This window comes from Flavobacterium filum DSM 17961, from assembly GCF_000425465.1.
Lineage (GTDB): Bacteria > Bacteroidota > Bacteroidia > Flavobacteriales > Flavobacteriaceae > Flavobacterium > Flavobacterium filum.
The window spans coordinates 1-41,099 of the sequence record NZ_AUDM01000019.1 but is presented as its reverse complement, the minus strand read 5'-3'; the positions used below and the strand labels follow the sequence as shown (position 1 = coordinate 41,099).

The window sequence follows — 41,099 nt, the reverse complement described above, 5'->3', positions numbered from 1 at the left end:
TTCTTTACCGTGTTTCTGGAAAGTGAAAGGTACTTGCTGATAAATAAATTACTCTTGCCCTTGCAATGAAATTTAATGACTTTTCTTATCTTACTCATGTCTGTTATTTTATTTGCCATAATTCGTTTTTCAACGAATTTAGGTGGCTAACAGCATGAAAAAAAGTAGTATTTTTCGGTGGTCAATTTCAACCGGAAAGTGGTGGTCATTTTGACCCGAAATTAGGTGGTCATTTTGAATCGGAATCGATGGTCAATTTGCTCCGGAATTAGGTGGTCAATTTGACCGTTTTTTCCAACATATTTGTGAATCAATTTATAGAACTCAATTTTTTCAATTTCTTTTGAATTATATTTTTTTTCTAAATCTAGCTTTATATGATCAATGTTAATAGAAAGATTTTGGTACGCATCAAGCTTTAATAATTCATTGACAAAAAACTCATAGTTAATTTTTTCAAAGTCTTCACCATATTCATGATTTGAATATTTATTTAAATTAAAACTGTTAAACCTTTCATATACTTCATTTTCTAAAACGGTTTTTATAATATCTGGACAATCTTTTCTATAACCTTTTACTGCTTTAACAAAAAAGTTATGTACACCCCCAAAGTGAATAGTATATTTATTTATTAAATTTTTTTCACCAAATTCGCTCCAAAGATCACCTATTAATTTTTCATATGCTTCATCAAAATCTTTGAATTTAATGTCTTGTTCAACAAGTACTTCTTTGGCAAATCTTTCAATTCTTTTTTTTTCATTATTCGTTATTTCAATATGTTTTTCAAGAAAGTCCATCTAAATCTAATTTTATTCGGTTAGCAGCTTCAATTTTGTTTTTGTCCAATACTTTGGTGTAAATCTGTGTGGTAGAAACATTTTTATGTCCTAACAACTTAGATACGGTATAAATATCACTTCCATTGGCCAGTTGCAAGGTGGCATAAGTGTGTCTAAAGTTATGAAAAGAAATCTTTTTATTGATTTTAGCGGTTTCTAGCCATTCTTTAAGAGGTCGAGTTATTTGAGTATATTCTATGTTTCCAAAAATCAGTCCTTTTGATGTGTTTTGCAACTTCAAAATATTGAAAGCCGATTCAGAGATAGGATGGTTGTATATAGAATTAGTTTTCTTTTCTCTTAATTGCACATAAAAGCTCTGATGTTTATCATGGTATATTTTGCTCCAATCAAGATTTTTAATGTCTACAAATCGTAATCCGGTTAATGCAGAAAAAAATGCCATGTGTTTAACGGTATCTTTTTTTATAGGTATATTCCAAAGCAGTTTTAGTTCTTCTTCGGTTAAATACTCCCGGTGAATTTCTTGCTCTTTAATATAATCTGCATTTTCTGCTAAGTTTTTTTCGATGAAATTCTCTTTATAGGCTTGTTTTAAAACATAAAGAAAATGTTTGAAATAAGTGGCAGCAGTATTTTGTGTGAGCTTTTTTGGATTTTCTGAATTTCGGGTGGTATTGATGTTTAATAAATAGCTTCGATAACGATTAACAAAATGATTATCCAAATCACTTGTCATGATACTGTTATTGCAAAAATTTGAAAAATGCTTCAACGATGATTGCCAAGCATGATAATTAGACTTACTTCCTTTATTGTAATAGTCATCAACTATGCGTTGGTAAAATCCGATTAAATCAATATTGATATTTACATTATCCTTAAAACCATATTCTTTATTACGCAACTGCACTTCTCTTTTTGAACGTATTCCGTTTGCAAAAGCTAAAGTCTCTGTATTATGCTTTTTCTCGTCTTGTGTTTTTGGATTTTTAAAAATATGAAGTTCTAAAAATTCCCGTCTGGTAGATTTCCCAGTATTGGGATCTATGATAGGAGGGTAGTAGTCAAGGTATAAACTGATTTTTTCAGTTTTCAGTTTTTTTTCTCTGAGCGTTACTTTAGTCATGATTTGCAAATATGGAGTCAATATCGATTTTTTTTACTAGTACAAATTTTCCAAATTGTTTTTTTGGAATCTCTAACCGGTTAATTAGGCTGTAAAGGGCGGAGGTTGAAATATTATATTTTTCTGAGGCTTCATTAATAGAATAGGAGTTTTCCTTTGTAATCATGTTTTTTAAGTGGTCTTTGTTAAGATCAATATTATTCATATTTAAATCAAAATAAAAATCAATATCCTTCCTACGTATTAGTGTTTTTCTAACACCAAAATTATAAGCGTTAATTTCTTTATTTTCAACTAATCTATATAACGTTCTTAAAGACATACTTAAAATAAATGCAGCTTCTTTTACGGTTAAAAAATCCTTTTTATTGATTTCTGTAATATCATTTACTTTAAACTTAATTGCCTTTTCTACAACTGCGATTTTTTTTTGCTTGGCTAATATCTTATAATGTTTTCGATTGCAATCTAACGAACAATAACGAGTCTTTATGGTTTTTGCAATAAATTCATTTTTGCAATATTCACACCGTTTTTTTATACTCAGATTTGAACTCATAATTTACTGTTTTTTTCAGATGTTTTCTCCACTTTTTAAATTAGTACATAAAAGTATTGATTTATTTAAGTAGAAATAAGTGCCAAAATTTCATTTGTTTTTCAAAATTAATAAAAAAATAATTTCAGAGATACAAGTAAGGTACAAATTATTGCAAAAAGGTACAAAATATTAAAAATTTTGAGTGTCTTATTAAAATTAAAAAACCCTTGTTTTGTAAGGGTTGTTTTTTATTTTTTGATTATTTTTTTGTGATATTTTTCTTAAATCACTTCCCGATACAGAAATTCGCAAAAATATTCCCCAACAACTCATCATTGGTTACTTCTCCGGTAATCTCACCAAAGTGATATAAAGCTTCGCGAATATCAATTGCCATCAAATCAGAAGAAAGATTGCTTTCCAATCCCCATTTCACTTTCTGAATTTCTTCTAAGGCTTTTAGTAATGAATCGTAATGACGAGAATTGGTAACAATTGTTTCGTTGTTACGTAAAGCACCCGTGTTCACAAAAGAGAGTAGAGTTTGTTTGAGTTCATCGATGCCAATGTTTTGTTTAGCGGAGATGAAAAGTGTTTGCTGTTGTCCGTTGTCGATTGTCAGTTCCTTTTCTAGCTTAGTTATCATTTCAAAAGAAAGTAAATCCTTTTTGTTGATTACCGTTAACAATGTTTTGCTCGGGTATTTATTTCTAATTTGCTCAATCTCTTTTTTCAACTGATCTACCAACAACTGAGAACCGACAACTGACAACTGAGAACTGTCAACCAAATATAATACTACCTGAGCTTGCTCAATCTTCTCAAATGTTTTTTTAATCCCTATACTTTCCACATGGTCTGTCGTTTCTCGAATTCCTGCCGTGTCGATGAATCGGAAACCAATACCGTCAATCACTAATTCATCTTCAATCGTGTCGCGTGTGGTTCCTGCGATGTCTGAAACAATGGCTCGTTCTTCATTTAATAGTGCATTGAGTAGGGTGGATTTGCCCACATTTGGTTCGCCTACAATGGCAATTGGAATACCGTTTTTGATCACGTTACCAACAGCAAATGAATCAATTAATCGTTTCAATACAAATTCAATACGATTTAAAAGGTCGCTAAATTGGGTTCTATCAGCAAATTCAACATCTTCTTCGGCAAAGTCTAATTCTAATTCAATTAACGAGGCAAAATTTAATAACTCTTGACGTAGGTTGGCAATTTCGTTGCTAAAGCCGCCTCGCATTTGTTGCATAGCAATTTGATGCGATGCTTCGTTATCTGAAGCAATTAAATCCGCCACCGCTTCGGCTTGTGATAAATCTAACTTTCCATTTAAAAATGCCCGCAAGGTGAATTCTCCCGGTTGAGCCATTTTTGCTCCGTTTCGCAAAAGCAATTGAATAATTTGTTGTTGAATAAAGGTAGAACCATGACAAGAAATCTCCACTACATCTTCACCAGTATAAGAATGTGGATTTTTGAAAACGGAAACCAAAACTTGGTCATACGTTTTTCCATTCGAAACTATATGTCCGAGATGAATAGTATGTGTTTTTTGCTTGGTCAAATCCTTTCCTGAAACCGAAATAAAAACGTTGGCTGCAATGGAAACGGCTTCTTTACCGGAAAGTCGGATTACAGCAATTGCACCCGCACCGGAAGGTGTTGCCAATGCCACTATTGTTTCAGTTGGAATCATCAAAAGTTATTTTCTGCAAAATTAGTTATTTTTTTTAAGCCAATTGATGCATAATGTTGTTATGGATTAAGCAAATCTCAATTCCTGACAATTATCATAGGGTTATGGATAAAAACGATGTAACTTTACACTATTACAATAAAAAACAGCAAACAACCCATAAAAATTACGATGATGAAAAAAATATTGTTTCCAACCGATTTTTCAGAAGCCTCTATGAATGCTTTTGTATATGCTTTAAAATTAGCAGAAAAGATGAATGCAGAAGTGATTACACTTCATGCTTATGAACTTCCAAATTTACATATTGGTGGTTTACCAACTACTCTCAAAGAAGTGTATGACACTATTGAATTGGAAAATTTTGAAAATTTCAAAGACCAGATTCCTCTTTTAAGAGAAATTGCAGAAAAAAACGGATTAGATCATTTAAAAATCAATCATATCCTAAAACACGGTGATTTAATTTGGGTGATTAAACAAGTGGTAAAAGAAGAAAGCATTGATTATGTAGTAATGGGTACAAAAGGAGCTTCCGGTTTAAAAGAAACCTTCTTGGGTTCAAATGCGGGCAGTGTAATTACGGAGTTGGATAATTTTGTGATTGCAGTTCCAGAAGAGGCAAATTATGAAGGAATTAAAAACATTGTTTTTTCTACCCGATTTAGAGAAAAAGATTTTAAAGCTCTAAAAAAAGTGATTGAATTGTCAAAATTATTTGATGCCCATGTACATTGTGTGTATGTAAAAACCAAAAAATCAGACGTGAATCCGGTTGTCATTGAAGACTGGAAGTTTTTATTAAAAGACGAAAAAGTCAGTATTCATGTTATTGAAGCAGAAGATGTAGAACAAACTATATTAAATTTTGTTCAAGCATATGAAGTGGATATGTTGGCAATGCTAAATTATAAACGTGGATTCTTCGAAGAATTATTCCGTCAAAGTTTGACTCAAAAATTATCGTATCACGTTGAAGTTCCGCTTTTGGTGATTCATGAAAATGTAATATAAATAAAAAAATCCGAAGTTAACCTTCGGATTTTTTTGATAGATTATTGAACGCTTAATTCTTCAGGTTTAGAAGCTATTTTTACTCCCGGAAGTTTAATTGGTGCTCCAACTTGTGCCAAGAAGCTACCGTTTACTTCTCCCTTTTTATAAGTTGTAAAACCAATTCTGTATAATCCCATAACAAGCGATTTAGTTGGATTTCCGGTATCACTAGTGATTCTCATTAATGAATTGTATTTGCTTCCTGATGGTTGAGCAGGCATTTCACTAGAATCATCATTTGACTCAATTGAAATCCATTTTGTTGTTTTGATTTTTGACTTAATATCGTCTAATTTCAAAATACTTTCTGCTCTTTCAAAAGTTATCCATGTGTCAAAATAGCTTTTAGTATCGGCAACATTGGCAGTAAAATCTGCTGAAACCATATCCGTTGCACCTGGTTTCATTCCTTCAGGTACAGGAGAAATCATTCGAATTCCAATCTCAGGAGCTGCAATAGGAACCCAAACATAAACATAATACATTTTTTTTCCATTGACTACTTCGTCTGGAGCAGCACCAGGTTTAATAAAACCAAAATAATTGGACATTTCGGTGTAAGGTACACGTACTTCTTTACCCATTAAACTTTTTTTACCCAAATCAGCTCCAAACTTATCAAGCTTTTGAGCAGAAACAGACATGGCAATACCAAGGCATGTTAATGCCATGAATACATTTTTTTTCATAAAATACTATTTATTTATAGGTTAAATTTAATCTTCATGATTAAATCGAAATAAATATATAAAAAAACACTGTAAAATGAATTACAGTGTTAATTATTTTTTAAATAAATAATTTAGTTATTCAACATTACCGGCATTACCAACATAGTAATGATTTCTCCATCATCTAAACCATCAACAGGAGTTAAGATTCCGGCACGGTTAGGTAAAGACATTTCCAATTGAATTTCATCTGATTGTAAATTTGTCAACATCTCTGTTAAAAAACGAGAATTGAATCCGATTTGCATATCATCTCCTTGATAATCACAAGTCAAACGCTCTTCTGCTTTGTTAGAATAATCAATATCTTCAGCAGAAATATTTAATTCTGTACCGGCAATTTTTAATCGAATTTGATGCGTAGTTTTATTTGAAAAAATCGCTACACGACGAACAGAATTTAAAAATTGAGTTCTGTCAATTAATAACTTATTTGGATTTTCTTTAGGAATTACCGCCTCGTAGTTAGGATATTTTCCATCAATTAAACGACAAACAAGCATGTAATTATCAAATGAAAATACTGCATTACTGTCATTGTATTCAATTTTTACTTCACTATCTGATGTTCCTAAAATACCTTTTAAAATATTCAATGGTTTTTTAGGCATAATAAAATCAGCCACTTGAGAAGCTTTTACATCCGTTCTGGAATATTTAACCAATTTGTGAGCATCGGTGGCCACAAAAATCAATCCTTCAGGTGAAAATTGAAAAAATACTCCTGACATTACCGGACGTAAATCATCGTTGCCGGCTGCAAAAATAGTTTTACTGATGGCTGTTGCCAAAACTTCTGCGGGAACAAGTGTAGAAGAAGGATCATCTAATACTACTGCTTTTGGAAATTCTTCTCCGGCAGCGTAAGCCAGAGCATATTTACCAGAATTAGAACTGATTTCAATTGTATTATTTTCTTCTACTGTAAAGGTCAACGGTTGTTCCGGAAACGTTTTTAAAATTTCTAATAATAATTTTGCCGGTACTGCTACGCTTCCTTCACTTTTACTGTCAATATCTAAGGTAGCAGACATGGTTGTTTCTAAATCTGATGCTGAAACAACTAAACTGTTTTGGTTTAATTCAAATAAAAAATTGTCCAAGATTGGTAAAGTGTTACTACTGTTAATAACACTTCCAAGCACTTGTAATTGTTTTAATAAATACGAACTCGATACTATAAACTTCATTTCGGTTTTTTATTTTATATCCTACAAATATAATGGGAACTATTGAATTTAAAAAATGGAATTTATTAACATTATCTGGCGTAGGTTTTTTTACGCCAAAAGATAAAGGCTAATGCAAACAATAACAAGAGTATCAAAGGCAGTCCAACTGTTAACAATTGAATGGAATGATAGTCTTGGTTCACTTTTTCTTTATCTAAAAATGCCAATTTTACTTCTTTGTTTCGAATGTTGATAAGTCCATTGTCATCCAATAAATAATTCATGGCGTTTAATAAAAATTCTTTGTTGCCATACACTTGTTGGGTCCATTGATCAATTCCACCCAACAATGGTTTTTTATTAACGTAAGAATAATTAATGATGTCACCATCGGCAATCACAATCATTTTGTTATCCTTTCCGCTTTCAAGATGAGTTGGGTCTGAAAAAGGTCTCACACGGTTTTTAAATGCTGAGGTAAAGGAACCTTCTAATAAAACGCCAAGTGGTAAATTTCCTTTCGTAAAATCTTGTTCATCAACACCTTCCATGAATTCATATAAATTGATTTCTAAAGGTGTTCCAATCGCTTTTGATTGTGGCGAACTTTTTAAAAGAATGGTTTTTTTAATGCCGTTTTTTAACGTGTCAATGGTATTGGTAAATTCTAATTTAACCAAATTGATATTGTTATTAATGGCATGATTATTTTCTGATTTAATAATGGGCGAATACAACCAATCAATCGGCACATCACCTTGTTCAGATTGAGCCGTAATAGGGGTTGAAAGTAAATCTTGAACCAAATTATAATTGATGCGAACCCCATATTTGAAAAATAAATCATCCACATTCAATTCCCTAGGAAAAGCTAATGAAGCATTATTTTTGTTTTGTAAGGAATCAATATCCGCAATCACTTTATCCATTAGCCACATGCTTTTTCCGCCATTCATAATATACTGGTCCAAAATATATTTTTCATTATCTGAAAATGCTTCTGTAGGTTTGATAATCAAAGTGGCGTCAAAACGTTTCAAATTTTCCAGTACTTTATTCGGATTATCTTGCAAAGAATCAAAATTAAATTCGCCTAATTGATAATATTCTTTTAGATTCAATAAACAATCCGCTTGGTATTTGTCTGCCATTTGTCCGTTTCCTTTTAAAATGGCAATTTTTTTCTTTTCTTTTTTAGTAATTTTGGTTAAAGCATCTGCAAAAGCAAATTCTAGTAATTGCACCGAACTATTGATGTTTTCAGCAGGTGTATTTCCAAAATTGTTGACTAATAAAGGAACACGAACAGATTTTTCACCTTGATTAGCAATTGCCCAAGGAAAAATTTGTATAATTTCCTTTTTTCCTTTTTGAGTACTATTGATATTGGTTGGTAAGAAACCAAGATTTGTCAATTCAGCAATGTACTGTTGAGCATTGTTTTCATCTTCCAACGGATTGGTAAATTGAAACATTAAATTGGAATTATGACTGCTAAACTCTTCTAAAAGTTGTTTAGTTTCATTTTGTAACCGTTTAAACTCCGGCGGAAATTTTCCATCTAAAAAAACATCAATAAACAAAGGTTCATCAATACTTTTTAGAAGTTCAATAGTGCTATCTGAAAGCGTATAGCGTTTGTCATCCGTCAAGTCAAATCGTTTAAAATAAAAATGCCCAAGGATATTGATTGCCACAATTATTCCGAAAAGCGACAAAAAAGAAAGAAGATTTTTTTTAGTATTTATTTTCATTAGTTTTTTGACGTTTTAAGTTGATAAACAGTTGCAGCCAAAAAGAGTATCGATAAACTGATAAAATAAAGTAAATCTCGTGTGTCAATCACACCACGACTGATGCTTTTATAGTGATAATCCATTCCTAAACCGGCAACAATAGTAGAAAAGGAAGTGAAAAAACCGGCAATGCCTTCAAATCCAAAATAGAACATAAAGCAAATAAAAACCGCCACAATAAAAGCTACTATTTGATTTTCAGTTAGTGTTGAAGCAAATATTCCGATAGCGGTGTAGGCACTCACTAAAAATAATAATCCAAAATAGGAGCCAATTGTACTTCCCATGTCAAAACTTCCGGCAGGTGAACCATAATCAGAAATGACAAAAACGTATAAAAGAGTAGGCAAGAGTGCTATTAAAATCAATAAAAACGCTCCTAAAAATTTGCCACCAACAATTTGACGAATGGTCAAGGGTTTGGTTAACAAAAGCTCTAAAGTTCCTTGTTTTTTTTCATCTGCAAAACTCCGCATGGTAACTGCCGGAATCAAAAAAATCAACACCCATGGTGCGAGTGTGAAAAAAGGATTCAAATCGGCAAACCCGCTGTTTAAGATGTTAAAATCACCTTCAAACACCCATAAAAAGAGACCGTTGAGCAATAAAAAAACGGCAATCACTAAATATCCGATGGGTGAACCGAAAAAAGATTTTATTTCTCTGAGAAGTATTGCTTTCATTTTTTTGTTTAAAAGTTTAAAGTTTAAGGGTTTAAAAGTTTAAGGGTTTAAAAGTTTAAGGGTTTAAAAGTTTAAGGGTTTAAAAGTTTAAGAGTATAAAAGTTTAAAAGTTTAAGAGTTTAAAAGTTTAAAAGGGATGACTAATAAATACATTTTTTTTGATATTAAGTTAAAGATACCATTTTATCAACACTCCAAGCTTCGGGTTTGGCATTAAACAATTGTTTAGTAAATGTCCAAACTTCATCAAATAATGCCGATTGGCGATAGTTTTCTAAATCCTCTTCGGTTTCCCAATAGCTGTATGTAAAAAATATATCTGGATTATTTTTATCCCGATACAATTCTAATAAACGGTTGCCGGGAGCATTTCGTATTTTTTCTTTCATCAATTCAAAATTGGCCAGAAAAGCTGAAACATGTTGCGGATGAAAACTCATTTTTACGATGCGTACAAACATAAATATTATTTAAAGTTAATGGTAATAGTATCGCGATAGCCAATTCCTAGCAAAGTCTGAGCACTTCCTACGGTGGAAGGATTGCTTCTAAACAAAGCAATTTCTAAAAAGCCAACTTCATTGAACAACGCCAATTGTTCGCCTTCAAAATACTTAATCGGAAATTTATCTGAAACAGCTATTGCCGAATAATTCGATTGTATCGATTTGATTGGTTTGGGTTTAATATCAATTTCAAATGTTCTGCCTTTTCCAACCTCGGAAAATTGCTTTTGAGAAATATTTACCACCACATTTCCAAAATGATCAATATAAATGACATTTCCTTTGATAGAATTTCCATCTTTAGATACAATTGGTTGTAGTTCCGTGGTAGGTTTTAATTGTTGAATTTCTTTACCAATCACGTTCAATGTTCCGCCTTTTGCTAAATGACAGGCTACTGTTTTAAAAACATCTAAATCCGTTGCATTGGAAGGTAAACGGTCGTGAATGTTAATAACGACAATCTTTTGCGGTAAAATACGTTGCGTCAGCATACTCAAAATTCCATTGTCGGCACAAATGAAAAATTGGTCATTCCATTGCATGGCTACATGTTCGTTTTCAGTATTTCGTTCAGCATCAACGCCAATCAGATGTACCGTTCCTTTTGGAAAACTAATATAAGCGGCTTGAATGATATAGCTTGCTTCGGCAGTATTAAATGGATCAATATCATGCGAAATGTCAACGATTTTAGCTTCCGGAAATTCGGTTAAGATTTTACCTTTTAAAGCCCCAACAAAATGGTCTTTTAGTCCGTAATCTGTCGTGAGTGTAATTATTGACATTTTTTTGTTTATAACTATTCGTTAAACGTACGAAGTTTTTTGTTTAAATTTGAGTGATGCAAATCTACTAATTAAAAACTATTTTTTAATTTTAAAACTGTTGCTTTTGAACGAAAGAATTATCGAACTGCACGACATTGCCCCAAAAGAGTTTTGGGGAGCTCAAGATAGCCATCTTGAAACTATCAAAAAGTACTATCCAAAGTTAAAAATTGTTGCCCGAGGCACCACCCTAAAGGCATACGGCGAGAAGGAAGTATTAGATGAATTTGAAAACCGCTTTAACCGCTTGATGTTACATTTTACACGTTATAACAACATTGATACAAATGTAATTGACCGCGTAATTCAAAGCAACTCTCACGAAGAGCACCGAATGCCCGACCACGACAAGATTTTAGTACACGGTTTAGGCGGCAAACTCATCAAAGCCATGACACCAAATCAACAAAAGTTAGTGGATTTGGTTCACAAAAACGACATGGTTTTTGCCGTTGGTCCAGCCGGAACGGGTAAAACTTATACAGGTGTGGCATTGGCTGTAAAAGCTCTCAAAGAAAAACAAGTGAAACGAATTATTCTGACGCGTCCTGCCGTTGAAGCCGGAGAAAATCTTGGTTTTTTACCCGGTGACATGAAAGAAAAACTAGATCCGTATATGCAACCGTTATATGATGCTTTACGCGATATGTTGCCACCACAAACATTGGAAGATTATATTTTGAAAGGAATCATTCAAATTGCTCCTTTGGCTTTTATGCGTGGTAGAACGTTAGACAATGCTTTTGTAATTTTGGACGAAGCTCAAAATTCAACTCATTCACAAATGAAAATGTTTTTGACTCGTATGGGAAAAAATGCCAAATTCATTATCACTGGCGACCCGGGACAAGTTGATTTACCGAGAAGAACAATTTCCGGATTAAAAGAAGCGTTACTCATTCTAAAAGACGTAGAAGGTATTGGTATTCTATACTTGGACGACAAAGATATTGTGCGTCATCGATTGGTGAAAAAAGTAATTGATGCCTATAAAAGTATTGAGAATTTGGATTAAAAATTTTATAGTCTAAATATTCTAAGAATTAATATAAACCTCATGAATAGATTCTTGTTTATGAGGTTTTTACTTTAGAAACTATGAAAAAAATTATTTTTATTTTAATTGTCATATTCTTAATTTTTGCATTTTTTTATAGTTTTACGATTGATTTTGCTACTTCAATTATCCCAGGGTGGCATACCACAATTTATCCGATTTGGTTAATAATATTGACTTTTTTTCTTTTATTTCTTTCGTTTTTTGGTTTGATATACATTTCGTATTTAAATTTTAAAAAGTTTTTGTCAAAAAAAAGAAATAACAAGACTGTTTAAATTACTGATTTTTAGAGAATAAGAATAGTATTACATTTCGGCATAAAATTTGCTTAATAACTTATCGTTTAACATTAAAATCAATATAAAATGAAAAAGTTATTTTTAGTTTTAGGGGTATTTACAGCAAGTTTTACTTTTGCTCAACAAAAGGAAATTAACGTAACCAAAGATAATTCTTGGTTCAAAGCCGGTTTAACCGCCGGATTACCAATGGGGGACACAGCTGATTTTTCTTCTTTTATGCTTGGTGCTGATGTGCGAGGACAGTATTTGGTTACACCACATTTTGCCATTGGAGTAGCATCGGGATACAATCATTTTTTTGGTAAAGATGGAGCAGATGATTTTGGATTAATTCCTTTAGCTGGTTTTGCTCGTTACTATTTTCAAACTGAAGGCGTTTTTGTGGGTGCAGATTTAGGGTATGGATTTTTAACCAATGTTGAAAATAACAGCGGTGGAATGTATATTAACCCACAGATTGGATACCACAATAAAAAATGGAACATTTATGGTTTTTATCAACATTCGTTTACCGAAAACAAAGTCGATATTCAAATGGTGGGAGTAGGTGCAACTTATAATATTATGTTCTAAAAATATTTTAATCATACTGAAAAAGGATGGCATAGCTATCCTTTTTTTTATGCAAAATTTTAAATCTTAATAGCAATTAAGAAAGTAAGAATCTTTACTTTTGCACCTCACAACAACACAACAATATGAATACAATAACAACGACCAACTTTACTTTTCCGGGTCAAAAATCGGTCTATCGAGGCAAAGTCAGAGAAGTGTATAACATCAATGATGAACTTTTAGTGATGATTGCTACCGATCGTCTTTCAGCTTTTGACGTAGTAATGCCAAAAGGAATACCATACAAAGGCCAAATTCTCAATCAAATTGCTACTAAATTCATGCAATTGACGCAAGATATTGTGCCCAATTGGTTGATTGCCACACCAGATCCTAATGTAGCGGTCGGACATTTATGTGAGCCTTTTAAAGTGGAAATGGTTATTCGTGGCTATCTTTCCGGTCATGCCGCAAGAGAATATGCCGCCGGAAGACGATTACTTTGCGGAGTGGAAATGTCGGAAGATTTAAAAGAAAATGACAAGTTTCCTATACCAATTATTACCCCAACAACCAAGGCAGATAATGGTTCACACGATGAAGATATTTCACGTGAAGCCATATTAGCAAACGGGATAGTTTCAGAAGAAGATTACCTCGTTTTAGAAAATTATACAAGAGCTTTATATCAACGTGGAACAGAAATTGCAGCTTCACGCGGATTGATTTTGGTTGATACCAAATATGAATTCGGTAAAACGAAAGACGGAAAAATTGTGTTGATTGACGAAATTCACACTCCTGATTCATCTCGCTATTTTTATGCAGATGGTTATCAGGAAAGACAAGATAGAGGAGAGGAACAAAAGCAATTATCCAAAGAGTTTGTGCGTCGTTGGTTGATTGAAAATGGTTTTCAAGGAAAAGATGGTCAACAAATTCCAGATATGACGGATGATTATATCGAAACGGTTTCCGAACGCTACATCGAGTTATATGAAAATATCATTGGTGAAAAATTTGTAAAAGCAGACATAACAAATATTCATCAGCGAATTGAACAAAATGTGTTGGAATTTCTACAGAAATAATTCACATTCAAAAATATACTTTTAAATGTCAGGTTAAATACCTGGCTTTTTTTGTTAAAGATTTGTTACAAAATAAAAAAGTTGTAACAATATGAAAAGACTCTCGTCTATTACTATATCAATCATCAAAAAATCATCAATCATTAATCAAAAAACGAACAGTATGAAAAAAACAATCATTTTTTTAGGAGTAGCCTTGTTAGGCTTTGGTCAGTTTACGTATGCTAATTCAACTTCAAAAACAGCAAACAGCGGAGAAACCGGCATTTATGCAAAATATTATGCTACACCACTTTGTGTTGCAATAAGTAAAGGAGAAGTTGAAGTGGTTAAAAAGTTTGTTGAATACGGTGCAGACATCAATGAAAAAACAAACGGAATGACACCGCTGATGTATGCCGCTCGTTATAATCAAGTTGAAATCATTTCTTTTTTATTAGAAAAAGGAGCTGATCCTAAAATCAAAGACGAAAGAGGAAATACAGCACTTGATCATGCTATGAATTCCAAAGCAAATGAAGCGGTTACTTTGCTTAAAAGTAAATAAATTGGTTTGAGTTAGTTATAAAAAAAGCTGTAAGTTCATTACAGCTTTTTTTTGTGTTTATCGTAGAATGGTTTGTTTTCTATCCGGTCCAACAGAAACTACTTTGATAGGAACTTCCAATTCCTTTTCAATAAATTCGATATACGTTTTCAATTCTTGTGGGAGTTCGTTGTATGAAGTCATTCCCGTTAAATCAGCTTGCCAACCTTTCATTTCTTGATAAATAGGCTCAACATTTTCCGGTTCAATATTGTAGGGAAAATGACTGATTTTTTCTCCTTTATAGCGATAAGCGGTACAAATTTTTAAGGTTTTAAATCCGGATAGCACATCGCCTTTCATCATATATAAAGCCGTTACGCCATTTACTTGAACGGCATATTTTAAAGCCACTAAATCTAACCAACCACAACGTCTGGCTCTTCCGGTAACAGAACCAAATTCGTTTCCAACTCTTGCCATAGTTTGACCGTCTTCATCAAATAATTCGGTTGGAAATGGACCGCTACCCACGCGAGTGGTGTAGGCTTTAAAAATTCCGAAAACTTCTTTTACTTTGTTGGGAGCAATTCCCAAACCGGTACAGGCTCCTGCAGCTGTGGTATTTGAGGAAGTAACAAACGGATATGTTCCAAAATCAATATCCAATAATGAGCCCTGAGCTCCTTCACATAAGATCGATTTTCCGGCTTTTATGGCTTGATTGAGATATTCTTCACTATCAATAAAAGTAAGCGTTTTTAACACTTCTATCGAAGCGAAAAATTCATCTTCCAATTCTTTTAAATCGTATTGTAAATCAACATCATAAAAGGAAATCATGGCTTCATGTTTGTCGGCCAATGAACGGTAACGTTCTTTAAAATCGGCTAATTCAATATCACCAATTCGAATCCCGTTTCTACCGGTTTTGTCCATATACGTTGGTCCAATTCCTTTTAATGTAGAACCGATTTTTGCTTTTCCTTTTGAAGCCTCTGAAGCAGCATCTAATAATCGATGAGTAGGTAAAATTAAATGTGCTTTTCTGGAAATCAATAATTTAGATTTTACATCCATATTGAATTTTTCCAAACCTTCTAATTCTTTTTGAAATACTACCGGATCCATCACTACGCCATTCCCAATAATATTAACGGAATTTGCATGAAATATCCCGGATGGAATGGTGCGTAAAACGTGTTTAATTCCATCAAATTCTAGCGTATGACCTGCATTTGGACCGCCCTGAAAACGAGCAATAATGTCATATTTTGAAGTGAGTACATCTACAATTTTTCCTTTTCCTTCGTCGCCCCATTGAAGGCCGAGCAGTAAATCTACAGTCATTTTTGTGTGTTGTTTTGTGAGGTTTTCCTCTTTATAGTTGTGTTTAATTTGTAGTTATTGTTTTGGTAGCTTCATTCTCAACTTTCTTATTTCCATACAGATAAAGAGAATGGTTGTGGATTTCAATACCAAAAATTTCTTCAATAGTTTTTTTAATTTGCTGAATTCGTGGGTCGCAAAATTCAATAACTTCCCCTGTATCAGTCATGATGATGTGGTCATGTTGCTTATCAAAATACGATTTCTCATAATGAGCTTGATTTTGACCAAATTGATGCCTTCTCACTAATCCACATTCCAATAACAATTCGATAGTATTGTAAAGCGTTGCTCGACTAACTCTGTAATTTTTGTTTTTCATTTTGATGTACAACGATTCAATATCAAAATGTTCAGAGTTGTTATAAATTTCCTGAAGTATAGCATATCGTTCCGGTGTTTTACGGTGTCCTTTTTCTTCCAAATATTTGGTAAAAACGTTTTTTACGATATCCTGATTTTTGTTGTTTTCCATCGGATTTTCAATATCTGCAAAGATACATTATTTTTATGTTTTGACATTTTTTAAATGCCTATTTCAATAAAGATTATCAACAAAAAATGTCAATAATTAATTCAGTTTTGCATTTGTTACTCGGGTTACTTTATCAATACCATCTATCTTTTTAATGTTTTCTATCAAACGTTTTAAGATGGTATTGTTTTGCACTACAACCGTTACTTGACCATTAAAAATTCCTGCTTCTCCACTTAAAGAAATACTTTGAATATTGACATGCATTTGATTAGAAATTACTTTTGTAAGTTCATTGGTTAATCCTAACGTATCCATACCGGTAATTTTTAAAACGGCTTTAAAATCTTCTTGAGATGAATCAATCCATTTGGCTTGAATAATACGATAGGCATAATTGGATTGCAAACTAATGGCATTCGGACAATCTTTTTTATGGACTTTAATCCCGTCATTTATCGTTAAAAAACCAAAAACATCATCACCCGGAATTGGATTGCAACAACTCGATAATTTATAATCCAATTTGTCTTGTTCAGCCCCAAAAACAAGCATATCAAAGTTTTTACTTAACTCATATTTTTGAATTTGTTCAGGAGCAACACTTGGCGAACGTTTGATTTTTTTGAAAAAATTCATCAACGTATTACTCTTTTGAGCCGCAAAATCTTTTAATTGCTGATTGTCAATTGTACCAATCCCAATTCGGTAAAATAAATCTAAACTGGTTTTAAGTTTAAAATAAACCACTAATTCATTAATCGTTGCTTCATTAAGGGTGATTTTTAAGTGACGGAGTTTTCGTGTCAACAGTTCTTTGCCGTCTTCTGCAATTTTCTTGGTGTCTTCGTTGAGAACGTTTTTAATTTTATTTTTTGCCCGTGAAGTAGTTACATAATCTAACCAATGCGAATTAGGTTTTTGATTCGGCGAAGTAATAATCTCAATTTGATCTCCGCTGTTTAACACATGATTGAGCGGGACTAATTTTCCGTTTACTCTTGTTCCTCGCGTTCTAACACCGATTTCGGAGTGAATACTAAACGCAAAATCCAATGAAGTAGCTCCTTTTGGCAACGATTTAATTTCACCTTTGGGTGTAAAAACATAAATCTCTTTGGAATACAAATTCAGCTTAAAATCTTCTACAAAATCAACTGCATTAGTGGTTGAATTTTCAAGTGCTTCTTTTAATAAATTAAGCCAAGTATCTAACGTATTTTCCTCTGAAATTCCTTGTTTGTATTTGTAATGGGCCGCATATCCTTTTTCTGCAATTTCATCCATTCGTTCTGAGCGAACCTGAATTTCAACCCAACGTCCTTTTGGTCCCATTACGGTAATGTGAAGGGCTTCGTAACCGGTAGATTTTGGAGAAGAAATCCAATCGCGAAGACGACTCGGACTCGGACGATAATGATCGGTTACGACAGAATAAATTTTCCATGCCACAAATTTTTCATCGTGTTGGTTGGATTTATACACAATTCGTAACGCAAATTTGTCATATACTTCATCAAAAGAAACCCCTTGAGCCAGCATTTTTCGTCGAATAGAATAAATGGATTTCGGACGACCTTTTATCGTATATTCAATTCCTTCTTCATCAAGTGATTTTTTTAAAACATCAGAAATAGAAGTAATATAGGCTTCTTGTTCTTCCTTGCTTTCCTTCATTTTGCTAACGATGTCGGCATACACATCGGGTTCGGTATATTTTAAACCTAAATCTTCTAATTTTGATTTGATGTTATATAATCCCAATCGATGGGCGAGAGGAGCATAAATATATAGCGTTTCAGAAGCAATTTTGGCTTGTTTGTAATCCGCCATCGATTCCATGGTCTGCATATTGTGCAAACGGTCAGCCAATTTGATGAGAATTACCCGAACATCATCGTTTAGCGTCAGTAACATTTTACGGAAATTCTCGGCTTGCATCGAAATTTCCTGATCGGTTTTTACTTTGGCTATTTTGGTTAATCCATCAACTAATTGAGCGATTTTCGGATTAAACATTTTTTCAATTTCGGCAACGGTAATAGGTGAATCTTCCACTACATCGTGCATTAAAGCAGCGGCAATGGCAGTGGCTCCTAATCCAATTTCAGAAGCTACGATCTTTGCCACAGCAATAGGATGGAAGATGTAGGCTTCTCCCGATTTACGCCGTTGGTCTTTGTGTGCCTCAACCGCCACATCAAACGCTTTCCGGATTATTTTTTTGTCCTCCGGAGTTAAAGTTTGATAACTGATGCGAAGCAGCTCCTTATATTCCTTGGCAATGGCTTTGTTTTCTAACTCTAAATCTAATTCAGTCATAGCAATTTCTTAACTTACTAAAAGTAAAAAATTGATTTGAATTGTGCAAGTGGAATGTTTTAAAAAAATATGTAGTAAGAAATCTACAAATAAGAGAGTTTTTAATTAAAAGTTTAAAACCCTCTCTGCCGTTTCGCCTCAAACAATAAAATTGCTGCTGCCACCGAAACATTCATCGAATCGATTTCGCCTTGCATAGGGATGATGATGTTTTGAGTGCTTTCAGTACGCCATGGTTCCGTTAATCCTGTTGCTTCTGTACCAACAACTAAAGCAGTTGGAGTGGTGTAATTTTCGATATGATAAGAATTCGAATTTTGCAAAGTAGCCGAATAAATGGCAATGTTATGCTTTTTTAAATATGCAATTACTTCTACGGTTGTTCCAATAGCAATTTGATTGGTAAATAAACAACCTACGCTTGAACGAACCACATTTGGGTTGTAAACATCACTTTTCGGGTTGGCAATTATTACGGCATCAATGTTTGCTGCATCGGCTGTTCGCAATAATGCTCCGATATTTCCGGGTTTTTCAATTCCTTCGGCAACTAAAATGAGTGGATTTTCAGATAATTTTAAATCGGATAGTTGATGCGATTTTGATTTGGCTACCGCCAAGATTCCTTCGGTTGTGTCGCGATAGGCTAATTTTTGATAGACTTCTTTTGAAATTTCAATGCAATCTGAAACGGCAAATTTTTTCAAGTCTTTTTCAGAAACTAATTCTGGTAAAAATAAAAGAGTTTCTAATTGATATCCACCTTTTACGGCTAATTCAATTTCGCGTTTGCCTTCCATTAAAAACGTTCCGGTTTGTTTGCGGGTTTTGGCTTTTTCCTGCAATTGAACGAGTGATTTGATGAATGGGTTTTGTGCGGAAGTGATGGTTTTCAAAGTGATGGATTTTGGTTTACAAAGATATGGATTTTTATGTTTCAGGTTTCAGGTTTCAAGTTTTGTGATTTCTGTGATTTCTGTGAGAAATATTATTTAATCAAGTTTTGATTGAGAACAAAAATTGAAATGAAATGCGAGAAAATGGAAAGCTAAAAATGCTTAAATCTTTTATTCTAGAACACCTGAATGAATTTTTTCTCACAGAAATCACAGAAAGAGATTGCTTTGCCAGTTCGCTATCGCTCGTGTCCTCATTCTTCGGAATGACAAGATTGTGTGAAAACTGCGACTGATCCCTAAAGCTTTCGGGAGCGACTGGAAACTGTTACAAAATCCCTCTCGCTTTAATTTCCAAATATTTATTAATCGTATCCAACGTCAGATTTTCCGGTTGGGTGAGAACGGAATAAATCCCATATTTCTTGAGCTCGTTGACGATTAGGCGTTTTTCGAACATGAATTTTTCGGCGATGACTTTGTCATATACTTCCTGAACGGTTTCTGCTTTTTTGTGGATTAAGTCGTTGAGTTCTGTGTTTTGAAAAAAGACCACTACGAGCAAATGATTTTTGGCAATTCCTTTTAAATAGGGCAATTGTCGGTGCAATCCATCTAAGGTTTCAAAATTAGTATAAAGTAAAAGTAAGCTGCGTTGGTTGATGTTTTTCTTTACATCGGTGTATAATCGACTGAAATCGCTCTCGAAAAAGTCGGTTTTGATGTTGTATAAACATTCCATAATCAATTGCATTTGCGAGGAACGTTTTTCGGCAACAACTCTATTCTCTACTTTTTTGGAAAACGTAAACATCCCGGCTTTGTCGTGTTTTTTCAAAATTACATTGGATAAAACCAACGTTGCATTGATGGCATAATCCAACAAACTCAAACCGTTAAAAGGCATTTTCATCACACGACCTTTATCGATAATCATGTAAACCGATTGCGATTTTTCGTCTTGAAATTGATTGACCATCAAACTGTTTTTCTTAGCAGTTGCTTTCCAATTTAAGGTTCTGATGTCATCGCCTTGAATGTATTCTTTGATTTGTTCAAATTCCATCGTGTGACCAATTCTTCTGATTTTCTTCACACCATATTGAAACAAATTATTAGAAAAAGCCATTAAATCATATTTCCGTAATTGAATGTAGGAAGGATAAGTAGGCACCATTTGGTCTTTATTGAACGTAAATCGACGAGAAATGATCCGTAAAGGCGAAGAAATGTAAACATTCAAATTCCCAAAAACATATTCACCCCGTTCTACCGGACGAAGAAAATATTGAATGTCATCTTGCGAAGAAGCTTTTATTTTTCTATTAATTTCGAAATTTCGCACTTGAAACTGAAACGGAATTTCGTCTATAATCTTAGCATAAACAGCAAATGTATAATAATTTCGTGTAGAAACACTAATCGGATTTTCATCCCCATTAGAGAGTTTTTCTGCTACAATTCGAGTAGATTCAATTCCGGTTTTAGCAGCAAAAAGAATGATGATATCCAAAACTAAAAACGATACCGTAATCAGCAAAAAATACCAAGCTAAATTATAAAATACGGGAAAAAAGAAGCTCAATACAAATGTTGCTACTATGCCTCCTAGCAAGTAGAAAAAGAAATTATTGATGTAAAGCTGTTTAAACCCTTTTTTCAAAACGATTGATTTTATCTTGGAATCTCAATAGATTCAATGATTTGTTGAATGATTTCTTTGCTGGTGATGCCTTCCATTTCACGTTCCGGTGTAACTATCACACGGTGTTGTAAAACAGGAATAGCGGCTTCTTTGATGTCTTCCGGTGTTACAAAATCTCTTCCGCGAAGAGCCGCAAAACCTTTGGCAGCGTTTAAAATAGCAATCGATGCTCTTGGTGATGCTCCTAAATATAAAAAGCCATTTTCTCTGGTGTTGACAACCAATTTGGCGATGTATTCCAATAAATTGGGTTCTACCAAAACTTGTTTCACCAACACTTGAAATTGTTGAATCGCTTCAGCAGAAAGCAAGGTTTTGATGTTACTTAATTTATTTTCACTCAACAACGCATGTTCTTTTTGAAGAATGTTGATTTCTTCTTCCAATTTTGGATAATCGATGTTGATTTTAAACAAAAAACGGTCCAATTGAGCTTCCGGCAAACGATAGGTTCCTTCTTGTTCAATTGGGTTTTGGGTGGCAATAACCAAGAAAGGAGCATTCATAGTATAAGTTGTACCGTCCATCGTAATTTGGCGTTCTTCCATTACTTCAAACAAAGCAGCTTGCGTTTTGGCGGGAGCACGATTGATTTCGTCAATTAAAATTAAATTGGAAAAAACAGGCCCTTTTTTGAATTCAAATTCTGATTTTTTTAGGTCGAAAACGGAAGTTCCCAAAATATCTGACGGCATTAAATCAGGCGTAAATTGAATACGGCTAAAACCAATACTCAAGGTTTTGGCTAATAATTTTGCCGTAATGGTTTTAGCAACTCCGGGAACACCTTCAAGCAAAACATGACCATTGGATAAAATAGCAACCAATAATTGATCAATCATTTTATGTTGACCAACGATGACAGTGTTTAATTCTTGTTTGATGGCTTGAATACTTTCCTGCAAAGGCTTTAGATCAATTCGAGATTCAAAGTTTACGGTTTCTTCCGGTTGTGATGGGATTAGATTTTCTTCCATATATCTATATTTTTTACACTTTATTTTTTATTTTCTAAAATTTTTTCAAGCACACCATTCAATTCAATCAAATCGTTTTCGGTGCTTTTAAACGTCTTGCGTTGTCGTTTGATGAGCATAACTGCTTTTTCAATCAGAGCAATGTCTTTTCCGGTTTTTTGATGTACTCTCTTGATAAAATCATCCTCTAATTTCTGTGTATCAATCAAATAATCTTGTCGCAACTTTTCAAGGAAAAAAATAATTTTCTTTTCCATAATTGTATCGTGATTGCCTTCTTGAAAATACAAATTTCCAATGGTCTTCGTAAAATCAACTGTTGTATTTTCCAATGGTTTGATAATCGGAATAATCCGTTGTTTTCGTTTAGCATTGAAAATCATAAAGATAATCATTCCAATCAAAAATATATACCATGCCCATTTTAGTCCTTCATTAGTCAAAACAAACCGCATTGGTGAATTGGAAACACCAGTATTGTAGGTTTTGTTTGGATACCAATATACAGCCCCTTTTGGAAGATATGAAAGTACTTTCTCGGCATATAGATAGTTTCTATCTTTCAAAAGATAATAATTGGTAAAGGCAAACGGTTGGGTGTGCAGATAAAAATTTCCTTGTCCGTATGGAATTTTTACAAAATTCACAAAAGTAGAATCTTCTGCTTTTTGATAACCAATAACCGTTGTTTTTAATGTGTCAAATGAAGAAAAATGATTGCCGGAAACGCCCATTTTCATTTGATATTCTTTTTCATCTATTTTTTTATTGGCAAAAAAGACTTCAATTCGGTCGTTGAAGAAATGATTGTCAATTTGAAATTTCAAGGAATCTTCTAGTTTTTGAGAAAAGGAATTCATGCTCAAAAAGGCATCGTTACCGTGGGAAACAAAATATAAAATTTCATCTGTTGACGATTCGTCAATAGTATAATAATGATCTATCGAAAAAAATGTTCCCTTGATTTTGTATGTGTTTACCAGCGTATCAAAATCATAATGAGCATCAAAAAATTCATAAGGCGTTACCTGAATTTGAGCAAGTGAATCGTTTTTAAATAAATGTTCTTTTTCTTGGTCAAATACTTTTAACCCAAACGGAATTTTAGAATTGATATCAAAACTGGGTGTCCAATTAATCGGTCGTGGTCGATTGGCATCCACAAAAACGATCAACGCCATCATGGCGACCAAAAAAATAATGTATATTTTAATCGTTCTGTTCATTAAAGCGAATGAATCATTTTTTCAAATTTGGTTTTGGCTTTTTCAAAGGTCGGTTCATCCAATTCAAATTCGCCATACCAAATATAATTGTATAAATAGGAAGCATATTCAAAATCTGATTGAAAAGCTTCGTTTTTAATTTCATATAAATAATCAGAATTGGTTTTTTCCAAATCCCATTCTATCATGTTTTTATCCGACATTTTTTTCAAAAGCCATAGATAATAGTAGCGAATGCTCAATCGTTGTTCACCGGATTTCAAAGTGTCTTTGATGAGTTTTTCGAAATCTACCAAGTGAATATTTTTCTCAATATCTTCATGATGAATAACTTTCTTATCCGATGATTTTCCGAAAATCCATTGTCCTTCTCCATTTAGAATCGCTTTTACAATCAGGTAAATCACAAAAATAATGAGCAGTACCGCCAATGTTTTTATGACAATATCTACAACTTTTCCGGAAACCGTGTCGCTACTTAAGTTGAACAATCGTTTGAAAAAATCGGCCAACCATTGTTTAAATCGATCCCACCAAGATGATTCTTTTACAGCTTGTTCATAAATGTAATCATTGTCTTGATAGTTGTCTTTAAACAGTTGTTCAAATGTTCTATTTTCAATCAAAGAAGAATCAATTTTAATGTCTTTTTCAGTAAAAAGTATCTTTTCTTCTTTCACTCCAACAGACAAACTGTCTTGTGCAAACGATTGTAAACAAGTTAAAAAAAGAAGTATGTAGAGGAGTTTATTCACCGTCTGTTCCAATCAAATCAATATCGTTTATGGTGTTTTTGTTTTCGTTTTCTTCACGTAAACTGTAATAAATGACACCATTATTCACGATCAATAAATTATTTAATATATAGCTCAACAATATTGAAATACACATTACAATCACCATCATGATGCCAAAGGTTGAAAAAGCTTCTTCTTGTGAACTTTGATTTTCAAGACTGGTAAACATACTTGCAATTCCAATTACATAGGGAATGACAGAAAAAATACTCACAACAATTTGAATAATGACATACATAATAATAGTTGAACCCACTATCGGCCAAAAGTTTTGGGTCAATTTAGAATAGCCTTTTCCTAAAGCATCAAAAACCCCAATTTCAGCATTCATGTATTCATAAAAACTAAATTGAACAAAGGCAATAAGTGCCGGAATTAAAATGATAGCTACAACAAATCCGATGAGGATAAACATCATCGCGACCAATAATCCCATAATCAATAATCCAACTGTTATACTGAGTAGAAAAATGACTAAAAAGAAGATGACTACTTTCCCGAAAGAAGATTTGAATTCATCAATAATTTCTTTAGTATCAAAATGTTGCCCTTTGTGTTGTTCCAATAGTTTTAAATAAAGTACAGGAAAAGTATAATTAACCAACGATACAAAAAGAATCAGCAGAAAGAAAACAATAAAAACACCAATAATCAAACCGACATTATTATTAAAATAATCATCTAGAAAATTAGTTGAAGTAGAACCAATATTGGAAAAAATCAGTTCAAAATATACCTTGAACACAAAATAGGAGAGAGCCACCAAAAGAATCAATAAAGCTCCGTTGATGATAAAATAGTTTCTAAAGAAATGAGACCCGTTTTCTTTGAAAAACAAGAAGGTATCACTTATATATTCGCTAAAATTTCTTTTCTTAAACAGTTGAAACATATCTTAAGTTTTTAAAGTAACGGATTTCATTTTTTTGTTTACAATAAATGGAAATACGAGGAAATAAAATGAAATCATACTCAATGTTCCTAAAATGATGATGACATTCAACCAATAGGGCATTTCCAAGGCATATCGGGTGACGAATCCTTCTAAAAATCCGGCTGCAATAGTAAAAGGAATCGTACTTAAAAATATTTTTAAACCGTTTTTAAATCCTATTTTAAAGGAATTCATCCTAGAATAGGTTTTCGGGAAAAGAATGGAAGCTCCCAACATAAAACCGGCAGCGGTTTCAATTACAATGGCAAAAATTTCCATGGAACCGTGAATCCAAATACCGCGAACACTTTCCCAAAAAACTCCTTCTTGGTAAAAGAAATATTGGAATGAACCCAACATAATACAGTTTTGCAACATGATGTAAAATGTTCCGATTCCCAAAAAGACGCCCCAAATGAAGCATTGGGCACCTACGTACAAGTTATTCATGGTAATAGCAATAAATCCGCCCCAATTACTTCCACTTTTATAAACAGCAACCGGATTTCCGTTTTTGATGTTCTCAAGCGTCATGTTGACATATTGATCACCTAAAATCAAACGAACAAAATCAATATCATATTTTGCAGATAAAACGCCGATTCCCGTGCAAAAAAAGAACAATACAAATGCATATACCAAGTATCTTCGGTATTCATAAACAATCAAAGGAACTTCGGTGGAAAAAAAATAAACCACTCTATTTTGCTCTGTTCGCTTGGTTTTATAAATCTTTTGATAAATTTGTGAAGCGAGGTAGTTGAGGTACACAACCGTCTTACTTTTAGGGTAATACGTTTGTGCATACGACAAATCATTGACCAAATGGATATACAAACTAGCCATTTCATCAGGATTTTTTTTAGCTTTACCAAAAATAGCTTGTTCAAATTCAAGCCATTTTGCTTTATTTTGCTTTATGAACGCAACTTCTCTCATCGTTTGCTAAAATATAAAATATGTCAGAATTATCCATAACCACTACACAAAATGTTACGATAAATTTTACCGCTGCTACTGTTGGGCACAGAATGCTGGGTTATTTATTGGATTTATTGGTAAAAATTGCCTATTCAATTGTGGTTTGGGGAATATTTTTCTACTCCTTAGGGTTCAATGAAAGGATGTTTGGATTGGATACCTGGTCGTATTTTGCCATTGTAATAGTAATCTATTCACCTGTTATTTTTTATTCTTTATTATTTGAAAGTTTATTGGAAGGACAAACCATCGGCAAACGATTGATGAAAATCAAAGTTGTCAAAATTGATGGTTATCAAGCTACCTTTGGAGATTACTTAATTCGATGGTTGTTCAGAATTATTGATATTAATTTGAGTAGTGGTGCGATTGGTTTAATTGCGTTAATCACCAGTTCAAAAACACAACGATTGGGCGATATGACTGCCGGTACAGCGGTTATCAGTCTAAAAAACAACATCAACATCAACCACACTATTTTGGAAGAAATTGATCAAGCATATGTGCCTACGTATCCTTTGGTTATCAAATTAAGTGATAATGATGCTCGAATCATTAAAGAAACCTTTAATATAGCGGTTGCCAAAAGAGATTATGCGACGTTGATAAAACTTCGCACCAAAATAGAACAAGTTACCGGAATCAAAAATACTTCCGGTAACGATACTGATTTTATTCGAACGGTTTTAAAAGATTATAACTTCTACACGCAAAACATGTAATTATCCCTTATTTTTTGTTTGAAGGAATAGCATGGCAATTACGGTGGTTAAAATACCCATAACCAGTGAGCCAATTGCACTTTGTTTAGCGTAATTAGGATAATTAAATTGTGCTTCTGCTTCTTCTGTAGTAGCAAAATAACCAATCTCAACGGAGCGTTTAATTACATTTGGGAAATACTCCGGTGTGATGACATAACTAATGACCCACTGCGTTAGTGGACTAATCAATGCAATAAAAACAGATAAAATAATTCCGGATACCAAGCCTTGTGTGTAAGACATTTGTCCGTGATAGAAATTTTTCTTCTTGTCTTTCAAAGCTAAAACCATCATCCAAATCGCCGGAATAGCAAATAGATTGGTCAAATAGAGATGATAATCAATGTACGTACTGTGTAAGCCGGAAATTTTTTCTAAAAACATCCAAGCCAAGGTCATCAAAGAAAAGAAGATGGCCCACTTGATTTCAATGGTTACATTTTTCATATTGGTAAAGGTTAGTTAAGTCAAATTTACACAATTTACTTTACTTCTAACCAACTACTTACTGAATTTATTCCTCCAACAAATCCGGACGTCTGTTTTTCGTATGTTCATACGATTGGTTTTCCCGCCATTTATCGATTTCGGCAAAATTTCCGCTTAATAGAACGTCGGGTACTTTCCAACCTTTGTATTCAGCCGGACGAGTATAAATGGGTCCCGACAACAAATTATCCTGAAAACTATCGGTCAAAGCCGAGGTTTCATTGCTCAAAACACCCGGAATCAATCGAATAATCGCATCACTTAAGACGGCAGCACCTAATTCCCCTCCGGAAAGCACAAAGTCGCCAATCGAAATTTCTTTCGTGATGAAATGATCACGAACACGTTGATCTACACCTTTATAATGTCCACAAAGAATGATGATATTTTTTAAAAGCGACATCGAATTCGCCATTTTTTGATTTAATGTTTCACCATCCGGAGTCATGTAAATCACTTCATCGTAATGGCGTTCACTTTTGAGTTGGCTGATACAATCGTCTATAGGCTGAATCGTCATTACCATTCCGGCACCACCGCCAAATTGATAGTCATCCACACTTTTTTGTTTGTTAGTAGAATAATCACGCAAATTGTGCAAGTGAACTTCCACCAAACCTTTGTCTATGGCTCGCTTAAGAATAGAAGCTTCAAACGGACTTCGCAATAATTCTGGTAAAACGGTGATGATATCAATTCGCATACTAGTTTTTTAGGATGTAAAAATACTAACTTTTAATCAGGTTGTTTTTAAACCATAAATAATTATTTTTGGCAGTCATAAATTCTGTACAATATGGAAGTAAAAGAAAATTTAGATTTTGGTAAAGGTTACATAAGCGGATATACATCCATTTTTTTGGGTATTTTGTCCTTTTTGGGTGTTTTATGTTTTAAATATCCGGAATGGTTAACTACTCCTGAGTTTAGAGAAGTGTACACTGGTGAATCGATGAAAATTCTTTTAACAGCTTGTATTGTAGCTTCTTTCTTTTTTGGCGTAATTAGTTTAATGGTAAGCCGAAACAAAAAGTGGGCGTTAATTGGTATTCTTTTTTGCGTAATGGCTATTGTTACGGGCGGATTTAATGTTGCTCCTTCTATAGTAAATGGTTCTAAATGGTATATTGGTTTAGACTGGTTATTACTCGATTTGTTTTTGATGGCCATTATTTTCGTACCCATTGAAATGGTTTTCCCAAAACGAAAAGATCAGAAAACCTTTCATGAAGAATGGAGAACTGATTTAATTTATTTCACCGTAAGTCATTTGTTAGTTCAGTTTTTTGGTATCATTACCCAACAACCGGCGAAACTTTTTTTCGGATGGATAGGATTATCAGAACTACAGGCTTGGGTGCAAAATTTACCGTTTTTGATTGAATTGTTTTTTGCCTTTTTTATTGCTGATTTATTTCAATATTGGACACATCGATTTTTTCATACGCATCATTTTTTATGGCGTTTTCATTCCATTCATCATTCTACGGAAAACATGGATTGGTTAGCCGGTTCCAGAACGCATTTTGTAGATATTTTTGTTACCCGTTCGATGGCTTTTATTCCACTTTATGTATTTGGATTTTCAACAATTACATTTAGTGTTTATGTTGTTTTTATGGCTATTCATGCGGTTTTAATTCATGCTAATACCCGTATTAATTTTGGTTTTTTGAAATATATTTTTGCGACACCTCAATACCATCATTGGCACCATTGTAAAGATCCGAATTATTATGGAAAGAATTTTGCAACAATTTTTCCTTTTATCGATAAAATGTTTGGCACTTATTATTTACCGGAAAATGAATGGCCAAAAGATACGGGTTTACTAGAAGCAAACTTTCCGAAAGGATATGTGAAACAAGCGATTTACCCATTTACGAAAAGTCCGTTTGATAAAGACTTGGAAATGGAAGACTATTCAAATCGATAAAGAATTATTTTTCAAAATGGTTCTCATTCTATTTTGAGGATGAAATTCCATCAGAAAACTGTAAATTTGCACCTCAATTAAAATAAAAAAACAAAATGGAAAACGGAATTTACGCTAAATTCAATACCTCAAAAGGGACAATTTTAGTCAAATTAACGCACGATAAAACACCTGGTACAGTAGGAAACTTTGTAGGTTTAGCTGAAGGTCAATTAGAAAATGAGGCTAAACCAATGGGAAAACCTTATTATGACGGTTTGAAATTTCACCGAGTGATTTCAGATTTTATGATTCAAGGCGGTTGTCCACAAGGAATTGGAACAGGCGGACCGGGTTATCAATTTGATGATGAATTCCACCCTGATTTACGTCATGATGGTCCAGGAGTTTTATCCATGGCGAATGCCGGACCGGGTTCTAATGGGTCTCAATTTTTTATCACACACGTGGCAACACCATGGTTAGACAAAAAACATTCCGTTTTTGGAAATGTAGTAGAAGGGCAAGATGTGGTAGATGCTATTGCTCAAGGTGATGTGTTAGAAACGCTAGAAATTGTAAGAGTAGGTGAGGAAGCTCAAAAATGGAATGCCATCGAAGCGTTTAGAACCTTTGAAGGCTCTCGTGAAAAAAGAATTGCCGAAGAAAAAGCAAAAGCAGAAGAAGCATTAGAAAAATTAGCAGCCGGTTTTGAAAAAACTGAAAGCGGTTTACGTTATAAAATCATCCAAAAAGGAAACGGGAAACAAGCTGAAAAAGGGAAAACGGTTTCTGTACATTATTCAGGTTCACTAGAAAACGGAATGGTATTCGATTCTTCCTATAAACGTAAACAACCCATCGATTTTCCTCTAGGAATGGGTCATGTAATTGAAGGTTGGGACGAAGGAATTCAATTATTACAAGTAGGCGACAAAGCTCGTTTTGTGATTCCATCCTATTTAGGCTACGGTTCTCGTGGAGCAGGTGGAGTTATTCCACCCGATGCAACATTGATTTTTGATGTGGAATTGATGGGAGTGAAATAAGTAAAAAGAGATTTTAACTTCATATTTAAAAAAAGCATTCTGAAATGAGTGCTTTTTTTTGCACTACTTTTGTCATTTCGCAAGATGACGAAGTCGAAATAGAAATCTCCTGCAACGCAGGCAGTATATGATTTCGTTTTTTAAATTGATTTTGGAATAACTTTTGCTTTCTTATCTTTACCACATCAACAAAATAATGAGATACTTTTTTATCTTTTTTCTGCTATTAACCGGCTCATTGAATGCTCAAATCATCAATGCACCGCATTGTGGCTATGATTTTACTTCTTATTTAGTAGTGAATGTGCATGAAAAAGGGAAAAAAGAAAACATAAAAAATCTTCGAATTACCATTGTTGATAGTGTTGGCAACGAAGTTATCAATAAAAACAACCGTTGGAGTTGGGTAAACAATAATAAACCTTTACTTTTTACTCCCAATTATAAACTCAACAAAGCCGGAGAAAAAGTACACAACGATGATCCTGATGCCAAATGGTTTTTTCCTTTTGCTAAAGATAATTACTTGCTATCAGTAGTCAATACTTTTTTAGCAGACAGTTTTTCAGTAAAAATTGAAGACATAGACGGAGAAGAAAATGGTGGTTGGTTTGAAACACAAATCATTCAATTGTACCCTTTCAACATGTATATTTTGTGTTCTTCAGAAAACGAACGGCAAGCACAACAATTCGGACCCAGAACGAATCGACCAATTGATGTGATTTTAGAAAAAAAACAAAGCCGTTGATTTTTTGTTCAACGGCTTTTTCAATTATTCTATTCTAAATCCATCCGGAATTTCAGCTCCTTTTTTGATGACGATAATCCCTTCCTTAATGGTGTATAGTTTCGTGTTTACATCTTCTAAATGTTTGCCACCATTCAAGTACACATCATTCCCGATTCTACAATTTTTATCTACTATGGTATTGTGGATAAAACATCTTTTTCCAATTCCTATGTTCTTGATATTGTGAGCGATATTATGGTTTAGTTCATCTAAATTCTGGTAGTAATCACTACCCATAATATAGGAATTTTTTACCAATGTTCCTTCATCTATTCGCGAACGAATCCCAACTACTGAATGTTCAATAGTAGCTGAATTAATAATACAACCTTCCGCAACAATAGATTGTTCTACTGTAGTTTTCCCTAATATTTTTCCTGGAGGTAAAACCCTAGCACGGGTGTAAATTTTACTACTGTTATCAAATAAATTGAATTTTGGAATATCATCTGTTAAACCTAAATTCGCTTCAAAAAAGGAATCAATATTTCCAATATCCGTCCAGTATCCTTCGTATTGATAACTTAATACTTTTTGGTGACCTATCGCTTGTGGAATAATTTCTTTTCCAAAATCTTTCGTATCCGGATTGTTCATTAAATCAATCAACAAATCCCGATTAAAAATATAAATACCCATTGAAGCCAGATAATGTCTTCCTTCTTGTTGCATTTCTTCACTCACATCCGATGTCCATTGGGGTAATAAATCTGCCTTTGGTTTTTCGATGAATGATGTAATCCAACTATTTTCATCGGTTTTTAAGATACCAAATTCAGGGGCTTCTTTTGCACTTACCGGTAAAGTAGCAATGGTAATAGCAGCACCACTTTGTTGATGAGCTGTAATCATGTGGTTAAAATCCATTTGATACAATTGGTCACCGGATAAAATCAACGCATAATCAAATTCGTGATTCAAAAAGTGTTGCATACATTGCCTTACCGCATCGGCAGTTCCTTGAAACCAAGTGGGGTTGTCAGGTGTTTGTTCAGCGGCTAAAATATCCACAAAAGCGGTACTAAAATAACTAAAATGGTAGGTGTTTTTAATGTGTTGATTCAACGAAGCGGAGTTGAATTGTGTCAATACAAACATTCGTTTAATATCGGAATTGATACAATTGGAAATCGGAATATCAACTAAACGATATTTTCCGGCAATCGGCACTGCCGGTTTTGAACGACTTTCCGTCAACGGATACAATCGTGAACCTTGTCCACCTCCCAAAATAATGGCTAAAACTTCTTTTTTATTCATAAAACTAATTTTTTAAAGATTGGTAAACCGCTATATATTCTTCTGCCACTTTTTCCCAAGAGTGGTCAATTTGCATAATTGTTTTTCGAGTTTGGTCAAATAATTGGGTGTCATAAAACAAATCAATTGCTCGAGTAATGGAATGGTTCACATCAAAAACACTGGTTTGATCATGACAAATTCCAAAACCACCATCGCCAATGTCTATCACGGTATCTTTCAAACCTCCTGTTCTTCTAACAATTGGAATGGTGCCATACCGCAACGCATATAATTGATTTAATCCACAAGGTTCAACGCGGGAAGGCATCAATAGATAATCGGCTCCGGCATAAATAATGTGGGCCAATTTTTCATTGTAACCAATGTAAGCATTGTAATTTCCTTGGTAAAACTGATTTAATTGACTCAATTGGTGTTCTACATGTGAATCACCTGAACCTAAAATCAAAATATTAATTTCGTTGGGATTTCGACTTAAAGCGATACTACACATTTCGGGTAATAAATCAGCTCCTTTTTCGCCAACCAACCGTCCGATAAAGGTGAAAAGTGGTTTGGTAGGATCTAAATTAAACTGTTCACACAAGTACGCTTTGTTTTTTGCTTTTCCGGTTTTATAGTTTTTGGTAGAGTAGGTGTGCGGCAACAATTCATCCGTGTTCGGGTTCCACACTTCAGTATCAATTCCGTTAAGGATGCCCAAACTTTTCGGACGTTCAAATCGTAATAAATTTTCTAAACCGTTTGCTTTTTCACTCAATTCATCTAAATAACTGGGTGAAACGGTGGTGACTTTCCATGCACATTTTATGGCTGAAGCCAATGGATTGATAATGCCATTCCATTCTAAAAAGCCTAAACGACTCGAACTGACTTGAGGCAAATAATTCAATTTATCAAAACCAAACCAACCTTGATATTGTCCGTTATGAATAGTTAAAACAGTAGGAATACGATTCAATTGTTGATAAATCGGTGCATGAGCCATCATAAACGGAATCAATCCGGTGTGATGATCGTGGCAATGCACAATATCCGGTACTTGATTGGTTTCGGTTAGCCAATTTAAAAAAGCCACTTGAAAAGCAGTAAATCGCTCCGTATCATCTTCATAGGAATAAACATTCGGCCGGTCAAACAATTCAGGAATAGCAATTAAATACAATTCAAAACCGAGTTTGTTGGTTTTTTCTTTTAAGATGGTATAAGTAAACACAAAATACCCCAATCGCAATTGACCTTGATGCATCACATCAAATTCATTTTCTTTGGCAAATTTATTGTCATAACCGGGCATGACCACTTTGGCATAGTGGCCTAATTTATTTAAATATTTTGGTAACGCACCCACCACATCTCCTAAACCGCCCACTTTGGCTACCGGATAACACTCAGCACTAAGGTGAAAAATTTCCATTTATTTTTTCCATTTTATATTACATCCCATACTTGGTTTTTGAACGGGATTTACGATTCGATTATACAAAACACTATCAATGGCACCACGCAAATCACTTCCGCTTAACGGGATACCGTTTCCGGGACGAGAATCATCCAATTGTCCACGATACACCAATTGATTACGATTGTTGAACAAAAAGAAATCCGGAGTGCAAGCCGCATCATACGCTTTGGCTACTTCTTGAGTTTCGTCATATAAATACGGAAATTCGAATTTATGTTGAAAAGCAAATTCAGTCATCATTTTCGGACCATCTTGCGGATATTGCAAAGCATCATTACTCGAAATAGCCGCCATTCCAATTCCTTGCACGCGATAATCATTGGCTATCATGATAATTTCTTCCATGACATGATGCACAAACGGACAGTGATTGCAAATGAAAAAGATAAGGGTTCCTTTTTCTCCTTTTACATCAGCAAATGTAAATTCATCATTTGAATTGGTATCCATCAGTTTAAAATCGGGTGCTAGCGTACCCAAAGGAATCATTGTTGATTCAGTATTAGCCATGATAATAAGAATGCATTTTGTTTTGTTGAAAGTTATGAATTTTTCGACAAATACCCTTATTTTTGAGTTTATTTTTTTATCAAGATAGGATTATGATTAATTGGGAAGATTTTGAAAAAGTGGAAATGCGTATCGGTACCATCCTCGATGCACAGGATTTTCCGGAAGCCAGAAAACCGGCTTTTCGTTTATGGATTGATTTTGGGGAAGAATTAGGCGTCAAAAAGTCTTCTGCTCAAATCACACAATGCTATACAAAAGAGGAGTTAATCGGCAAACAAATTGTGGCCGTGGTTAATTTCCCTAAAAAACAAATTGGTAATTGGATGAGCGAATGTTTAGTAATGGGTTCACTGGGAAAAGACAATAATGTAATCTTACTTTCTTCAGATAAAAAAGTGGAAAATGGTTTGCGAATTGGATAAAAAAAATCCCCTCTTTTCAGAAGGGATACTTTTTTAAATGTCATCAAAATCAATGTCGGTAAAACTTCCTTTGGTGCTTTCACTGTTTTCAGATGAATTTGACTCATATTCTTTTTTGAAATCTTTTTGGTGACGTTCAGAAATCACTTCTTCACCTTTATGATCCAAAACATAAGCGGTCATTTCGTTTAAAATCTCCTTAAAAGCTACAAAATCTTCTTTGTACAAATAAATTTTGTGTTTCTTGAAGTGAAATGAACCATCTTCTTCTGTAAATTTTTTACTTTCTGTGATGGTGATGTAATAATCGTCTGCTTTGGTGGCTCTAACATCGAAGAAATAGGTTCTTCTTCCTGCTCTTAAAACTTTAGAAAAAATTTCGTCTTTTTCTAACATGTCATTTTCTCTCATAATCGTTCGCTCAAATTTTAGGTTGTAAGTGAACCAAAAATCTAAAAAATATTTGAAATAGCAAAAAAATTATGACAATTCTTTTTCAGAAAGTTGTTTCCAATAGAGTTCTTTGTAATAGCCTTCTTCATTTAATAATTGGAAATGAGTACCTTGTTGTATAATTTCACCGTCTTCTAAAATGATAATTTTATCCGCATTTTTGGCAGAAGATACTCGATGACTCACAATAATAGTGGTTTTATTTTGGCAATATTGGAATAAATTCGTTAAAATTTGTTCTTCCGTCTCGGTATCTACTGCTGACAAACAATCATCAAATAATAAAATATCGGGATTTTTTAATAAGGCTCTTGCAATCGATACGCGTTGTTTTTGTCCGCCTGAAAGGGTAATACCTCGTTCACCCAAAATTGTATCATATTGGTTTTTGAACTGTATGATGTTGTCATGCACAACAGCTAATTTTGCGGCGTCTCTCACTTCCTCATCAGTAGCGGTTTCTTTTCCGAATTTGATGTTGTTTTGAATGGAATCCGAAAACAAAAAGGCATCTTGTGGAACAATACCAATGCTGTTTCGTAAACGTTCTAAGTTAAGCGTATGAAGTGGTTTTCCATCCATTAATATTGTTCCTTCACTTATATCATACAATCGACACAACAAGGAAAGAATCGTCGATTTTCCGGAACCGGTTTTACCCAAAATAGCCAATGTTTCTCCTTTTTTTATCTCAAACGAAATGTTCTTCAAGGCTTTAATTTGCGTATCTTCATAGGTGTAACTCACATTTTTAAAGGCAATCGTTCCATGAATTTCTTCTTCTTTTGTAGAATTATTTTTAATCTCCGGTTCAATCTTTAAAAACTCGTTTATCCTTTTTTGAGAGGCTTCCGCTTCTTGTACTAATGAAGAAACCCATCCAATGGAAGCTACCGGCCAAGTAAGCATGTTTACATACAAGATGAACTCCGCAATGGTTCCGATATTGGCAATGGTTCCGTTGATATACATCATTCCGCCAAAATAAATTACCACAAGGTTGCTCAAGCCAATCAATAAAATCATCAACGGACCAAACAACGCATTTACATACGATAATTTTAAATTTTTATCCCGGCTTTCATTCGAAAGTTCACCAAATTTATCATGGTTTTGGTTTTCTAAGGCATAGGCTTTTATCACACGAATACCCGAGAAAATTTCTTGCGTAAAACTGGATAAGGTGGATAAATTTTCCTGATAACGGGTGCTTCTAATGTTGATTTCTTTACTCAATTTAAAAATAAAATAGGAGAGAAGTGGCAAGGGTAATAGCGTATATAAGGTCAATTGTGGCGAAACATTGTACATATAAATAATAACAATCACAAAACGAATAATGGTGTTGATGGTGTACATTACAGCTGGTCCAACATACATTCGCACTTTGCCTACGTCTTCCGAAATGCGGTTCATCAAATCTCCGGTGCGATTGTTTTTATAAAAATGCTGACTCAAACGTTCGTATTGTTGAAAGACTTCATTTTTAAGGTCAAATTCCACATAACGCGACATGACGATTAAGGTTTGACGCATTAAAAAAGTCAGCACACCCGCAATTATCGTTGCTCCTAAAATCAATCCTAAACTAATGAGCAATTCTTTACGAATAAAACTAATATCTGAAGTGGGATTTTTAAGATAAGCATCAATAATATTCATGGAATGACTCACTAATTTCGGAATAAACAACGAAAAGATTTGAGCCACTATGGTGATGAAAATTCCTAATAGAAACCTGTTCTTATATTTGACGAAATATTTGTTTAAATACTGTAATTCTTTCATGGCAAATTATAGATTGGGGTATGATTGTGTTTAAATGTGTTAAATAATTGAGAATAATAAAATGAATTTCGATTTTATTCTTTTTCTTTTTTATTAACGTATTATTAAAATTTTGAAATTAAATTGCGTTCTTTTAAATTATATTCTACTTTTGTTAGGTCTTTTTGACAAAGTCATAATTTTTTACTTTTAAATTTTTAACTATGATAGCAGAAGTTACTACTCCTAAAGAGCTACAAAAAATGGATCCTGTATTTGGTCAAGTATCATTTGATAACCATGAGCAAATTGTTTTTTGCAATGACAAAGATACTGGTTTAAAAGCAATAATTGGTATTCATAACACAGTTTTAGGACCGGCTTTAGGAGGAACTCGAATGTGGAATTATACCAACGAGTGGGAAGCATTGAACGATGTATTGCGTTTATCTCGTGGGATGACATTTAAATCTGCTATTACAGGTCTTAATTTAGGGGGTGGAAAAGCTGTTATCATTGGAGATGCTAAAACACAAAAAACACCTGAATTGATGCGTAAATTTGGTGAGTTTGTGCATTCGCTTAGCGGAAAATATATCACGGCTGAAGATGTAGGGATGCAAACAGAAGACATGGACACCGTTCGTGATGTGACTCCTTATGTTACCGGAATTTCAGAATCGAGAGGTGGAAGCGGAAATCCTTCTCCTGTTACGGCCTATGGTGTATATATGGGAATGAAAGCAGCGGCTAAATTCAAATACGGTTCAGATGTGTTGGCCGGTAAAAAAGTGTTGGTTCAAGGAATCGGTCACGTAGGTGAAACATTGGTAGATTACTTAACAAAAGAAGGTGCAATTGTAACCATTGCGGATATTAATGAAGCTCGTTTAAATGAAATGGGAGCAAAATATGGTGCAAAAGTGTTCAATGGGCCAGATTTATATAGTGCTGAGGTTGATATCTACGCTCCTTGTGCGTTGGGTGCAACCATCAACGATGAAACCATTTATAAATTGAATGCTTCAATTGTGGCGGGAGCAGCTAATAATCAGTTGGCAAATGAAAATGTGCACGGTAAAATTTTACAAGAAAGAGGTATTTTATATGCTCCTGATTTCTTAATCAATGCAGGTGGAATCATCAATGTTTATGCTGAAATCGAGCATTACGACAAAGCAGAAGCTATGAGAAGAACCGAAAACATTTATAATACTACTTTAGAGATTTTAGATTTTGCGGTTAAAAACAATATGACTACGCACCAAGCGGCGTTAACTTTTGCTCAAAACAAAATTGAACAACGTAAAAAAGAAGCCGGAAAATAATTTTTGCCTTTTTTTTCAATAAATAATCTTATTTTTGTGACGCTCTTTTTAGGGCGTCACTAATTTTTTAAAAGTTCTTATCAAGTGTTAAACAGAAGACATATACGCGTTAAAATTCTACAAACGATTTATGCCATGCATCAAAGTGGTTCTGAAGAGTTAGAAAAAGAGGAAAAATTTTTATTCTCCAGCTTAGAAAGCATTCAGAATTTATACTTGATTATGGTCTCCGTTTTGATGGAAATCAGAAGAAAAGAGGAAGAATTTTTAGAAATTGCTGCCAAAAAACACCTTGCCACCGAAAAGGATAAAAATCCAAACAAAAAATTCATTAAAAATCGTGTCTTGGTTTCGTTAGACAAAAACAACTTGTTGGCCGATAACCTTGAAAAATTCAAAATCATCAACTGGAAACAAAACGATGACATGATTTTGTTGTTGTTGGAAGAAACCAAAAAAAGTAAGTTATACATAGATTATTTGGCTAGTAAAGAAAATTCTTTTGAAGATGATAAGCAGTTTGTAGCGAAATTATTTGAAGAAGTAATTGCTACCAACGATAAATTGTTCGATTATCTTGAAGATTTCCGATTAACATGGGTGGATGATATTCCTTTGGTGAATACCATGTTTTTGAAACAGCTAAAAACTTTGGAGGAAAGCAATCTTTTCATTTTAGGAATTCCAACTTTATACAAAGATGCGGAAGACAAAGACTTTGCAAAGGATTTATTCCGTAAAACGGTTTTAAACGAACAGGATTTGGCCAAAGAATATTTAGACCGAACTCCTAATTGGGACCCTGAACGTATTTCTGAAATCGACACCATCATGTTGAAAATGGCGATTTGTGAATTTTTGCGTTTTCCATCCATTCCTATCAAAGTAACCATTAATGAATATTTGGAAATTGCCAAAGAATATGCTACGCCAAAAAGTAGTATTTTCATCAATGGAATCTTAGACAACCTCGTAAAAGAATATCAAAAAACAAATAAACTCAATAAGACCGGACGCGGTTTAATGTAAAATTTAAAACTAAAGAAAATGAAAAAGAATTCGTTTTATGCTTTCGCTTTTGCAGCACTTTTAGCTGTAACGGCTTGTAAAAAAGAAGATGCTTTATCAAAAGTTGATCCCAACAGTAAAGATGTTGAAATGTATGCTCCACAAATGGTGAACGAAGCAGGTATTCCAATTGAAAATACTGAACCAAATGCAGCTGTTCAATCGGTTGAAAACAAAGTGGACGGTAAATATCCGGTGATGACTTTCAACAAAAAAGAGCACGATTTTGGCGTAATTAACGAAGGTGATAAAGTAGAAACAGTATTTACCTTTACCAATACTGGTGATGCTGATTTGTTAATTACCAATGCTTCCGGTTCATGCGGTTGTACCGTTCCTGATTATCCAAAAGAACCAATCAAACCGGGTAAATCAGGTAAAATGAAAGTTACGTTTGATAGTGGCGGAAAACCGGGAATGCAACAAAAATCGGTGAACATTACTGCCAATACCGTAACCGGTAGAGATGTGCTTTCTATTAAAGCCAATGTAACGCCAAAAGCTAAACCGGCAGAAACAACAACTGTAACTCAATAACTCAATTATAATGGAAAATATCCAGTCTTTATTTCCTTTTTTGTTGATGTTCGTGGTGATTTATTTCTTCATGATTCGTCCGCAACAAAAAAGAGCCAAACAAGAAAAAGAATTCGAAAATAACCTAAAAGTAGGCGACCGTATCATCACTAAAAGTGGAATTCACGGAAAAGTAGCTGAATTATCTGAAGGTACGGTGGTAATTGAAACTATGGCCGGAAAAATCAAAATGGAACGCTCAGCTATTTCAATGGAAATGAGTGCTAAATTAGTAGAGAAAAAATAATTATTTCCGATATTTATCATTTAAACCGATGTTTGCTAAAAGCATCGGTTTTATTTTTTCAAAACGGTCAAGTTTCGTTTTTTCTTGCTTAGCCAAATCGATATATTCGATGAATTCTTTCTGTTTGTATGGAGAAAAGGAATTAAATTTTTCCACCAATGCTGCACTTTGGTTCAATTGCGTAAGAAAAAAGTCTGACGGTTTTACTTCTTTCTTTTCCGGCTTGATAGAAAGTCCGTTTTTTTCATTTTCTATGGCTTGATTCACATAGTGAAGGACAAGTTTTTCATTTACTTCCTCTTTCGAAGTAAATCGCCATTGGCGTAATCCTTTCGTCACACCTTCACCGGCATTAACCAATACTTTTTTTTCATCTGAAAGAAAAACACCGTTAAAAAACCAAATGGTGAAATAATCTTTAAATCCACCAATTCCAATGATGTTGCGGTTGTTCCAAGTATAAACAATACCGCCCCATTTTACCGTTTCTACCAACTCCGTTTTTTCGATAATGGATTTTAGTAATTCAATTTCTTCCAACCATTTTTGGTTTCTGTTCCAGGTTTTTTGGTCTTCCATAGTTATAAAATTTCAACCACTGATTCACAAATTTATAAATAAAAATTCGTGCAATTCGTGTCAAAAAAAACACTTCTTCACAACTTTATATTTGTAAATCAATTGAAATGAATATAATACATTCATGCAATTCGTGTAATTCGTGTCAAAAAACCACTGCTTCACAGATTAATAATTAGTGACTGCTAAGTAAATTTATAAAATTAAATTCGTG

General features: G+C 33.8%; 42 protein-coding genes. 14 read left to right on the top strand and 28 right to left on the bottom strand.

The features are described 5' to 3' along the window. Positions 1-221: 221 nt before the first annotated feature. From H601_RS0111610 to mnmE, 4 genes are all read right to left on the bottom strand, one after another. Positions 222-803, bottom strand: a complete 582-nt coding sequence (locus tag H601_RS0111610; RefSeq protein ID WP_026711681.1) for a hypothetical protein — start codon at positions 801-803, stop codon at positions 222-224. After that, positions 790-1,935 carry a tyrosine-type recombinase/integrase gene (locus tag H601_RS0111605; RefSeq protein WP_035655903.1) on the bottom strand — a complete coding sequence of 382 codons (1,146 nt, stop codon included), beginning with the start codon at positions 1,933-1,935 and terminating at the stop codon, positions 790-792. The genes H601_RS0111610 and H601_RS0111605 overlap by 14 nt, the downstream gene beginning before the upstream one ends. Next, the gene (locus H601_RS0111600; protein ID WP_026711679.1) at positions 1,928-2,494 is read right to left on the bottom strand and encodes a helix-turn-helix domain-containing protein; all 567 of its coding nucleotides are present in this window, start codon (positions 2,492-2,494) and stop codon (positions 1,928-1,930) included. The genes H601_RS0111605 and H601_RS0111600 overlap by 8 nt, the downstream gene beginning before the upstream one ends. Before the next feature lie 268 nt (positions 2,495-2,762). Further along, entirely contained in the window at positions 2,763-4,184 is a 1,422-nt protein-coding gene (mnmE, locus tag H601_RS0111595; protein ID WP_026711678.1) for a tRNA uridine-5-carboxymethylaminomethyl(34) synthesis GTPase MnmE, read from the bottom strand. A 174-nt stretch (positions 4,185-4,358) separates the two neighbouring features. Here mnmE and H601_RS0111590 point away from each other — a divergent pair, with 174 nt between their 5' ends. Next, the gene (locus tag H601_RS0111590) at positions 4,359-5,198 is read left to right on the top strand and encodes a universal stress protein (protein WP_026711677.1); all 840 of its coding nucleotides are present in this window, start codon (positions 4,359-4,361) and stop codon (positions 5,196-5,198) included. A gap of 41 nt (positions 5,199-5,239) precedes the next feature. Here H601_RS0111590 and H601_RS0111585 read toward each other — a convergent pair whose 3' ends face one another. The 6 genes from H601_RS0111585 to H601_RS0111560 form a co-directional block, all read right to left on the bottom strand. Continuing rightward, positions 5,240-5,929 carry a Lipl32 family lipoprotein gene (locus H601_RS0111585; RefSeq protein ID WP_026711676.1) on the bottom strand — a complete coding sequence of 230 codons (690 nt, stop codon included), beginning with the start codon at positions 5,927-5,929 and terminating at the stop codon, positions 5,240-5,242. Positions 5,930-6,042: 113 nt separating this feature from the next. After that, on the bottom strand, positions 6,043-7,161 hold the full coding sequence (gene dnaN / locus H601_RS0111580; RefSeq protein ID WP_026711675.1) for a DNA polymerase III subunit beta: 1,119 nt from the start codon (positions 7,159-7,161) through the stop codon (positions 6,043-6,045). Positions 7,162-7,232: 71 nt separating this feature from the next. Further along, positions 7,233-8,897, bottom strand: a complete 1,665-nt coding sequence (gene gldG / locus H601_RS0111575; protein ID WP_026711674.1) for a gliding motility-associated ABC transporter substrate-binding protein GldG — start codon at positions 8,895-8,897, stop codon at positions 7,233-7,235. Continuing rightward, the gene (gene gldF / locus H601_RS0111570; RefSeq protein WP_026711673.1) at positions 8,897-9,622 is read right to left on the bottom strand and encodes a gliding motility-associated ABC transporter permease subunit GldF; all 726 of its coding nucleotides are present in this window, start codon (positions 9,620-9,622) and stop codon (positions 8,897-8,899) included. The genes gldG and gldF overlap by 1 nt, the downstream gene beginning before the upstream one ends. A gap of 164 nt (positions 9,623-9,786) precedes the next feature. After that, positions 9,787-10,083 (bottom strand): putative quinol monooxygenase, encoded by a 297-nt coding sequence (locus H601_RS0111565; RefSeq protein ID WP_026711672.1) that lies wholly within the window; start codon positions 10,081-10,083, stop codon positions 9,787-9,789. A gap of 5 nt (positions 10,084-10,088) precedes the next feature. After that, entirely contained in the window at positions 10,089-10,916 is an 828-nt protein-coding gene (locus H601_RS0111560) for an SAM hydrolase/SAM-dependent halogenase family protein (RefSeq protein ID WP_026711671.1), read from the bottom strand. A 106-nt stretch (positions 10,917-11,022) separates the two neighbouring features. Between H601_RS0111560 and H601_RS0111555 the strand changes: the two genes are divergently transcribed. From H601_RS0111555 to H601_RS0111535, 4 genes are all read left to right on the top strand, one after another. Further along, a complete protein-coding gene (locus H601_RS0111555) occupies positions 11,023-11,973 on the top strand; it encodes a PhoH family protein (RefSeq protein ID WP_026711670.1) in 951 nt (316 codons plus the stop codon). A gap of 410 nt (positions 11,974-12,383) precedes the next feature. Next, entirely contained in the window at positions 12,384-12,893 is a 510-nt protein-coding gene (locus H601_RS15640) for a hypothetical protein (RefSeq protein WP_035655901.1), read from the top strand. A 125-nt stretch (positions 12,894-13,018) separates the two neighbouring features. Next, positions 13,019-13,966: a phosphoribosylaminoimidazolesuccinocarboxamide synthase gene (locus H601_RS0111540; RefSeq protein ID WP_026711668.1), complete on the top strand. Its 948-nt coding sequence runs from the start codon at positions 13,019-13,021 to the stop codon at positions 13,964-13,966. A 163-nt stretch (positions 13,967-14,129) separates the two neighbouring features. Further along, a complete protein-coding gene (locus H601_RS0111535; protein ID WP_026711667.1) occupies positions 14,130-14,513 on the top strand; it encodes an ankyrin repeat domain-containing protein in 384 nt (127 codons plus the stop codon). A 57-nt stretch (positions 14,514-14,570) separates the two neighbouring features. Here H601_RS0111535 and H601_RS0111530 read toward each other — a convergent pair whose 3' ends face one another. The 10 genes from H601_RS0111530 to H601_RS0111480 all read right to left on the bottom strand — a co-directional run bounded on the left by H601_RS0111530 (position 14,571) and on the right by H601_RS0111480 (position 26,152). Beyond that, entirely contained in the window at positions 14,571-15,842 is a 1,272-nt protein-coding gene (locus H601_RS0111530; RefSeq protein ID WP_026711666.1) for an adenylosuccinate synthase, read from the bottom strand. A 43-nt stretch (positions 15,843-15,885) separates the two neighbouring features. Continuing rightward, positions 15,886-16,356, bottom strand: coding sequence for a Fur family transcriptional regulator (locus H601_RS0111525; protein WP_026711665.1), 471 nt, complete (start codon positions 16,354-16,356; stop codon positions 15,886-15,888). A gap of 96 nt (positions 16,357-16,452) precedes the next feature. Beyond that, positions 16,453-18,678: a RelA/SpoT family protein gene (locus tag H601_RS0111520; RefSeq protein WP_026711664.1), complete on the bottom strand. Its 2,226-nt coding sequence runs from the start codon at positions 18,676-18,678 to the stop codon at positions 16,453-16,455. Between the two features lie 113 nt (positions 18,679-18,791). Next, a complete protein-coding gene (locus H601_RS0111515) occupies positions 18,792-19,574 on the bottom strand; it encodes a TrmH family RNA methyltransferase (RefSeq protein ID WP_026711663.1) in 783 nt (260 codons plus the stop codon). Positions 19,575-19,902: 328 nt separating this feature from the next. Further along, positions 19,903-21,237 (bottom strand): DUF58 domain-containing protein, encoded by a 1,335-nt coding sequence (locus H601_RS0111505; protein WP_211223552.1) that lies wholly within the window; start codon positions 21,235-21,237, stop codon positions 19,903-19,905. A gap of 11 nt (positions 21,238-21,248) precedes the next feature. After that, positions 21,249-22,256 (bottom strand): AAA family ATPase, encoded by a 1,008-nt coding sequence (locus tag H601_RS0111500; RefSeq protein ID WP_026711661.1) that lies wholly within the window; start codon positions 22,254-22,256, stop codon positions 21,249-21,251. Between the two features lie 20 nt (positions 22,257-22,276). Beyond that, positions 22,277-23,482 carry a DUF4350 domain-containing protein gene (locus tag H601_RS0111495; RefSeq protein WP_026711660.1) on the bottom strand — a complete coding sequence of 402 codons (1,206 nt, stop codon included), beginning with the start codon at positions 23,480-23,482 and terminating at the stop codon, positions 22,277-22,279. After that, positions 23,482-24,237: a hypothetical protein gene (locus tag H601_RS0111490; RefSeq protein WP_026711659.1), complete on the bottom strand. Its 756-nt coding sequence runs from the start codon at positions 24,235-24,237 to the stop codon at positions 23,482-23,484. Before H601_RS0111490 ends, H601_RS0111495 begins: the two co-directional genes overlap by 1 nt. Then, positions 24,230-25,171, bottom strand: a complete 942-nt coding sequence (locus H601_RS0111485; protein WP_035655900.1) for a hypothetical protein — start codon at positions 25,169-25,171, stop codon at positions 24,230-24,232. The genes H601_RS0111490 and H601_RS0111485 overlap by 8 nt, the downstream gene beginning before the upstream one ends. Positions 25,172-25,174: 3 nt before the next feature. Next, positions 25,175-26,152: a stage II sporulation protein M gene (locus tag H601_RS0111480; protein ID WP_026711657.1), complete on the bottom strand. Its 978-nt coding sequence runs from the start codon at positions 26,150-26,152 to the stop codon at positions 25,175-25,177. 20 nt (positions 26,153-26,172) lie between these two features. Between H601_RS0111480 and H601_RS0111475 the strand changes: the two genes are divergently transcribed. Continuing rightward, positions 26,173-26,916: an RDD family protein gene (locus tag H601_RS0111475; protein ID WP_026711656.1), complete on the top strand. Its 744-nt coding sequence runs from the start codon at positions 26,173-26,175 to the stop codon at positions 26,914-26,916. Here H601_RS0111475 and H601_RS0111470 read toward each other — a convergent pair whose 3' ends face one another. Together H601_RS0111470 and trmD are read right to left on the bottom strand one after the other, a co-directional pair. Beyond that, positions 26,917-27,405 (bottom strand): DUF4199 domain-containing protein, encoded by a 489-nt coding sequence (locus H601_RS0111470; protein WP_026711655.1) that lies wholly within the window; start codon positions 27,403-27,405, stop codon positions 26,917-26,919. 67 nt (positions 27,406-27,472) lie between these two features. Further along, positions 27,473-28,150: a tRNA (guanosine(37)-N1)-methyltransferase TrmD gene (gene trmD / locus H601_RS0111465; protein WP_026711654.1), complete on the bottom strand. Its 678-nt coding sequence runs from the start codon at positions 28,148-28,150 to the stop codon at positions 27,473-27,475. Positions 28,151-28,243: 93 nt separating this feature from the next. Between trmD and H601_RS0111460 the strand changes: the two genes are divergently transcribed. From H601_RS0111460 to H601_RS0111450, 3 genes are all read left to right on the top strand, one after another. Next, positions 28,244-29,383, top strand: a complete 1,140-nt coding sequence (locus H601_RS0111460) for a sterol desaturase family protein (RefSeq protein WP_026711653.1) — start codon at positions 28,244-28,246, stop codon at positions 29,381-29,383. Positions 29,384-29,478: 95 nt separating this feature from the next. Next, positions 29,479-30,411 (top strand): peptidylprolyl isomerase, encoded by a 933-nt coding sequence (locus H601_RS0111455; RefSeq protein ID WP_026711652.1) that lies wholly within the window; start codon positions 29,479-29,481, stop codon positions 30,409-30,411. A gap of 196 nt (positions 30,412-30,607) precedes the next feature. Then, the gene (locus H601_RS0111450; RefSeq protein WP_026711651.1) at positions 30,608-31,162 is read left to right on the top strand and encodes a hypothetical protein; all 555 of its coding nucleotides are present in this window, start codon (positions 30,608-30,610) and stop codon (positions 31,160-31,162) included. 24 nt (positions 31,163-31,186) lie between these two features. Here the strand turns inward: H601_RS0111450 and H601_RS0111445 are convergent, their stop codons facing one another. The 3 genes from H601_RS0111445 to H601_RS0111435 are packed head-to-tail and all read right to left on the bottom strand — an operon-like array spanning position 31,187 to position 34,442. After that, the gene (locus tag H601_RS0111445; RefSeq protein WP_026711650.1) at positions 31,187-32,464 is read right to left on the bottom strand and encodes a glucose-1-phosphate adenylyltransferase; all 1,278 of its coding nucleotides are present in this window, start codon (positions 32,462-32,464) and stop codon (positions 31,187-31,189) included. 4 nt (positions 32,465-32,468) lie between these two features. Further along, a complete protein-coding gene (locus H601_RS0111440; protein ID WP_026711649.1) occupies positions 32,469-33,884 on the bottom strand; it encodes a glycogen synthase in 1,416 nt (471 codons plus the stop codon). Then, positions 33,885-34,442: a thioredoxin family protein gene (locus H601_RS0111435; protein WP_026711648.1), complete on the bottom strand. Its 558-nt coding sequence runs from the start codon at positions 34,440-34,442 to the stop codon at positions 33,885-33,887. 92 nt (positions 34,443-34,534) lie between these two features. On the opposite strand from H601_RS0111435, the gene H601_RS0111430 reads away from it, so the two are divergent. Continuing rightward, the gene (locus H601_RS0111430; RefSeq protein ID WP_156900397.1) at positions 34,535-34,867 is read left to right on the top strand and encodes a tRNA-binding protein; all 333 of its coding nucleotides are present in this window, start codon (positions 34,535-34,537) and stop codon (positions 34,865-34,867) included. A 33-nt stretch (positions 34,868-34,900) separates the two neighbouring features. On the opposite strand, the gene H601_RS0111425 is transcribed toward H601_RS0111430, so the two are convergent. Then, complete coding sequence (locus tag H601_RS0111425; protein WP_026711646.1) at positions 34,901-35,278, bottom strand: PUR family DNA/RNA-binding protein; 378 nt, start codon at positions 35,276-35,278, stop codon at positions 34,901-34,903. Between the two features lie 69 nt (positions 35,279-35,347). After that, positions 35,348-37,108: an ABC transporter ATP-binding protein gene (locus H601_RS0111420; protein ID WP_026711645.1), complete on the bottom strand. Its 1,761-nt coding sequence runs from the start codon at positions 37,106-37,108 to the stop codon at positions 35,348-35,350. 203 nt (positions 37,109-37,311) lie between these two features. Between H601_RS0111420 and H601_RS0111415 the strand changes: the two genes are divergently transcribed. The 4 genes from H601_RS0111415 (at position 37,312) to yajC (ending at position 40,306) form a co-directional block, all read left to right on the top strand. Beyond that, the gene (locus H601_RS0111415) at positions 37,312-38,415 is read left to right on the top strand and encodes a Glu/Leu/Phe/Val family dehydrogenase (RefSeq protein ID WP_026711644.1); all 1,104 of its coding nucleotides are present in this window, start codon (positions 37,312-37,314) and stop codon (positions 38,413-38,415) included. Between the two features lie 84 nt (positions 38,416-38,499). After that, on the top strand, positions 38,500-39,444 hold the full coding sequence (locus H601_RS0111410) for a transcription antitermination protein NusB (protein WP_026711643.1): 945 nt from the start codon (positions 38,500-38,502) through the stop codon (positions 39,442-39,444). A gap of 18 nt (positions 39,445-39,462) precedes the next feature. Next, positions 39,463-40,020 (top strand): DUF1573 domain-containing protein, encoded by a 558-nt coding sequence (locus H601_RS0111405; RefSeq protein ID WP_026711642.1) that lies wholly within the window; start codon positions 39,463-39,465, stop codon positions 40,018-40,020. Positions 40,021-40,030: 10 nt separating this feature from the next. Further along, entirely contained in the window at positions 40,031-40,306 is a 276-nt protein-coding gene (gene yajC / locus H601_RS0111400; protein ID WP_026711641.1) for a preprotein translocase subunit YajC, read from the top strand. On the opposite strand, the gene H601_RS0111395 is transcribed toward yajC, so the two are convergent. Beyond that, positions 40,307-40,885: a YdeI/OmpD-associated family protein gene (locus H601_RS0111395; RefSeq protein ID WP_026711640.1), complete on the bottom strand. Its 579-nt coding sequence runs from the start codon at positions 40,883-40,885 to the stop codon at positions 40,307-40,309. Between the last annotated feature and the right edge of the window lie 214 nt (positions 40,886-41,099).

Coding starts and splice junctions, on each gene's coding strand:
- H601_RS0111610 (WP_026711681.1), bottom strand. CDS start 803: ATGGACTTTCTTGAAAAACATATTGAAATAACGAATAATGAAAAAAAA.
- H601_RS0111605 (WP_035655903.1), bottom strand. CDS start 1,935: ATGACTAAAGTAACGCTCAGAGAAAAAAAACTGAAAACTGAAAAAATC.
- H601_RS0111600 (WP_026711679.1), bottom strand. CDS start 2,494: ATGAGTTCAAATCTGAGTATAAAAAAACGGTGTGAATATTGCAAAAAT.
- mnmE (WP_026711678.1), bottom strand. CDS start 4,184: ATGATTCCAACTGAAACAATAGTGGCATTGGCAACACCTTCCGGTGCG.
- H601_RS0111590 (WP_026711677.1), top strand. CDS start 4,359: ATGAAAAAAATATTGTTTCCAACCGATTTTTCAGAAGCCTCTATGAAT.
- H601_RS0111585 (WP_026711676.1), bottom strand. CDS start 5,929: ATGAAAAAAAATGTATTCATGGCATTAACATGCCTTGGTATTGCCATG.
- dnaN (WP_026711675.1), bottom strand. CDS start 7,161: ATGAAGTTTATAGTATCGAGTTCGTATTTATTAAAACAATTACAAGTG.
- gldG (WP_026711674.1), bottom strand. CDS start 8,897: ATGAAAATAAATACTAAAAAAAATCTTCTTTCTTTTTTGTCGCTTTTC.
- gldF (WP_026711673.1), bottom strand. CDS start 9,622: ATGAAAGCAATACTTCTCAGAGAAATAAAATCTTTTTTCGGTTCACCC.
- H601_RS0111565 (WP_026711672.1), bottom strand. CDS start 10,083: ATGTTTGTACGCATCGTAAAAATGAGTTTTCATCCGCAACATGTTTCA.
- H601_RS0111560 (WP_026711671.1), bottom strand. CDS start 10,916: ATGTCAATAATTACACTCACGACAGATTACGGACTAAAAGACCATTTT.
- H601_RS15640 (WP_035655901.1), top strand. CDS start 12,384: ATGAAAAAGTTATTTTTAGTTTTAGGGGTATTTACAGCAAGTTTTACT.
- H601_RS0111540 (WP_026711668.1), top strand. CDS start 13,019: ATGAATACAATAACAACGACCAACTTTACTTTTCCGGGTCAAAAATCG.
- H601_RS0111535 (WP_026711667.1), top strand. CDS start 14,130: ATGAAAAAAACAATCATTTTTTTAGGAGTAGCCTTGTTAGGCTTTGGT.
- H601_RS0111530 (WP_026711666.1), bottom strand. CDS start 15,842: ATGACTGTAGATTTACTGCTCGGCCTTCAATGGGGCGACGAAGGAAAA.
- H601_RS0111525 (WP_026711665.1), bottom strand. CDS start 16,356: ATGGAAAACAACAAAAATCAGGATATCGTAAAAAACGTTTTTACCAAA.
- H601_RS0111520 (WP_026711664.1), bottom strand. CDS start 18,678: ATGACTGAATTAGATTTAGAGTTAGAAAACAAAGCCATTGCCAAGGAA.
- H601_RS0111500 (WP_026711661.1), bottom strand. CDS start 22,256: ATGGAAGAAAATCTAATCCCATCACAACCGGAAGAAACCGTAAACTTT.
- H601_RS0111495 (WP_026711660.1), bottom strand. CDS start 23,482: ATGAACAGAACGATTAAAATATACATTATTTTTTTGGTCGCCATGATG.
- H601_RS0111485 (WP_035655900.1), bottom strand. CDS start 25,171: ATGTTTCAACTGTTTAAGAAAAGAAATTTTAGCGAATATATAAGTGAT.
- H601_RS0111480 (WP_026711657.1), bottom strand. CDS start 26,152: ATGAGAGAAGTTGCGTTCATAAAGCAAAATAAAGCAAAATGGCTTGAA.
- H601_RS0111475 (WP_026711656.1), top strand. CDS start 26,173: ATGTCAGAATTATCCATAACCACTACACAAAATGTTACGATAAATTTT.
- H601_RS0111470 (WP_026711655.1), bottom strand. CDS start 27,405: ATGAAAAATGTAACCATTGAAATCAAGTGGGCCATCTTCTTTTCTTTG.
- trmD (WP_026711654.1), bottom strand. CDS start 28,150: ATGCGAATTGATATCATCACCGTTTTACCAGAATTATTGCGAAGTCCG.
- H601_RS0111460 (WP_026711653.1), top strand. CDS start 28,244: ATGGAAGTAAAAGAAAATTTAGATTTTGGTAAAGGTTACATAAGCGGA.
- H601_RS0111455 (WP_026711652.1), top strand. CDS start 29,479: ATGGAAAACGGAATTTACGCTAAATTCAATACCTCAAAAGGGACAATT.
- H601_RS0111450 (WP_026711651.1), top strand. CDS start 30,608: ATGAGATACTTTTTTATCTTTTTTCTGCTATTAACCGGCTCATTGAAT.
- H601_RS0111445 (WP_026711650.1), bottom strand. CDS start 32,464: ATGAATAAAAAAGAAGTTTTAGCCATTATTTTGGGAGGTGGACAAGGT.
- H601_RS0111440 (WP_026711649.1), bottom strand. CDS start 33,884: ATGGAAATTTTTCACCTTAGTGCTGAGTGTTATCCGGTAGCCAAAGTG.
- H601_RS0111435 (WP_026711648.1), bottom strand. CDS start 34,442: ATGGCTAATACTGAATCAACAATGATTCCTTTGGGTACGCTAGCACCC.
- H601_RS0111430 (WP_156900397.1), top strand. CDS start 34,535: ATGATTAATTGGGAAGATTTTGAAAAAGTGGAAATGCGTATCGGTACC.
- H601_RS0111425 (WP_026711646.1), bottom strand. CDS start 35,278: ATGAGAGAAAATGACATGTTAGAAAAAGACGAAATTTTTTCTAAAGTT.
- H601_RS0111420 (WP_026711645.1), bottom strand. CDS start 37,108: ATGAAAGAATTACAGTATTTAAACAAATATTTCGTCAAATATAAGAAC.
- H601_RS0111415 (WP_026711644.1), top strand. CDS start 37,312: ATGATAGCAGAAGTTACTACTCCTAAAGAGCTACAAAAAATGGATCCT.
- H601_RS0111405 (WP_026711642.1), top strand. CDS start 39,463: ATGAAAAAGAATTCGTTTTATGCTTTCGCTTTTGCAGCACTTTTAGCT.
- yajC (WP_026711641.1), top strand. CDS start 40,031: ATGGAAAATATCCAGTCTTTATTTCCTTTTTTGTTGATGTTCGTGGTG.
- H601_RS0111395 (WP_026711640.1), bottom strand. CDS start 40,885: ATGGAAGACCAAAAAACCTGGAACAGAAACCAAAAATGGTTGGAAGAA.